We start from the raw sequence: 57,671 nt of genomic DNA on the forward strand, positions 1-57,671 counted from the left end.
CGAGGCGGCCAGGGCGGCCGGGTCACCCCCGCCGCGGGCGTGCACCGCCGTCCACGGTCCGGGCCCGAGCGCCTGCGCGGGGGTGGCGCCGAGCAGCAGCCGGGTGAGGGTGGCCGCCTCGCCCGACCCGCCGGGCCGGTCGGCGGTGAGGAGGGTCAGCAGGACGGCGGCGATCGAGGCGATCGTCTGGTCGCCCGGGGCGCGCAGCGGGGTGGCCACGGCGAGCACCGGCCAGGGGAGCGCCGGGGGAGCCGCGGGGGCGGGGGCGGGGGTCTGCGCGGGGGAGCCGGGTTCCGCGGGCGAGGGCGGAGCGCCGGTCCCGAGGCCCGTCCCGGCGCCCGTTCCGAGGCCCGTCCCGGCGCCCGTTCCGACGCCCGTTCCGGCGCCGGTGCCCGTCGGGTCGGTGGGGGCGCGGGCCGGGCGGCGTCCCAGGGCGTACGCGGACAGGTGCCAGCCCGCCGCCCGGTCGGTGGCGGTGGTCGGGCCGGGCGCGCCCACGTGGCGGGCCAGGGCCGCCAGCGCCTCCCGGGCCCGCTCGGGGACCGGCCGGCCCGCGGCGCGGTCCGGCCCGCCCGGGATGAGCAGGGCCGCGTGCCCGGACAGGGAGGTGGCCAGCCTGGCCAGTACCGACGGGACCGGGTCAGGGCGCGCAGCCGCGGCCGCCAGCGACTGCTGGGCGTCGGCGACCCGGCGCAGCTCGGCCGTACGGGCCTGCGCCATCAGCCGCCACACGGTACGGGCCACCGCCGTGAAGGGGGTGCCCGGCGGGACCTCCACGAGCGGCAGCCCGAGCGCGGCGCAGGCGTCGGTCAGCTCGCGCGGCACGGTCCCGTGCACCGGGGTGACGCCGAAGCCGAGCGCGGCCACCCCGGCGCGCACGAGCCGCTCGACGTACCGCAGCGCGCTCGCGCCCTGATCCGCCGCCGCGCCCGGAGCGGCCCCCGCGCCGTGATCCGCCCCCGCCCCCGGTCCGTCGTCCCGGCCCAGCCAGGCGCCCGCCGTCAGGAGCAGTTCCCCGCCGAGCAGGTACGGGGACGGATCCGGCATCTCCGAGGCGTGCACGGCGTGGACGGCGTGCGCTCCGGGCGGGGCGGGCAGGGCGTGCGCTCCGGGCGGGGCGGACGCGGAGGCGACGGAGGCCGCGGAGGAAGTCCCCGCGCCGCCCGGCGCGAGCGCGCGCAGCCCCAGCTCCCGGTCCGCGAGCAGGGTCCCCAGCTCCACGCCGGGGGTGGGCGGCTGCTGCTCCTGCACCGGACGTGGCATGGATACTCCGTACACATCGGGGGGCCTCGATGGATGAAACGTACACTGCGTGCCTCCGGGATGTCCGTTTACGCTCGAAGGACCGCACACCCCCTCCGGAAGGCACCCCCTGATGAGCACGCAGCCGCGCGGACCCGTCGACTCCTCCCGCATCCCGCGCTACGCGGGCCCCGCGACCTTCGCCCGGCTGCCCCGCCTCGACGAGGTCGGCTCGGCCGACGTGGCCGTCGTCGGCGTGCCCTTCGACTCCGGCGTCTCCTACCGGCCCGGCGCCCGCTTCGGCGGCAACGCCATCCGCGAGGCCTCGCGCCTGCTGCGCCCGTACAACCCGGCGCAGGACGCCTCCCCGTTCGCGCTCGCCCAGGTCGCCGACGCCGGCGACATCGCCGTGAACCCCTTCAACATCAACGAGGCCGTCGACCAGGTCGAGGCAGCCGCCGACGAGCTGCTCGGCGCCGGCTCCCGCCTGATGACCCTCGGCGGCGACCACACCATCGCTCTCCCGCTGCTCCGCTCGGTCGCCAAGAAGCACGGCCCGGTCGCGCTGCTCCACTTCGACGCGCACCTGGACACCTGGGACACCTACTTCGGTGCCGAGTACACGCACGGCACCCCGTTCCGCCGGGCCGTCGAGGAGGGCATCCTCGACACCGAGGCGCTCTCGCACGTCGGCACCCGCGGCCCGCTGTACGGCAAGCAGGACCTCACCGACGACGCCAAGATGGGCTTCGGCATCGTGACCTCCGCCGACGTCTACCGACGCGGCGCCGACGAGGTCGCCGACCAGCTCCGCCAGCGCATCGGCGACCGCCCGCTGTACATCTCCATCGACATCGACGTGCTGGACCCCGCGCACGCCCCCGGCACCGGCACCCCGGAGGCGGGCGGCATGACCTCCCGCGAGCTGCTGGAGATCATCCGCGGACTGTCCTCCTGCAACCTCGTTTCCGCCGACGTGGTCGAGGTCGCCCCGGCGTACGATCACGCCGAGATCACCTCGGTCGCGGCCTCGCACACCGCGTACGAGCTGACCACGATCATGTCGCGACAGATCGCGCAGGCGAAGGGCAAGTAAGCGAAGTGACGCACGACCACGACCTGGTACTCCGTCCCACCGAAGCCCAGAAGGCGGCGGCCCTCGCGCCGCCCCCGGGGCGGACGGGCGGGGACCTGGTCGTGGAGACGCTGCGTTCGCTCGGCGCCACCACCGTGTTCGGCCTGCCCGGGCAGCACGCCCTGGCCATGTTCGACGCGGTGGGGCGGTCCGACCTGCGGCTGGTCGGGCTGCGGGTCGAGAACAACGCGGCCTTCGCCGCCGACGCGTACGGCCGGCTCACCGGCGAGGCCGTCCCGCTGCTGCTGTCCACCGGCCCGGGCGCACTGACCGCCCTGCCCGCCCTCGCGGAGGCCGCCGCCGCCTCCGCGCCCGTACTGGCCATCTCCTCCCAGGTCCCGACCGCGGGCCTCGGCGGGGGCCGGCGCGGGCACCTGCACGAACTACGGGACCAGGCCGCGTCGTTCCGCGAGGTCGTGAAGTCCGTCCACATCGCCCGCACCCCCTCCCAGATCCCCTCGGTGGTAGCCGAGGCCTGGGAGTCGGCGCTGACCGCCCCGCACGGGCCCGTCTGGGTGGAGATCCCTGAGGACGTACTGCGCGCCGAGACCCTGATCCCGCAGGTCACGGGCGTGGACGCGACCCCGCACGAGCTCGCCCCGCGACCGGAGCTGACCGCCGTGGCCGCGCACTGGCTGGAGAACGCCGAACGCCCGGTGATCATCGCGGGCGGCGGGGTCGTCCGCTCCGACGCGGCCGGCAAGCTCAGGCAGCTCGCGGAACGCCTGAACGCCCCGGTGGTCACCACCTTCGGAGGCAAGGGCGCCTTCCCGTGGACGCACCCGCTGTCCCTCCAGTCCTGGCTGGAGGACCGCCACATGACGGACTTCCTGGAGGACGCGGACGTCCTGCTCGTCGTGGGATCGGGGCTCGGCGAACTCTCCTCGAACTACCACACCTTCTTCCCCGAGGGACGGGTCGTCCAGATCGAGGCCGACCTCGGGAAGCTGGAGTCCAACCACGCGGGCCTCGGCATCCACGCCGATGCCCGGCTCGCCCTCCAGGCCCTCCTGGAGACGGTGTCCGAACGCCCGGACCCGACGGCGCCCGAGCGCGTGAGCCTGGTCCTGTCCGCGATCGCGGCCCGACTCGCCGAGCAGGACCTGGCCCTGGAGCAGCGGCTCCTGACCTCGATCCGCGCCGCCCTGCCCGCCCGTTCCCCGTCGTTCTGGGACATGACGATCCTGTCCTACTGGGCCTGGTCCGCCTTCGACGCCAAACACCCCAACACCATGCACTCGGCCCAGGGCGCGGGCGGCCTCGGCTACGCCTTCCCGGCGGCCCTCGGCGCCTGCGTCGCCGAACCGGGCACCCCCGTACTGGCCGTCTCCGGCGACGGCGGCGCGATGTACTCGCTCGCCGAGCTGGCCACCGCCCGGCAGCACGACCTCGACGTCACCTGGCTGATCGTGGACGACGGCGGCTACGGCATCCTGCGCGAGTACATGACCTCCGCCTTCGAGGGCCGCTCCACCGGCACCGAACTCACCCGCCCCGACTTCGTCGCCCTGGCCGCCTCCTTCGGCGTCCCGGCGGCCACCACCACCCCGGAGACCCTCCGCGAGGACCTCGCCACGTCCCTCGCCACCCCGGGCCCTTCGGTCCTGGTCCTCCCGACGGCCCTGCGGATGTTCGCCCCCACCCACCTGTAGGTTCTGTCGCGACCGCCCGGCACGAGGCGTACACGGTTCGCCCACGGTTCGTACACGGGTTCCCCGCGCTTCCACCGCTCTGTGGGCGACCCTCGGGGCGGCTCGGTAGGCTGCCCGTGATCCAACACGCAGGGGATCCCATCAGGGGATCCCACACGCAGGGGCCCGGGGGCCGGGTCGGAATTCGCGGGGGGAACAGTGTCGTTCGCGCAGGAGTGGAACGGTGACGGGCAGGGCGCGCCCGACGGGCCGTCACCGAGGATGCGGCTGAACCAACTCGCCGCCGATCCGGGCGGATCCACCACGCCGGGGATCCCCGGCACCCTCGCGACGGCCCCTCCCGCGAAGAAGAAGGCGGCCAACACCATCGAGAACGTCCTGCAGCCCGGTACGAAGAAGGCGGCGGACGCGGCCGACGAACCGACGAAGACCGCCGTGAAGGCCTTCACCGGCTGGGACACGGCAGCGGGCCTGACGAAGGCGCACACGCACTGGGACGACCAGGTGAAGCGCCTGATGGCCAGGCTGAACTCGGAGAAGACGGCGCTGCGCGGGGCCTCGAACCTGTTCACCGGCAACGACCAACTGACGGGCCGCAGCTTCCAGCCGGGGCAGTCCAAGGTCGCGGGACTGTAGGGGGAGACGGCATGCCGAGCTATTCCGAGATCGTACAGACGGACCTCTCCGCGCTGACCACGGCCGCCGACGGCTGGAAGGCCATGGCGACCCAGTTCAAGACCATGGAGGACGTCTACAAGGACGAGGTCCAGAGCGTCTCCGCCGGCAACGGCTGGATGGGCTCCAGCGCGCAGACCGCCGCGTCCAACTCGGGCATGACGCGCCACGAGTTCGCCTCCGCGCAGAAGGAGGCGTTGGCCATGGAGTCGCTGCTCCGTGACGCGCACACCCGGTTCACGGACCTCAAGGGCCGGGTGAAGTCCGCCGTGGCGGACGCCGAGGCCGCGGGCATGAAGGTCTCCGACCACGGCGTCGCGAGCTACGACTTCAGCAAGGTCGACGGCAACGCCGCGAAGGCGATCCGGCACGACCCGGACCTCCCCGAGGTCGAGCGGTCCTGGACGCGCCGGATCGGGGACGCGGTCAAGGCGGTCACCGAGTTCGACGCCGACGTCAAGACCGCACTGCTCAACGCGTCGGGTGCCGACGGGACCGCGATGTTCGGCTTCAACTCCAAGCCGGTCGGCGACGTCGAGGCCGTGGAGGCCCTCGCACTCACCTCGAAGGTCCGTGACGGCAAGGCCTCTCCCGAGGAACTGCGGCACTACAACGAGATCCTCAAGCAGAACGGCGACGACAAGCACTTCAGCGAGGCGTACCTGCACGCCCTCGGCGCGAAGGACACCCTGCACCTCGCCGACCAGATGAACCTGGCGGCCAACGACCGCGGGGCGTCCGCGTCCGACAAGAAGCTCTACGAGTCGATCAACACCGGCCTCGCCTCGACGGTCGCCTCCGGCACGAAGGACCCCGGGAGTTACGCCTACAAGCCGTTCGTCGACGGCCTCAAGGAGCAGGGCCCCGAACTGGTGGCCAAGGGCACGCGGCCGACGTACGGGTACCAGGCGCTGGTCACCCTCATGGCCAACGGCGACGGCTACGGCAAGCAGTTCCTCAACGACCTCGGCAACGGCATGATCGAGGCCGAGAAGTCGAAGCCGCACATGTACGACCACGCCTACGACGGCCAGCGCCCGAACCTGGTCTCCGACCCGCTGGACGGCCTGCTGGGCATCATGGCCAAGGACCCGGACTCGGCGACGTACTTCCTCGACCCCGACGCGGCCGGCAACAAGAACGAGCACCTGAAGTACCTGCTCAAAGACCGCGACATGCCCGACCCCTGGATCTCGACCGCCGTCGGCCCGCCGATCGAGATGCACGGCGACAAGACGGTGGGCCTGGGCGCTGCCATCCAGGCGGCGGCCACCGGCCACCCGGACGGCGAGAAGCTGGGCCCGCCCGGCCCCCACACCGAGGGCCAGGCGCGCGTCATGCACAACGCGATCCGCCTGCTCGACGACGAAATGGGCGGCGACGAGTTCCCGGAGGACCTGGAGGGCCTGCGCCAACCGATGGCGAAGGCGCTGGTCGACTACGTCGACGACACCCACGAGATCCTCGGTGGCCAGAACACGGACCTGGGCGGCGTGGCAGGCAAGGACTCCATCCACGGCTCGGGCGACAAGGCGCAGATCGCGGTCGGCCAGGGCAGCCTGATGCGCGTGATGCGCGGCATCGCGGACGACGGCCCTGCCTACGCCCTGATGGTCGAGGCGGAGCGGGCGTACTCGGCGGAACAGCTCGCCACGGCCGCGCCGAACAAGAGTGCGGACCACGGTGTGGACTGGGACAACCGCGCCCATGGTGTCGGCGTGGCGGCGGGCGCCCTCAACGGCATCGGGGCCGACGTCTACAAGGACAAGGAAGACGACAAGGTCGAGTGGGCGGAGGCCACGTCCACGTACTCGGCTGCCGGAGCGAACGGACTCATCGGCGAGATCCCGGTCGTGGGCACGGTCGGTGGCTCGCTGATCGACGTGGCCGCCTATGACTGGGTGGAGGGCGTCAAGGACGCGGCCGAGGAGCAGAGCAAGAAGGAATCCAGCGAGAACTACGCTGCGGGTGTGGACGGGACCAACGAGTTGTTCAGCACCTGGGGCAAGGATCGGGCGATCCAAGGGGACCCCGCCTTCGAGCACGCCCAGAACACGGCGAACGCCTCCTACTCGACCGGGCGGGAGGCGGCTCGTGCGCATCTGCGGCCCTGACGTACCGAGGATGTGCGCGCGGTCGACGGCCGCCGTGCTCGCCGTGCTGACACTGGCTTCGTGCACCTCGGGCCAGCCCGAGGCGAAGGTGGACCACTTGTGCGCCATCACCCCGGCGTCGGAAGAGGACAAACTTCTCCGGGGGATCATCCGCGCAGACAGCTTCGAGACCTCCATCCCCAACCGCACAGACCGTCTGGTGGAAACGCTGGAGCGCGCACTGGGGGAGATGGGGCCGACGAAGGAAACCTTCGCGTCCTCCACCTGTCGGTACAGTCCGCCCACTCGGACCGAGAGCGCGGCGTTCGACGTCGGGTGGGCGCCCCGCACGTCGAAGTTCGTCGAACCGTCACTGCCCGAGGCGGGCCGGTTCGACGTGAACGGTGCCTTCGGTGAGAGCAACTACCACTCCACGACGCTGTTCGTCCGGTGCGACATGCCCGGCGACCTGGCCGAGCCGTCGAAGTCGGCGTGGTTGTACGCGAAGGCCTCGTACACGGTGAACCTCGGGCGGACGGACATCGCCCCGGCGGACATCGACCAGCCGGCCAAGGACCGCCAGACCTCCCTCGCCTACCTGATGACCCGCCGCGTCACCGAGGCCCTCGGCTGCGAGAACGAGCCCCTCGCGAAGCCCCCGGTGGTGAAGCCGCTTCCTACGTCCTGACGGGGATCTCGGCCCACACGGCCTTGCCGATTCCGTGTGCCCGCGGGCACTGCCCCCACCGCACCGCCAGTGCCGCCACGATGGCGAGCCCCCGGCCGCGCTCGTCCGACTCGCCGGCGGCCCGGGGGACGAGGACGACCGCGGGGCCCGCGTCGGACACCTCCACCCGCACCACGTCGCCGTACCGTGCGAGCCGGACCCCGATGTCCCGGCCGTGCGGGGCCCGGGCGTCGCGTACGGCGTTGGTGACCAGCTCGGAGAGCAGCAGCTCGGCCGTTTCGGCCGAGTCCGCGCCGACCTGCCACTCCGCGAGTTGCACCCGTAGTCGCGCCCGAGCCCGGCCCGGGGCGCGGGGGCCGCGCGGCTCGATCCAGAAGACCTCAACGATGGACAGCGCAATCACCGCAACACCTCTCTAGAGATACGTCCGGCCAGTGAAGCGCCCGCAGCGGGTGCGCGTCAATGGGTCTCTAGAGATGTTCGATTCCATCGGCCGGGTGAGTGTGCCGCCGCCTCCGATCGGCGGGGTGCCTAGGATGACCGGAGAAGATCAGGGAGGACCGCATGCCGAGTGATGGCCCCGCACGACAGCCCAAGTACCAGCGCATCGCCGCCGCCCTGAAGGACGCCATCGCCTCGGGCGAATACGGGCCGGGAGCCCGTCTCCCCGGCGAGAACGACCTCATGGCCACTCATGGGGTGGCCCGGATGACCGCCCGGCAGGCGCTCGGGGTGCTCCAGGCGGAGGGGTTGACCGAAGCCCGCAAGGGCGCCGGTGTGTTCGTGCGGGAGTTCAGGCCCATCCGGCGCCGCAGCATTTCTCGGCTGGCAGCCGACGTGTGGACCGAGGGGCGTTCGATTTGGGCGGCCGACACGGATGGCCGCGAACGCGTGGTCGAGTTCCTCGGCGTCGCACAAGAGGCGTCACCGGAGCCCGTTGCCTCGGTGCTCGGACTCGACGACGGCGCGCCGGCCGTCGTCCGCCGCCGCAGGTTCCTGCTCGACGGGAAGCCCGTGATGCTCGCGACCTCCTACCTCGACGCGGCTCTCGTGGCCGGCACTTCCATCGTCGAACCCGACACGGGCCCCGGCGGCATCTACGCCCGCCTCGCCGACCTCGGCCACGCGCCGGCCCGGTTCCGCGAGGAGATCCGGTCGCGGATGCCCAGCCCCGAGGAGGCCGCCGCGCTGCGGCTCGGGACGGGCACTCCCGTCGTCCTGGTCGTCCGTACCGCCTTCGCCGCCGACGGTCGGGTCGTGGAGGTCAACGAGATGGTCCTCGACTCCTCCGCGTACGTGTTGGAGTACGCGTTCGACGCCTAGGCCCCCCACCCGCCCCCCTCGCGACACCATCGGGTGAGGCTCGCGTGCCGTCCCCGTACGGCAGTGCGATTGTTGCGGCGGGATGAAATCCGCCGGTCGGCGCGTTGGGTGAGGCGGCGGGAACGAACCAACGGGGAGGCATCACGTGGCGGCGGCGCAGACGGCGGCAGGGGAGAAACAGGGCTGGGGCAGGAGGCTGGCCGCCTACACCTGGCGGTACAAGCTGAACGTGCTGCTCGCGCTCGGGTCCTCGCTGGGCGGGATGGCCGTCATGGCGCTCGTGCCACTGGTGACCAAGATCATCCTCGATGACGTCATAGGCGACAAGAGCCGGCCCATGGGCCCGTGGGCGGGGATGCTCATAGGCGCGGCCGCGCTCGTGTACGTGATGACGCACATCCGCAGGTACTACGGCGGTCGGCTCGCGCTCGACGTGCAGCACGACCTGCGCACCGACATGTACGACGCCATCGCCCGCCTCGACGGCCGCCGTCAGGACGAGCTGTCGACCGGCCAGGTCATCGGTCGGGCGACCAGCGACCTCCAGCTCATCCAGGGCCTGCTGTTCATGCTGCCCATGACCATCGGGAACTTCCTGCTTTTCGGGATATCCCTGGGGATCATGCTGTGGCTGTCGCCGCTGCTGACCCTGGTCGCCCTGCTCATGGCCCCCGTGCTGTGGTTCATCGCCAAGCGCAGCCGCAAGAAGCTCTTCCCCGCCACCTGGTACGCGCAGGCCCAGGCCGCCGCGGTCGCCGGTGTCGTCGACGGGGCCGTGACCGGCGTCCGCGTCGTCAAGGGCTTCGGGCAGGAGGAGCAGGAGACCGGCAAGCTCCGCGAAGCCGGCCGCAGGCTGTTCGGCGGACGGATGCGGGCCATCCGGCTCAACTCGCGCTACACCCCGGCCCTCCAGGCCGTGCCCGCCCTCGGGCAGGTCGCCATCCTGGCGCTCGGCGGCTGGATGGCCACCAGGGGGCAGGTCACCCTCGGTACCTTCGTCGCCTTCTCCACCTACCTCGCGCAGCTCGTCGGCCCCGTCCGCATGCTCGCCATGGTCCTCACCGTCGGCCAGCAGGCCCGCGCCGGCGCCGAACGCGTCTTCGAGCTCATCGACACCGAGCCCGTGATCCGCGAGGGGGAGCGGGAGCTGCCCGCCGACGCGGCCGCCACCGTGGAGTTCGAGGACGTCGCCTTCGGCTACGACCAGGCGCGCCCCGTGCTCGACGGGTTCTCGCTCACCATCCGGGAGGGCGAGACCGTCGCCCTCGTCGGCGCCTCCGGAAGCGGCAAGTCCACCGTCTCGCTGCTGCTGCCGCGCTTCTACGACGCCGACCGCGGCGCCATCCGCGTCGGCGGGCACGACGTCCGCGACCTGACGTACGACTCGCTGCGCGGCGCCATCGGCCTGGTGCCCGAGGACTCGTTCCTCTTCTCGGACACCATCCGCGCCAACATCTCCTACGGGCGCCCCGACGCCACCGACGAGCAGGTCCGGGCCGCCGCCCTCGCCGCGCAGGCCGACGGGTTCATCCGCGCCCTGCCCGCCGGGTACGACACCACGGTCGGCGAACAGGGCCTGACCCTCTCCGGCGGGCAGCGCCAGCGCGTCGCGCTGGCCCGCGCCATCCTCACCGACCCCCGGCTCCTGCTCCTCGACGACGCGACGTCCGCCGTCGACGCGCGCGTCGAGCACGAGATCCACGAGGCGCTGCGGGCCGTGATGGCCGGCCGTACGACCCTGCTCATCGCGCACCGCCGCTCCACGCTCGCGCTGGCCGACCGGATCGCCGTACTGGATCGGGGCCGGCTCTCCGACATCGGCACGCACGAGGAGCTGGAGCGCCGCTCGCCCCTCTACCGCAGGCTGCTGACCGATCCCGAGGCCCTCGGCGGCGGTTCCCCGCGCATCCGCGAGACACCGGCCATGACCGAGTTCGAACGCGAGATCGAGTGCGAGATCGAACGGGACGTCGAGCGGGACATCGAGCGCGACATCGACCGGGACATCGAGATCGAGGCGGAGATCGACTCCGAGCCCGTCAACGCCAAGCGCCGGGTCGCCGGCGGGATCACCCCCGAACTCTGGCAGCGCCAGGACGACGCCAAGGCGGCCGGACCCGCCGCGGGCACGGGCCTGCGGGCCCCCGGAGCCGGGCATTCCATGGCCGGGGCCGTCGCCGGGATGCCGGCGACCCCCGAGCTGCTCGCGCAGGTGGCCGCGCTGCCGCCGGCCGACGACCTGCCCGCCGTGGACGAGAGCCGGGCCGCGTCCGCCGAGGTGAGCTACGGTCTGCGCCGGCTGCTCGGCGGCTTCTGGGCGCCGCTCGCCATCAGCCTCGGCCTGGTCGCGCTCGACGCGGGCGCCGGCCTGCTGCTGCCGATCCTGATCCGGCACGGCATCGACCAGGGCGTCGAGCAGGCCGCCCTGGGCGCGGTGTGGGTGGCCTCCGGGCTGGCCCTCCTCGTGGTCATCGGGCAGTGGGCCGCGCAGTTCGCCGAGACCCGGATGACGGGGCGCACCGGCGAGCGCGTGCTGTACGCCCTGCGCGTCAAGATCTTCGCCCAGCTCCAGCGCCTCGGCCTCGACTACTACGAGCGCGAGCTGACCGGCAAGATCATGACCCGGATGACCACCGACGTCGACGCCCTCTCCACCTTCCTGCAGACCGGGCTCGTCACCGCCGTCGTGTCCGTCTTCACCTTCCTCGGCATCCTGGTCGCCCTGCTCGTCCTCGACGTCGAGCTCGCCCTGATCGTCTTCGCCACCCTGCCCGTGCTGGTCGTCGGCACGATCGTGTTCCGCCGCAAGTCGGTCGCGGCGTACGAGCTGGCCCGCGACCGGGTCAGCAGCGTCAACGCCGACCTCCAGGAGTCCGTGGCGGGGCTGCGCATCGTCCAGGCGTTCCGGCGCGAGCACGACGGCGCGGCCCGGTTCGCCGAGCGCAGTGACGCGTACCGCCAGGCCCGGGTGCGCGGCCAGTGGCTGATATCGGTCTACTTCCCGTTCGTGCAGCTGCTGTCCTCGGGCGCCGCCGCGGCCGTGTTGATCGCCGGCGCCGGCCGGGTGGAGGCGGCCACGCTCACCACCGGCGCGCTGGTGGCGTACCTGCTGTACATCGACCTGTTCTTCGCCCCCGTCCAGCAGCTCTCCCAGGTGTTCGACGGGTACCAGCAGGCCACCGTCTCCCTGGGCCGGATCCAGGACCTGCTGCGCGAGCCCACCACCACCCCGCGCCCGGCCCATCCGCGCGAGCTGCCCGGGCTGCGCGGCGAGGTCGCCTTCGAGGACGTCCACTTCGCCTACGGCACCGCCGAGGAGCGGGGCGCGAAGGGCGACGCGCTGGCCGGGATCAGCCTGCGGATACCGGCCGGGCAGACCGTCGCCTTCGTCGGCGAGACCGGGGCGGGCAAGTCCACGCTGGTCAAGCTCGTGGCCCGGTTCTACGATCCGACCGGCGGCCGGGTCACCGCCGACGGCGTGGACCTGCGGGAACTCGACCTGACGGAGTACCGCCACCGGCTCGGGGTCGTCCCCCAGGAGTCGTACCTCTTCCCGGGGACCGTCCGCGACGCCATCGCCTACGGGCGGCCCGGGTCGAGCGACGCCGACGTGGAGGCGGCGGCCCGCGCGGTCGGCGCGCACGACATGATCGCCACCCTCGACGGCGGCTACCTGCACACCGTCGCGGAACGGGGCCGCAATCTGTCGGCCGGTCAGCGCCAGCTCATCGCGCTGGCCCGCGCCGAACTCGTCGACCCGGACGTGCTGCTGCTCGACGAGGCCACCGCCGCTCTCGACCTCGCCACCGAGGCACAGGTCAACCTGGCGACGGAACGGCTCGCCGGCAAGCGCACCACGCTCGTCGTGGCGCACCGGTTGACGACGGCGGCCCGCGCCGACCGGGTCGTGGTCATGGACCGGGGTCGCGTCGTGGAGGACGGCACGCACGGTGAACTCCTCGCGCGGGGCGGTCGGTACGCCGAACTCTGGCGGACCTTCGCCGGGGAGGACGAGCGGGCGGCGGCCTGACCCCCCGCCGGCCCCGTCCCGCCACCCGCCGCGACCGCACCGGCCGCGGCCCCTACAGCCGCCCCCGCGCGCCCTGTTCGGGCACGAACCTGCCCCCCGGGGTGCCCTTGCCGTGTGCAACCATCCGGGGGGTCCGCGCGTCGTACGTACGTGCGTGCGCACGACGTGCGCCGGATCGGGGGACCACGTGATGCAGAGGCGAAGCAGGCGCGGCCGGACACGGACCGTGACGTTCGGGGTGTTCGGGGCGGCGCTGTGGCTGGGTGTCACGGCGATCGTCGCGGCGCCCCCGGCGCAGGCGGCGACCACCGGGTGCGGGGGACGGCTGGTCAAGACCCTGCCCTTCTCGACGGGCGAGGTGCGGGTCTACAAGAGCCGTACCCAGGCCTGCGCGATCACGGTCGCCTCGCGGCCGGGCGAACGCCGGGAGATGACGGTGAGCATCCAGCCGCGCGGCGGGGTGCCGGTGCGCGACGCGGGCCGGTACACCCGCTACGCGGGCCCCGTCACCGTCGGCGCGATCAACCGCTGCGTGTTCGTCAAGGGGAGCGTGGCCGCCGGATCGATCTCTTCCGGCTGGATCCTGTGCTGACGGTGGCTTGATCACGACATTGCGGCCGATCGATCCAACCGGGTCTGTTCAGCGGCGTGTTGACCCCGCTAGGTTCACGGCGACCGAAGTGAACTCAAGGGGAGGGTGAATGCGCAAGACGCTCGGATGGCTGCTGTCGCTCGTGGTGCTCATCGGCACCATGGGCGCGGCCGGTGTCACGGCTCAGGCGGCCACCGCCGCGGGGCCGACCGCCGCCACGGACATCAAGGACCGGATCCTCGGGATCCCGGGGATGAGTCTGATCGAGGAGAAGCCGTACCCCGGGTACCGCTTCTTCGTACTCAACTACGAGCAGCCGGTCGACCACCGGAACCCGTCGAAGGGCACCTTCAAGCAGCGCCTCACCCTGCTGCACAAGGACACGTCCCGGCCCACGGTCTTCTTCACCTCCGGCTACAACGTCAACACCAACCCGCGCCGGAGCGAGCCGACGACCATCGTCGACGGCAACCAGGTCTCCCTGGAGTATCGATTCTTCACGCCCTCCCGGCCCGAGCCGGCCAACTGGGGCAACCTGGACATCTGGCAGGCCGCCAGTGACCAGCACCGCATCTTCACCGCCTTCAAGAAGATCTACGGCAAGAACTGGATCGCCACGGGCGGCAGCAAGGGCGGTATGACGGCGACGTACTACGAGCGCTTCTACCCGCGTGACATGGACGGGGTCGTCGCCTACGTCGCGCCGAACGACGTCAACAACAAGGAGGACTCGGCCTACGACCGGTTCTTCAACAAGGTCGGCACCAAGGAGTGCCGCGACAAGCTGAACAACGTGCAGCGCGAGGCGCTGATCCGCCGCGTTCCGCTGGAGGCCAAGTACGCTGCCGCCGCCACCGAGAACGGCTGGACCTTCACCACCGTCGGGAACCTCGACAAGGCCTACGAGGCCGTCGTGCTCGATTACACCTGGGCGTTCTGGCAGTACAGCCTGCTGGCCGACTGTGCCGCGATCCCGACCGCCGCGACTGCCTCCGACCAGGAGATCTGGGACACGATCGACGCGATCTCGGGCTTCTCGGCCTACGCCGACCAGGGACTTGAGACGTACACGCCGTACTACTACCAGGCGGGTACCCAGCTCGGTTCGCCCGACATCAAGCAGCCCCACCTCAAGGGCCTGAGCCGCTACGGCTACCAGCCGCCGCGCAACTTCGTGCCCCGCGACATCCCGATGACCTTCCAGCCGGGGGCCATGACGGACGTGGACCGCTGGGTGCGCGACAACGCGAACCAGATGCTGTTCGTGTACGGGCAGAACGACCCGTGGGGCGCCGAGCCCTTCCACCTCGGGTACAAGGTCAAGGACAGCCACGTGATGATCGCACCGGGCGCCAATCACGGGGCCAACGTCGCCCAGCTCCAGGAGGGCGAGAAGGCCCTCGCGACCGCGCGGATCCTGAAGTGGGCCGGGGTGGCCCCGGCCGCCGCGCTCACCGACTCGGCGAAGGCGAAGCCGCTGGCCTCGCCGGACGCGCGGCTCGACCAGCGGGACCTGGAGCGCGAGCCGCAGCTGCGGCCGTAACCCTCCCGCAGGGGTTCGGGGCCGCGGGCCGGCGCATCGGGGTCACCCGTACGTCAGCCCGTGGCCCAGCGGGTAGCGGCCCGGCACCGGGACCGGGAGGCGGCCTTCGGGCCGCTGCCGGCCGGTGATCACCCGGGCCGCCGCCCGCATCTCCACGTCCGTCCAGCAGTACGTCGCCACCTCCGCCGCGCAGGTCGGCAGCCGGGCCGGGTCGTACGGATTGCGGATCGCCACCACGACCACGGGGACGCCGGTGGCGAGCAGTTCCGTCACCAGGGCGCGTTGCGGACTCTCGCCCTCCGGGACGTTGTACGTGCACACGAGCACCGCCGCGCTCCCCGGGGCCGCCGCGACCGCGCGGCCGGGGGGAACCGCCGACGCCCGGCAGCCCAGGGCGGCCAGCTCCCGCGCCAATACCTCCGTGGGAGGTCCGGTGGTACCCGAGGGGGACACCGGGTCCGCCCCCGTCACCAGCAGCCGCGGCGCGAGCGCCGGGTCCAGGGGCAGCAGCCGCACCGGATTGGCCAGCAGGGTCGTCGTACCGGCCGCGATCTCGTCGGCGGCGGCCAGGTGCGCGGGCGTGCCGACGGCGGCGTCCACCGCGGCGGTTGAGGTGTACGGGTCCTCGAACAACCCCCGTCGCGCCTTCAGCTCCAGGATCCGCAGCACCGACTCCTCGATCCGGGCCTCCGTCAACTCGCCCGACTCGACGGCCGCGAGCACGCTGCGGTACGCGAGAGGGAGGTCCGGCGGGTTCAGCAGCTGGTCGCAGCCCGCCTTGAGGGCCAGTACCGGAACCCGGTCGTCCCCGTACTTCTGACGGACCCCGGCCATGTCGAGGGCGTCGGTGACCACCACCCCCCGAAAGCCGAGGCGTTCACGCAGGATGCCGGTCACGATCGGCCGGGAGAGCGTCGCCGGGTCCCCCGACGGGTCGAGCGCGGGGAAGACGATGTGCGCCGTCATGACGACGTCCACCCCCGAGTCGACGGCCGCGCGGAACGGGGGTTCGTCCAGCTCCTCCCAGACGGCGCGGGTGTGCCGCATCACCGGGAGCCCGACATGACTGTCCGTCTCGGTGTCGCCGTGGCCGGGGAAGTGCTTCGCGGTGGCGGCCACCCCCGCCCCCTGGTACCCGCGCACCTGGGCGGCGACCAGGGCCGCCACCGCGCGCGGGTCGGAGCCGAAGGACCGTACGCCGATCACCGGGTTGGCCGGGTTGACGTTCACGTCGGCCACCGGCGCGTAGTCCTGCCGGACGCCCATCGCGGCCAGTTCGACGCCCGCGATCCGCGCGGCCCGGCGGGCCCGCGCGACCGAACCCCCTGCCCCCGCCGCCCCCGCCCCCAGCGCCATCGCCCCCGGCAGCAGGGTCGCGGGCTTGCCGATCCGGGTGACGGCGCCGTGCTCCTGGTCGATGGAGAGCAGCAACGGGACGCCCGTCGCGGTGCCCGCCGCCGCCCGCTGGAGGCCGTTGGACAGGTCGGCGATCTGGTGCGGGGTACGGGTGTTGTGGGCCCAGGAGAAGTAGACGATCCCGCCGAGGTGGTGGCGGGAGACCAGTTCGGCGGCGGTGCGCACCCCGAAGAGCGTCAGGTTCCGCTCGGCGTCCGCCGGGTCCGGGTCGGTCGCCGAATGCCCGTACACCCGGGACACGAAGAGCTGGCCGACCTTCTCCGCCAGGCTCATCCCGGCCGTCAACCGGCGCAGGCGGGCCGGGTCGGGCCGGCGCCCCGTGGGCCCGCCCGGCGCGTCCCCGGGGGCGCGCGGGTCGTCCGGGGCGGGGCGGGCCCCCGAGGCCGCGGAGGCGGCCCCGGCGGCCGTGACGGCGGCCAGGGCGGCCGCGGCGAGCAGGGACCGGCGGGAGGCGTGGTACGACACCCGCCGGAGGCTACTGCCGGGGCACGCCGGGGGAGTCCCGGACACTCGCGGAGTCCCCCGGACGGGGTGCGGCGGGGGCGCCCGCGCCGCCTCGCGCGTCAGCCCCGGACCCGGGGACCGCCGCCGCCCAGTGTGCGCGGAGCACGCGCACCGTCTCGGTGATGGCGGGGCGCCGGGCCGCCCCGGTCCGCCACAGGGCGTACAGCCTGCGTACCGGACCCGGTTCGAGCCGGACGGCCACCGCACCGGGCGGCAGCGCGCCGGTGCCCAGACGCGGTACGACGGCCACCCCGAGCCCCGCGGCGACCAGCGCCACGATGGTGTGGTTCTCCTCGGCGACGTGCGCGATGTCCGGCTCGAACCCGGCGGTGCGCAGCGTCCGGGTCAACCAGTCGTGACAGACCCGCCCCGGCGGCTGGCACACCCACCGCTGTCCGCCCAGGTCCGCCCGTCGGATCACGGTCCGCGCGGTGAACGGGTGCCCGGCCGGCACCACCAGCTCGCAGGGGTCGTCCCCGATGACGGCCTGCTCGACGCCCTCGGGGGCCGGCAGCGGGGCGATGTCCCAGTCGTGCGCCACCGCCAGGTCGGTGACCCCGCGGGCCACCAGGTCCACCGAGAGGTGGGGGTCCACCTCCGTGAGGCGTACGTCCAGGGCCGGATGCCGGGCGGCCAGGTCGGCCAGCACCGCCGGCAGCAGACCGCGCGCCGCCGAGGCGAAGGCGGCCACCGTCAGCAGCCCGCTCGGCTGCCCGCGCCGCTCCTCCAGCGTGGTCTCGGCGCGTTCCACGATCGCCAGCAACTCCCGCGCGGTGTCCGCGAGGTGCCGGGCCTCCTCGGTGAGGGCGACCCCGCGGCCACGCCGTTCCAGCAGCGTGGTGCGGGTCTCGCGTTCCAGCTTGGCGATCTGCTGGGAGACGGCCGAGGGGGTGTAGCCGAGTGCGGCCGCCGCGCCCGCGACCGAACCGTGGACGGAGACGGCGTGCAGGGCGCGCAGCCGGGCCAGATCGAGCATGGGCCCAGGGTAGCCCCGCCTCCTTGGCCACCCGTAAGCAATGCTTCATCCATCCCGGAAGAGATCGGCACTGGTGCTACATGGTTCGGGGGTCGATGCTCGGATCATGCGTCCCGTACACACCGCACTCGCCGTTCTCGTCGCCGCCGTCTGGGGCTTCAACTTCGTCGTCATCGAGATCGGGCTCGGCCACTTCCCGCCGCTGCTGCTCTCCGCCCTGCGCTTCCTCGTCGCCGCGCTGCCCGCCGTGTTCCTCGTCGGCCGCCCCAAGGTCGCCTGGAAGTGGGTCATCGGCGTCGGAGTGGCCCTCGGAATCGCCAAGTTCGGCCTCCTGTTCACCGGCATGGCCGCCGGGATGCCGGCCGGCCTCTCCTCCCTGGTCCTCCAGGTCCAGGCCGTCTTCACCGCCGTCCTCGCCACCGTCGTGCTGCGCGAGCGGCCCGGCCGGGTGCGTCTGATCGGCATGGTCGTCGCCCTCGCCGGGATCGGGGTCGCCGCCGCGGACGGGGGCGCCTCCGGGTCCGTGCTCGGCTTCGTCCTGGTCGTGGCGGCCGCCGCCTGCTGGGGCGTGTCCAACGTGCTGACCCGCAAGGCCGCCCCGCCCGATGCGCTGAACTTCATGGTCTGGGTGTGCGTCGTCCCGGTACTGCCGCTGCTCGGGCTCTCGCTGCTGCTGGAGGGACCCGAGCGGGACCTGGCCGCGCTGCGGGCCCTGGACTGGTCCGGGGTGGCCGTCATCGGTTACGTCGCCTGGGTCTCGACGGTGTTCGGCTTCGGCGCCTGGGGCCACCTGCTGCGCCGCTACCCGGCCTCCTCGGTGGCGCCGTTCTCGCTGCTGGTGCCGGTGTTCGGGATGTCCTCGGCAGCGCTGGTCCTCGGGGAGTCCGTCTCCGGCACGCGCTGGTTGGCGGCCGTGCTCCTCGTCGGCGGGGTGGGCCTGACCTCCCTGGCCCCCGCGCGGGCGAAGCCCCGTACGGCCGCCGCCGGGCCGCTCAGCGCGGTGGGTCCTCCTGGAGCGGCAGCCGCCAGTCCTGCCCCGTGAGCGCGACCCCGTACGAGCGGTGCGGCCGTTCGGCGACCAGGGTGAAGCCGGCGCGCCGGTAGAGGGAACGGGCCGACTCCAGGACGTCGTTCGTCCACAGCACCAACTCGCGGTAGCCGACAGAGCGGGCGAAGGAGACGACGGTGTCGACGAGGAGGGCGCCCACGCCGTGACCGCGCGCCTTCGGCTCGACCAGCAGCAGCCGCAGGCGTGCGGCGCCGGCCTGCGCGTCTTCGCGCACGCACATCACCGAGCCGACCGGCTCGCCGTCGAGTTCGGCGATCCAGACGCGCTCCAGGTAGGGGTCGTGGTCCTCGGCGAAGCGCGCGACGACCCCGGCCACCAGGCCCTCGAACTCCTGGTTCCAGCCGTACTCGGCGGCGTACAGGGCGCCGTGCCGCGACACGATCCACCCCAACTCGCCGGGGACCGGGTCCCGTAGCCGTACCCGCGCGCAAGAGTGGTCAGCAGGGGGCTCCATGGCGCCCGAGGATAGCGCGCGGGGCGGGCCGGGGGCACGGGCCCGCCCCCGCGAGGACGGCCCGCCACCCCGGCCGCGCACTGCCGCGCCCGGGCGGCCCCCCGGGCCTACTTCTTGCCGCCGCCCAGGATCTGACCCAGTACGTCGCCGAGGCCGCCACCCGGCGCCGGCCCGGATCCCGGCGCCGCGCCGGGGGCCGGGGCGCCGGCCGCTCCCGCGCCCTTGTCGGCCGCGCGCTTGGCGAAGACCGCCAACACCACCGGGATCAGCAGTTCGATGACCCGGGCGACGGTGGCCGCGGGGATGCCGGTCTTCTTCGAGACCGCGTTGGCCACCGGCTTGCTCACCTTGGCGAGGACGCCGGCCATCAACCCGCCGCCGAGCAGCCCGCCGCCGAGCGTGGCCACGCCCTGGAGCGGCGGTTCGGCCACCTCCGCGACGGCCTGGCGGACCTCGTCGCCGTCGTGGTCGTCGGCGTCGACCTTCTGTTGGAGGTCGCCGGTCATCGCGCCGACCGTGGTCGCGATCGTGTCGCGCGCGCCGGCGGAGTCCGTGCCGAGGAGCCCGGCGATCTCGGTGAGCCTGTCGTCGTCGAGCTCTTTGAGCACGTCGTCCTGGAAAGAGGGTTCGCTCATGCCTGAAACGCTACGTCTGAGGTGATTGGGCGGCATCTCGGATCGCACTCCCGTACGGCCTCGGTAATGGGGAGGTAAAGACGTGGATCGGTGTGCAACCCCCGACCCCCGTGGCGGGTCGTATGGTGCGTCGGGACTTTCGGGAGGGGATCCGGGGGGATCGGGAAGTCCGACGAGGGAGGGGTAACCGTGAGGGGGTCCGGCCGGAAGGCCGGACCCCCTTCTGGTCGCCCGGCACCCGCCCGGCACCCGGTTGTCCACAGGCCCGCCGCGCCGTCGGTGGCGCCCGGTAGCTTCAGGGCATGACTACCACCAGTGGAGCGGTGCAACCGGCCGTGGTCGAGGGGGTGCTGGAGCGCATCACCTACGCCAACGAGGAGAGCGGCTACACCATCGCCCGCGTCGACACCGGACGCGGCTCCGGCGACCTGCTCACCGTCGTCGGATCGCTCCTCGGGGCGCAGCCCGGCGAATCCCTGCGCATGGAGGGCCGCTGGGGCTCCCACCCCCAGTACGGCAGACAGTTCAGCGTCGAGAACTACTCCACGATCCTTCCCGCGACCATCCAGGGCATCCGGCGCTACCTCGGCTCCGGCCTCATCAAGGGCATCGGGCCGAAGATCGCCGACCGGATCGTGGAGCACTTCGGGCTCGACACCCTGGACGTCATCGAGGAAGCGCCCGAACGGCTGATCGAGGTGCCGGGGCTCGGACCCAAGCGGACGAAGCTGATCGGCGCCGCCTGGGAGGAACAGAAGGCCATCAAGGAGGTCATGGTCTTCCTCCAGGGAGTCGGTGTCTCCACCTCCATCGCGGTGCGCATCTACAAGAAGTACGGCGACGCCTCCATCTCGGTGGTGCGCAACCAGCCCTACCGGCTCGCCGCCGACGTCTGGGGCATCGGCTTCCTGACCGCCGACCGCATCGCCCAGGCCGTCGGGATCCCGCACGACAGCCCCGAGCGGGTCAAGGCCGGGCTCCAGTACGCCCTGTCCCAGTCCACCGACCAGGGCCACTGCTTCCTCCCCGAGGAACGGCTGATCGCCGACGGGGTCAAGCTCCTCCAGGTGGACACCGGGCTGGTCATCGACTGCCTCGCCGAACTGGCCGCCGACCCCGAAGGGGTGGTCCGGGAGCCCGTGTCCGACCCCCAGGGCGGCCCGCCCCTCACCGCGGTCTACCTGGTGCCCTTCCACCGGGCCGAACTGTCGCTGGTCGGACAGGTCCGCCGGCTGCTGCACGCCGAGGAGGACCGGATGCCGGGCTTCCGGGACGTGGACTGGGAGAAGGCCCTGGACTGGCTGGCGGGCCGCACCGGGGCCAAGCTCGCCCCCGAACAGCGCGAGGCGGTCCAACTCGCCCTCACCCGCCGCGTCGCCGTCCTCACCGGCGGCCCCGGCTGCGGCAAGTCCTTCACCGTCCGCTCGATCGTGGAACTGGCCCGGGCCAAGAAGGCCAAGGTGCTGCTGGCCGCGCCCACCGGTCGCGCCGCCAAACGCCTCTCGGAACTCACCGGGGCCGAGGCCTCCACCGTGCACCGGCTGCTGGAGCTGAAACCCGGCGGGGACGCGGCGTACGACCGCGAGCGCCCGCTGGACGCCGATCTCGTCGTGGTGGACGAGGCCTCGATGCTGGACCTGCTGCTGGCCAACAAACTGGTCAAGGCCGTGGCCCCGGGCGCGCACCTGCTGCTCGTCGGAGACGTGGACCAGCTCCCCTCGGTCGGCGCCGGAGAGGTGCTGCGGGACCTGCTCGCCGAGGGCGGGCCGGTGCCCGCCGTCCGGCTGACCCGCATCTTCCGCCAGGCGCAGCAGTCCGGCGTCGTCACCAACGCGCACCGCATCAACACGGGCGTGCCGCCGCTGACCGACGGCCTGCCCGACTTCTTCCTCTTCCCCGAGGAGGACACCGAGGAGGCGGGCCGGCTCACCGTGGACGTCGCCGCCCGTCGAATTCCGGCCAGATTCGGCCTCGACCCGCGCCGGGACATCCAGGTGCTCGCGCCCATGCACCGGGGCCCCGCCGGCGCCGGAAACCTCAACGCCCTGCTGCAACAGGCCATCACGCCGGCCCGCCCCGACCTGCCCGAGAAGAGGTTCGGCGGCCGGGTCTTCCGGGTGGGTGACAAGGTCACCCAGATCCGGAACAACTACGAGAAGGGCGCCAACGGTGTCTTCAACGGCACGGTCGGCGTGGTCACCGCGCTTGACCTGGACGAACAGAAACTGACGGTGCGCACGGAGGAGGACGAGGAGGTCGGCTACGAGTTCTCCGAACTGGACGAGCTGGCCCACGCGTACGCCGTCACCATCCACCGTTCCCAGGGGAGTGAATATCCGGCCGTCGTGATCCCCGTCACCACCGGGGCTTGGATGATGCTCCAGCGCAATCTGCTCTACACGGCGGTGACCAGGGCGAAGAAACTGGTCGTCCTGGTCGGGTCACGCAAGGCCCTCGGCCAGGCGGTGCGTACGGTTTCCGCAGGCAGGAGGTACACGGCGGTGGCACCCAGACTGTCCGGCCGGATACCGGTGGGAAACATCACCTAAATGATCGATCATTTGGGGTTCCCGCCGCAGTCCGGAGGGGGCAGGATGAGCAGGTTGCCGGCACTCAGTGCCGTCAAAAACACCAAAGGCCGACCCCGAGTGCACTCTCCTGCGCCAAATGGGGGAAGGTAGAGGCAGTCAGGGCACCTCGAAGAAGAGGCACTACGTCGGTGAGGGATGACGTGAGCGACAACTCTGTAGTACTCCGGTACGCGGACGGTGAATACACCTACCCGGTGGTCGAGAGCACCGTCGGTGACCAGGGCTTCGACATCTCGAAGCTGCGGGCCCAGACCGGGCTCGTCACCTTGGACAGCGGCTACGGCAACACCGCCGCCTACAAGTCCGCGATTACCTACCTCGACGGCGAGCAGGGAATCCTGCGTTATCGCGGCTACCCGATCGAGCAGCTGGCCGAGCGTTCGACCTTCATCGAGGTCGCGTACCTGCTGATCAACGGGGAGCTGCCGACCGTCGACCAGCTCGCGTCGTTCCGCAACGAGATCACCCAGCACACGCTGCTGCACGAGGACGTCAAGCGGTTCTACGACGGCTTCCCGCGTGACGCGCACCCGATGGCGATGCTGTCCTCCGTGGTCAGCGCGCTGTCGACGTTCTACCAGGACAGCCACAACCCGTTCGACGAGAAGCAGCGCCACCTCTCGACGATCCGGCTGCTGGCCAAGCTCCCGACGATCGCCGCGTACGCGTACAAGAAGTCGGTCGGCCACCCCGTGGTCTACCCGCGCAACGACCTCGGCTACGTCGAGAACTTCCTGCGCATGACCTTCTCCGTGCCGGCCCAGGAGTACGACCTGGACCCGGTCGTGGTGTCGGCGCTCGACAAGCTGCTGATCCTGCACGCGGACCACGAGCAGAACTGTTCGACCTCCACCGTGCGTCTGGTCGGCTCCTCGCAGGCGAACATGTTCGCCTCGATCTCCGCCGGCATCTCGGCCCTGTGGGGTCCGCTGCACGGTGGCGCCAACCAGTCCGTTCTGGAGATGCTGGAAGGCATCAAGAACGACGGCGGCGACGTCGACGCCTTCATCCGCAAGGTGAAGAACAAGGAAGACGGCGTCCGCCTCATGGGCTTCGGGCACCGCGTCTACAAGAGCTTCGACCCCCGGGCGAAGATCATCAAGGCGGCGGCCCACGATGTCCTCTCGGCGCTCGGCAAGAGCGACGAGCTGCTCGACATCGCGCTCAAGCTGGAAGAGCACGCGCTGGCCGACGAGTACTTCGTCGAGCGCAACCTCTACCCCAACGTGGACTTCTACACCGGTCTGATCTACCGGGCCATGGGCTTCCCGACCGAGATGTTCACCGTGCTCTTCGCGATCGGTCGCCTTCCCGGCTGGATCGCCCAGTGGCACGAGATGATCAAGGAGCCCGGCTCCCGCATCGGCCGTCCGCGCCAGATCTACACCGGCGAGGTCCTGCGCGACTTCGTTCCGGTAGAGGCCCGCTGACCCGAGGTCAAGAGCCGCGCGAACGCGTACGAAAAGCGCCCCGCCGTCGATCCCCCCACGGGTCGACGGTCGGGGCGCTTTCCTTTCCCCGGAACGGATTCCCCCCACGGGACCCGAGCCGAGGTGTCGGCGAGGAGTGCCGCTTCGGGGCACTCCAGTGGGACTTTTGCCGGGACCCGTACGGGTCGGGAGGGCCGCTCAAAGCTCCCCTTTGAGCACGCGTCCCGGCCGGCTGATGCCTCGGGACGTCCCCCAAGACCCCCCGCGAACGTCCCCCAAGACGTTCCTGGCATCGCCCCATTAGACCCGTGCAACCGCCCGATGGTTACGTTCGAATCACTGTGATCTGCGTCTCCCGTGAAGGAGATGTGCGCACGGTGCGAAGGAGATCCCCTACCGGAACGACCGCAACCGGAGGCTGTTGGTCACCACGAACACCGAAGAGAAGGCCATCGCCGCTCCGGCGATCATGGGGTTGAGCAGGCCGGCGGCCGCCAGCGGCAGCGCCGCGACGTTGTATCCGAAGGCCCAGAACAGGTTGCCCTTGATGGTGGCCAGGGTCCTGCGGGACAGTCGGATCGCGTCCGCCGCCACCCGCAGGTCGCCCCGCACGAGCGTCAGGTCGCTCGCCTCGATGGCCGCGTCGGTGCCGGTGCCCATCGCCAGGCCCAGGTCGGCCCGGGCGAGGGCGGCCGCGTCGTTGACGCCGTCGCCCACCATCGCGACCGTACGGCCCTGCTCCTGTAGGCGCCGGACCACGTCCACCTTGTCCTGCGGGAGCACCTCGGCGATCACCTCGTCGATGCCCACCTCGGCGGCCACGGCCTCGGCCACGGCCTTGTTGTCGCCGGTCAGCAGGATCGGCGTGAGACCGAGCGCGCGCAGCCGCGCCACCGCCTCGGCGCTGGTGTCCTTCACGGCGTCGGCCACGGTCAGCACCCCGCGCGCCGCCCCGTCCCAGGCGACCAGCACCGCCGTGCCGCCCGCCGCCTCGGCCGCGGCCCTGGCCTCGGCCAGCGGCGCCGGCAGGGTGATCCCCCGGTCGGTCAGCAGCCGCTCCCGGCCCACCAGTACGGTGTGGCCGTCCACCACGCCCCGTACGCCGAGGCCCGCCAGGTTCTCGAACCCCTCCGGAACCGGCAGGGCGCCGACCCGTTCCGCCGCGCCGTCGGCCAGGGCGCGGGCGATCGGGTGCTCGGAGGCGTGCTCCAGCGAACCCGCCAGGCGCAGCAGTTCCTCCTCGTCGGTGCCCTCGCCGGCGTGCACGCCGGACAGGGTCATCCGGCCGGTGGTGACCGTTCCGGTCTTGTCGAGCACGACGGTGTCCACCCGGCGGGTGGATTCCAGCACCTCGGGTCCCTTGATCAGGATGCCGAGCTGGGCGCCCCGTCCGGTGCCGACCATCAGGGCGGTCGGGGTGGCCAGGCCGAGCGCGCACGGACAGGCGATGATCAGTACGGCCACGGCGGCGCCGAAGGCGGCCGTCGGGTCGTCGGTGACGAGCAGCCAGGTCACCCAGGTGCCGAGGGCGAGCAGCAGGACGATCGGCACGAAGATCCCGGAGACCCGGTCGGCCAGTCGCTGCACCTCGGCCTTGCCGTTCTGCGCGTCCTCGACCAGCCTCGCCATCCGGGCGAGCTGGGTGTCCGCGCCGATCCGGCCCGCCTCGACGACCAGGCGTCCGGAGGTGTTGACGGTGGCGCCGGTGACGGCGTCGCCGACGCCGACGTCCACGGGCACCGACTCGCCGGTCAGCATCGACGCGTCCACGGCGGATTCGCCCTCGACGACGGTGCCGTCCGTGGCGATCTTCTCGCCGGGCCGGACGACGAACCGGTCGCCCACCGCGAGCGCGCCCACCGGGACGCGGACCTCGGCGCCCCCGCGCAGTACGGCCACGTCCTTGGCGCCGAGTTCGAGCAGGGCCCGCAGGGCCGCGCCCGCCTTCCGCTTCGAGCGGGCCTCCAGGTAGCGGCCGAGCAGGATGAAGGAGACGACCCCGGCGGCGACCTCCAGGTAGATCGCGGAGGAGCCGTCCGTGCGCGAGATGGTGACGTCGAAGCCGTGGCGCATCCCCGGCATGCCCGCGTGACCGAAGAAGAGGGCCCACAGCGACCAGGCGAAGGCGGCCAGGGTGCCGACCGAGACCAGGGTGTCCATGGTGGCCGCGCCGTGCCGGGCGTTGGTCCAGGCGGCCTTGTGGAAGGGGAAGGCGCCCCACACGACCACGGGGGCGGCCAGGGTGAGCGAGAGCCACTGCCAGTTGTCGAACTGGAGGGCGGGGATCATGGCGAGCAGGACGACGGGCAACGCGAGGGCGGAGGAGACCAGAAGCCGTTGACGCAGGGCCGACAACTCGGGGTCGATCGCGGTCGGCGCGGAGGATCCCGCAGCCGTCGTCGGGGCGGGCGTCGGGGCCGGCTCCGGTGGCGGGGGCTCCTCGGCGGTGTATCCGGTCCTGACCACCGTCGCGATCAGGTCGGCCACCCGCACGTCACCCGCGTACGAGACCTTCGCCTTCTCGGTGGCGTAGTTCACCGTGGCGGTGACCCCGTCCATCCGGTTCAGCTTCTTCTCGACGCGGGCCGCGCAGGAGGCGCAGGTCATGCCGCCGATGGCCAGTTCGATCTCGGTGGTGTCGGCCACTGTCGTGGGTCCGTCGTGCACTGTGCTGCCGCTCATGTCCGGCTCCGGGGGGAGGGCCGGGTCGTACGGGTCCGGTATGAGCCGGCCGGTACGACCCGGCGGGTGCTGCCGAGGGGGTGTGGGGCTCAGGCCTGGCCGGCGAGCTCGTAGCCGGCCTCGTCCACGGCCGCGCGCACGGCGTCCTCGTCGAGGGGGGCGGTCGAGATCACCGTGACCTCGCCGGTCGCGGCGACGGCCTTGACCGAGGCCACGCCCGGCAGGGCGGTGAGCTCGCCGGTCACCGCGCCCTCGCAGTGCCCGCAGGTCATGCCGGTCACCCGGTAGACGGTGGTGGTCTGGGTGTCCGTCTCGGCGCTCATGTCGTTCTCCTCTTCGGGGGCGTGTGCGGTCGCCGGAAGCGACGTGTGTGACTCCACCGTGCTCCCGTCACTTCGAGACTATACCCCTAGGGGGTATTGACGCGAGTGTTCTCGGCCCTCCTTCGAGCGTTTCGGTGTCAGTCCTCGCGCCGCCCCCGGTTGCCGGGGCGGCGGCTCACCCAGGTGCGGATGGTGTCGGCGTACCAGTAGGGCTTGCCGCCCTCCACGTGGTCGGGGGCCGGGAGCAGGCCGTGCTTGCGGTAGGAGCGCACGGTGTCCGGCTGGACCCGGATGTGCGCGGCGATCTCCTTGTACGACCACAGCTGTCGGTCGCTCATCGACGACACCTCCTTGTCCACGCCGCGGGGCCGGCCGGGAGGCCGTCGGGGGAGCCGGCGCGTGGACAGTGACGATCACTCGGGTTGTGCCCGGAGAACGACGCTGGGTGAGTGCGGGGGAGGGTCTGTCGCGCCCCTGTGACGGAAAACCCGCGTCATGCGGACATGCGTGACACAAGAGCGACCCCTGTGACAGACGCGGCACAGGGGTCGAGTGGGATGAAATGACCGGCCGGTGGTCCGGCGGCCGGCCGTACGGCGGGTCAGCGGTACAGCGGGGGCCGCTCCACCAGTTCCACCGGCGTCCGCACCCCGCCGCGCGCCGCGGCGAGCCCCGCCTCGGACACCGCGGCGGCCGCGTAGCCGTCCCACGCGTCGGGCCCGGCCACCCCGCCCCGCGCGGCCGCCGCCACCCACCGCCGCAGCTGCCGGTCGTACGCGTCGGCGAACCGGGTGGTGAAGTCCTGGGTGATCTCGCCACCCCACCGGCCGGCCGACTCGACGACCATCGCGTGGCCGTCCCCGATCCGGGCGCTGCCGGACTCGCCGACCGCCTCGCACCGGACCTGGTAGCCGAAACCGCAGTTGACGAAGATCTCCACGTCCACGATCGCGCCGCCGGAGGTTTCCAACAGCACGAATCGCGGGTCTCCCAGCCCGGGCGGGGCGGCGGCCGAAGGGGTGGGGGACAGCACGGTCACCGCCGTGACCTCCTGGCCCAGCAGCCAGCGGGCCGCGTCCACCTCGTGCACCACGGAATCGCTGATCAGCATCTCGCTGGTGAAGAAGGCCGGCGAGGCGGCGTTGCGGTGCCGGCAGTGCAGGAACAACGGCCGCCCGATGCCGCCCGCGTCCAGCAGCTCCTTGAGCCGCTCGTACTCGGCGTCGTGCCGCCGCATGAAGCCGACCTGGACCAGCCTGCGACCCGACCTCTGCTCCGCCTCCATGATCCGCAGCGCGCCCGCCGGATCGGGGGTCAGCGGCTTCTCGCAGAGCACCGGCAGCCCCCGCCGCAGGGCGTGCAGGACCGCTTCCTCGTGCGCCGGCCCGGGGGAGGCGATCAGCACGGCCTCCACACCGGGCGCGGCGATCGCGGCCGCCGGGTCGGTGTGCGCGCTCGCGCCGACCAGGCCGCCCGCGATCTCCTTGACCCGATCGCCGTCCGGGTCCGCCACCGCCACCACACGGGCCCCACCGACCGTCCGGCCGATGCGCCGGACGTGGTCGGCGCCCATCCTCCCGGTGCCGATCACGGCGATGCCGAGCGTGTCGGTCATGTCATTCGTCCTCTCGAAGTGTCAGCGCGCGCCACAGGAGCGCAGGTGGGAACGGGTCCGGCGGGCGATCGGCAGCGGCCGGTCCGGCGAACACGGGTACATGTCCTGCTCGACGATCGCGAACAGGTCCACGCCGAGCGCCTGCGCGGCCGCCAGCACCGGCTCCAGCGCGGGCACCCCCGACGGCGGCTCGCACATCACCCCGCGGGCGACGGCCGGCCCGAAGGGCAGCCCCTGCGCCACGACCTCGGCGAGGACCGCCGGGTCCACCTGCTTCAGGTGCAGGTAGCCGATCCGCTCCCCGAAGGTCTCCACGGCCCGGAGGCTGTCCCCGCCGCAGTACGCGTAGTGCCCCGTGTCCAGGCAGAGGGAGACCAGCGCGGGGTCCGTCGCGTCGAGGAACCGGGCGACGTTATCCGGGGTGTCGATGTGGGTGTCGGCGTGCGGGTGGACGACGATCCGCAAGCCGTACCGGTCCTGGACCTCACGCCCCAGCCGCTCGGTCTGGGCGGCCAGATCACGCCATTGACCGGGCGTCAGCGTGCGGTCCTCCAGCACCTCGCCGGTCTTGTCGTCGCGCCAGAACGAGGGGATGACGACGAGGTGGGCCGCGCCCATGTCCCGGGTGAGCGCCGCGATCCGCGACACGTGCTCCCAGGTCTGCTCCCAGACGGCGGGGCCGTGATGGAGTCCGGTGAAGACGGTGCCCGCGGACACCCGCAGGCCGCGCTCGGCCGTCTCGTCGGCGAGGCGGACGGGATCGGTGGGCAGGTAGCCGTACGGGCCGAGCTCGATCCACTCGTACCCGGCGTCCGCGACCTCGTCGAGGAAGCGGTCCCAGGGAGTCTGCCGGGGATCCTCGGGGAACCAGACACCCCAGGAGTCCGGAGCCGAACCGACACGGATACGGGTCAACGTGGGCGGGGAGGACGTCATGGCGGCCACCTTAGGGTGCGAGGCTCGACGGGACGGGAAAGAAGAGGTCCGGGGGAAAGAGGAGACGTGACGGACGTACCGGTGAACGCCGCGGAGGGGTCCGCGTTCGACCTGATCACGATGGGCCGGATCGGGGTGGATCTCTACCCGCTGAGAACGGGCGTACCGCTCGCCGAGGTCGACGCCTTCGGCAAGTTCCTCGGCGGCTCCCCGACCAACGTCGCCGTGGCGGCGGCCCGCTTGGGGCGCCGGGTGGCGGTGATCACCCGCACCGGCGCGGACCCCTTCGGGGCGTACCTGCGGGCCGAGCTGCGGGGGTTCGGCGTCGACGACCGCTGGGTGAGCGAGGTGGCCGCGTACCCGACGCCCGTCACCTTCTGCGAGATCTTCCCGCCCGACCACTTCCCGCTGTACTTCTACCGGCTCCCCAAGGCCCCCGACCTGGAGGTCGCCCCCGACGAGGTGGACCTGGCGGCCGTGCGCGCGGCCCGGGTGTTCTGGATGACGGGGACGGGCCTGAGCGCGCAGCCGAGCCGGAGCGCGACCCTCGCCGCGCTGGAGGCCCGGTCGAAGTCCGGGATCACCGTCTTCGACCTGGACTGGCGGCCGATGCTGTGGGAGGGGGAACCGGGGCCCTGGTACGAACGCGCCCTGGCGCTCGCGACGGTGGCCGTCGGGAACACCGCGGAGTGCGAGATCGCCACCGGCGAGAGCGAGCCGTACGCGGCCGCCCGGGCGCTGCTGGCGGCCGGCGTGGAACTCGCCGTCGTCAAACGCGGGCCCGCCGGCGTCCTGGCCGTCCACCGGGACGGCACCGCCGTCGAACTGCCGCCGGTGGAGGTGGAGGTGGTGAACGGCCTCGGCGCCGGCGACGCGTTCGGCGGCGCGCTGTGCCACGGGCTGCTCGCCGGGTGGAAGCTGGAGAGGACGCTGCGGTACGCGAACGCGGCCGGGGCGATCGTGGCCTCGCGGCTGGCCTGCTCCACCGCGATGCCGTACGCCGAAGAGGTCGAGGAGGTGCTGGGGTCGTGACGGTGACCGTGTCGCGGGACATGACGCTGACCGCGCTGCGCGTGGTGGAACTCGCGCCGGGCGAGACGCACGCGCACGCGTGCGGGGACCACGAGTGGATCGTCCTCCCGCTGGCGGGCGGGTGCGTCGTGCGGTGCGCCGAGCCCGCGAGCGCCGGCCACGCGACGGAACGGGCCCCTGAACGGGTCTTCGAACTGCGCGGCCGTGCGAGCGTGTTCCGCGCGGTCACCGACTTCGCGTACCTGCCCCGGGGCGCCGACGCCGCCATCGCATCCGCCGACGGGGGCCGCTTCGCCCTCGTCGGGGCGCGCTGCGAGGAGACGCTGCCCGCCCGGTACGGGCCCGCCCGCGAGGTCCCGGTGGAACTCCGGGGCGCCGGCGCCTGCTCCCGCCAGGTCAACAACTTCGCCGCCGCCGACGTCTTCGACTGTGACCGGCTCATCGCCGTCGAGGTCCTCACGCCCGGCGGGAACTGGTCCTCCTACCCGCCGCACAAGCACGACGAGCACCGCCCCGGCGAGGAGTCCCGGCTGGAGGAGATCTACTACTTCGAGATCGCCCCGCACGACGGCGTCCCCGGCCTCGGCTACCAGCGTGTCTCCCCCTCGCCGGCCGGGAAGACCGACATCCTCACCGAGGTGAGGACCGGGGACGCCGTGCTCATCCCCGACGGCTGGCACGGGCCGTCCATCGCGGCGCCCGGGCACGACATGTACTACCTGAACGTGATGGCCGGGCCGGACCGGACACGGGAGTGGCTGATCAGCGACCATCCCGACCACGGCTGGATCCGGGGCACCTGGGCGGGCCAGGACATCGACCCCCGACTGCCGTTCCACCGAGCGGAGGACGCCGAATGACCAGGCCGACCGTCCACCGGCCGGAGGTGGCCGCATGACCACCAGGCTGACCGTCGCCCAGGCCCTGCTGCGGTTCCTGTCCGCCCAGTACACCGAGCGGGACGGCCGCCGGCAGCGGCTGATCGCCGCGACCTGGGGGATCTTCGGGCACGGGAACGTCGCCGGCATCGGGCAGGCCCTGTTGGAGAGCGGCCCGGAGCGGATGCCGTTCCTCCAGGGCCGCAACGAGCAGGCCATGGTGCACGCCGCCGTCGGGTACGCCCGCCAGAGCGGCCGACTGTCCACCCACGCCGTGACCACCTCCATCGGGCCCGGCGCCACCAACCTCGTCACCGGGGCGGCCCTGGCCACCGTCAACCGGCTCCCGGTGCTCCTCCTGCCCGGCGACACCTTCGCCACCCGGCCCGCCGACCCCGTGCTCCAGCAGCTGGAGGTGCCCTGGGCCGGGGACGTCTCCGTCAACGACACCCTGCGGCCCGTCTCCCGGTACTTCGACCGGATCGGCCGCCCGGAGGCCCTGATCCCCGCCGCCCTCCAGGCCGTACGGGTGCTCACCGACCCCGTGCAGAGCGGCGCCGTGACCCTCGCGCTGCCACAGGACGTGCAGGCCGAGGCGTACGACTGGCCCGAGGAGTTCTTCGCCGAACGGGTGTGGCGGGTGCGCCGGCCCCGGCCCGACCGGGACGAACTCGCCGAGGCCGCCGAGGCCGTACGCGCCTGCGCCCGCCCCCTGCTCGTGGCCGGCGGCGGGATCCGGCACAGCGCCGCCGGGACGGCCCTCGCCGCGTTCGCCGACGCCACCGGCATCCCCGTCGCCGTCACCCAGGCCGGCAAGGGCTCCCTCGCGCACGACCACCCCGCCGGGGTGGGCGCCATCGGGCACACCGGGACGGCCACCGCCGACGCCCTGGCCCGGGAAGCCGACCTGGTGATCGCCGCGGGAACCCGGCTGACCGACTTCACCACCGCCTCCGCGACCCTGTTCCAACACCCCGGCGTCCGCTTCCTCGGGCTGAACCTCGACCCGTACGACGCCCACAAACTCGCCGCGCGGACGATGGTCTGCGACGCGCGCGCCGGCCTGGACGAACTCCGGGACGCCGTCGCCGGGTACCGCGTGGACCCCGCGTACGAGGCCGCGTACCAGGACGGCAACCGGCGGTGGGAGAGCCTCGTCGACCGGGCGTGGGAGACCCCCGACGAGGACGCCGTCCCGACCCAGGTCCAGGCGCTCGGCCTGCTCGACTCCCTCGTCGACGCCTCCGACATCCTGATCAACGCCGCCGGCTCGCTCCCCGGCGACCTGCACCGACTGTGGCGGCCCCGGTCCCGCGACCAGTACCACGTCGAGTACGGCTACTCCTGCATGGGCTACGAGATCCCGGCCGCGATCGGCGTGGCGCTCGCGGCGCCCGGCCGGCCGGTGTGGGCGCTGGTCGGCGACGGCACGTACCTGATGAACCCGACCGAACTCGTCACGGCGGTGCAGGAGGGAATCCCGATCAAGGTGGTGATCCTCGACAACCACGGCTACGCGTCGATCGGCGGACTGTCGCGGGCGGTGGGCGGGGAGGGCTTCGGGACCGCGTACCGCTTCCGGGGGCGGGACGGCGCGTACGACGGGGAGCCCCTCCCGGTGGACCTCGCGCTGAACGCGGCCTCCCTCGGGATGGTGGCGATCTCCGCCCGCACCATCGGTGACCTGCGGAAAGCTCTCGCGGAGGCACGGGCGACCGACCGGCCCACATGTGTCTACGCGCAGACCCGAACACCCGACACTGTGTCGGGCCCACCCCCGGCACAGGCGTGGTGGGATGTTCCCGTGGCCGAGACCGCGACCCGTTCGTCGGCGGCCCTGGCCCGTGAAGAGTACGACCGGCAAGCCGCGCAGCGACGTCGCCATCTGTGAAGGAGCAAGGCATGAAGACCGTCAACCACTGGATCGGTGGCAAGACCGTCGAGGGCGCGTCGGGCAACTACGGCCCGGTCACCGACCCGGCCACCGGCGAGGTCACCACCCAGGTCGCGCTCGCGTCGAGCGCCGAGGTCGACGCGGCGGTGGCCGTCGCGAAGGAGGCCTTCCTGTCCTGGGGCCAGTCCTCGCTGGCCGCCCGGACCAAGGTGCTGTTCGCCTACCGCGCCCTCCTGGACGCCAACCGCGACGCCATCGCCGAACTGATCACCGCCGAGCACGGCAAGGTGCACTCGGACGCGCTGGGCGAGGTGGCCCGCGGCCTGGAGATCGTCGAACTGGCCTGCGGGATCACCACCCAGCTCAAGGGCGAGCTGTCCACGTCGGTGTCCAACCGGGTGGACGTCTCCTCGATCCGCCAGCCGATCGGCGTGGTCGCCGGCATCACCCCGTTCAACTTCCCGGCGATGGTGCCGATGTGGATGTTCCCGCTGGCCGTGGCCTGCGGCAACACCTTCATCCTCAAGCCCAGCGAGAAGGACCCGTCGGCCTCCAACAAGCTGGCCGAGCTGGCGACCGAGGCCGGCCTGCCGGCGGGCGTGCTGAACGTGCTCCACGGCGACAAGGTCGCCGTCGACGCGCTGCTCGCCCACCCCGACATCGCGGCCGTGTCCTTCGTCGGCTCCACGCCGATCGCCCGGCACATCCACACCACCGCCTCCGCCAACGGCAAGCGGGTCCAGGCCCTCGGCGGCGCCAAGAACCACATGCTGGTCCTCCCCGACGCCGACCTGGACGCGGCCGCCGACGCGGCCGTCTCCGCCGCCTACGGCTCCGCCGGCGAGCGCTGCATGGCGATCTCCGCGGTCGTCGCCGTCGGCGCGATCGCCGACACGCTGGTGGACAAGATCCGCGAACGCGCCGAGAAGATCAAGATCGGCCCCGGCAACGACCCCACCTCCGAGATGGGCCCGCTGATCACCGCCGCCCACCGCGACAAGGTCGCCTCGTACGTCGAGGGCGCGGCCGCGCAGGGCGCCGACGTGGTCCTGGACGGCACCGGCTACACCGTCGAGGGCAACGAGAACGGCCACTGGATCGGCCTGTCGCTGCTCGACAACGTCAAGACCGACTCCGACGCCTACCGCGACGAGATCTTCGGCCCGGTGCTGTGCGTGCTGCGCACCGAGACCTACGAGGAGGGCGTCGCCCTCATCAACGCCTCGCCGTTCGGCAACGGCACCGCGATCTTCACCCGCGACGGCGGCGCGGCCCGCCGCTTCCAGCTGGAGATCCAGGCGGGCATGGTCGGCGTGAACGTCCCGATCCCGGTGCCGGTGGGCTACCACTCCTTCGGCGGCTGGAAGGACTCCCTCTTCGGGGACCACCACATCTACGGCAACGACGGCATCCACTTCTACACCCGCGGCAAGGTCGTCACCACCCGCTGGCCGGACCCGTCCGACGCCCCGGCGGGCGTCGACCTGGGGTTCCCCCGCAACCACTGACCCCACCAGCCCAGAACCCCCGGCCAACCCTCACCGGCCGGGGGTTTCTGCTGTTCCGGGCCATCCGGGACCTGGCTTTATGCGACTACACGAATATGGGTGAGACCGCATGGACGGCGGGCCGCACTCCCTCGTAACGTCATGGTCACCAGCCCAACCGGGCTGCCCGACGAGGGGGTTTCACCATGGCTCGTGAGGAACTGACCCGACTCACCGGCAACGGGAACGGCACCTGCGGTAAGGACGACTGCCCCAACGTGTACGTCTCCCCGAGCGGCTCGATCATCGTCCAAGGGGGCGTGTCAAGTGGTGCTCATGCATTACGAGTCGGATGGTCGACAGAGCAGCCGAGAAGTTTACGCAGGAGATCCGGCTCAGTTCGTTGAATATCAGCGCATCGCTATCGCCGAGTCGGTGCCATTTGAGGAATACGTGAGGGGCATTGTCGTTTGACCCTCAGCAGCTAGGAGAGTCAAGGGCCGACCTAGCGCAAACACTAAAGACGCTAAGGAAGCGGGCCGGGTGGACTCAGGCCCGGCTCGCTCAGCGCTGCAACATGTCCCAGACGAAAGTCGGCAACATCGAGAGCGGGAAGCTGACCCCTGCTCTTGTGGACGTTGAACTAATCCTCCGGGCGCTCGATGCGCCCACCTCCTTGGTGACTGAGGTGATGGCGCTCGCGCGGATGGCGAACACCGAATGGAAGGACGCGTGGTCTTCCCGTCGTAGGGGCTTGGATAAGCGACAGAATGAGCTGGCCGGCTTCGAAAAGTCGTCCACAGAGTTCCGCTACTTCCTACCGACGATGATCACAGGACTCCTGGCCACACCGGAGTATGTGCGGGCCGGCATTGCCGACGTGCCTGGCGATCAGAGCAAGACCGTAGCGAAGAAGCTTGAGCGTCAGGCCGTTCTCTACGACAGGTCCAAGCAGTTCACGTTCATCCTCACGGAGCAGGCCGTCAGATGGCCGCTCATTCCTCCTCATGCCTTGGTCATGCAGATGGACAGGCTGGCGTCGTTGACGCGCCTATCCAACGTGCGCATCGGAGTGATCCCTATGGTGTCCTCGGTGATGCCGGGCCCGCTTAACGTCTTCACCGTCTATGACGACCGACTCACAACGGTCGAAACATCCACTGGTGTGATGGTCTTTCGAGATCACCGGGACGTATCTTCCTATCTCGATGAATTCGCGACCTTCGAGCGACACGCTCTGTTTGGCGAGAAAGCCCGCGAACGCCTGAACGAGTGGTCTGTTGTCTTTACCCGACAACGCGAATAAACCTTCAGCGCCGCCCTGCCTCGGGTCGAAGATTGTTGCGTACCGAACGGCAATCGGAAGGGGCACGGCATGGCGAGGGCGAAAAAGAAGAGATTCCGGAATTCGACCGGGACGTTTGGGAGTACCTGACCTATGCCCCGGGCCGGACGTGCTCCGCGTGCTCCCGCAAGGTCAAGCCTCTGGAACCCGTACGCCGGCACGTCGAGGACCGCACGTCCGGCGCCCCCGTCACCGTCTACCGGCACAACAAGTGCCCCAGCCCCCAGGGTGGGGCCACTTGATGGAGAGGCAGACGCAGCGGCCTGGCCCCTATGACCTCGGGCCGTGACACCTGGACCCGACCCGGCAGACACCGGCACTCGCCTGATCCCGGGGGTGACCCATTGCGGTACCTGCACGGGGCGTCGAACGGTCTGGTGTGACTACTGCTGCGGGTTTGACTTCGAGCAGTGCCGCATGTGCGCCCTCGGCCGCCGCAAGTGCCCTGATTGCGCCGGAGGGAACGCCCACCGGATTTGCTGGTGATGCCTGACCGCATATCGAAAGGAGGTGCAACCATGACCGATCCCGGAGACGAGGAGAAGTTCCCGCCTGCACCCGCCGCGTGATGCCCAGATCCCGTAGGAGGTACGCATGACGACCGTGCTGGAAACTCCCGTCGCCTTACGGCACGGGCGGGACCTCGTCAGTCCCGAGTTGTTCGAGAAGGTCTCCGAGTTCTGCGCGCAGGAGTATGGACACGAGCTGTCCAGCGCCCTGCGGATCGTGGACCAGGCCCTTGCCTTCCTCAAGGTCATGGGTGACACCCGCGCCTTCGACATGACGCCGTCGGACGCCGTGGACCCCGGGTGGCACTCGTTCGTCCTCCACACGCAGGCGTACGCCGCGTGATGCGAGGAGCAGTTCGGGTTCTTCCTCGGACACGAGCCCAAGGCCACCGTCCGTACCCGTCCGCTCATCGGCTCCGTGGTGGATCGGGTCCGGGCCGCCGGGTTCCACGTCGATGACCGGCTGTGGGGCGCCGCGAAGGACTGCACCCCCCCGGCCTGCTGTGGTGACGGCGACGGCTGCTGATCCACCCGGGAGATGAGCCCCGGGTGCGGCCAATGCGCCCGGGGCTCACGCATGAACAGAGGTTGGTCGCACGGCAGTTGTTGAGCCCTTGGCAGGGCAGAGCCGCGTCACCGTGTTCCGGATCTTCGGCACGGTATACGGCTACGCCACTCACTCACTGGACAGCCGGAACATCGGAGAGGTGGCGATCGTCGGGCCACTGACTCCTGGCGTCGAGTGGGGGCGGCTGTGGGACACGGCCCGCAAGATGTGCCGGGAGACGGAAGGGCCCGCCGATCACGCGCGCTGGATCATGGCTCAGGCGAGCCGGTCGTTCGCATGCGGCAGTGATGTGGTCGTGAAACTGCCCACCGGTACGTGGAAGGTCACCCCAGGGCGACGGGCTGAGCTTCACGGGTACTGCTACCGCGACCACCTGTGGACAGGGAACCTCACGGTCGAGGAGGTCACCCCGGAACAGGTGGCGGCGTACGAGCCGATCTTCCGGGCGTAGCCGGCCGGAGTTGAGAACGGCTCTCTCGGAACGCCGCAGACGAACACGGATCGAGGGGAGGTGCAGCGCCTCCTCAGCGGAGCAGGGGCCAGATCTCCGTGGGGGCCGCGGGGCTCCAGACCACGTCGCCGTGGCCGTATCCCGGGACGGCGGTGAAGGTGACCCGGGCGTTGCCGCACGCGCGGATCAGGTCGGCGCCGCGGGGTTCGTCACCGCGCCCCGAGCCCGCGTTGACCCACACCACCTCGGCCCGGATGCGGTCCCAGGCGATCCGGTACGTCTCCTCGTCGCCCGCCCAGATCGCGGCGAGGTCCCGCATCAGGGCCGTGGGGATCAGCCCGCTGCCCAGGGCGGCCGTGGCCGCGTGCCAGGTGGCGAGCGGGGTGTGGGTGAGGTCGAAGCGGTCCTCGGCGGGGGTCGCGCCGAAGACGTACTCGCCGGCGGCGTGGCCCTGCCGGTGGATCCAGTTCGCCTCGCCGGGCAGGTCGGCGGTGCGGATCAGCGCGAAGTGGGCCAACCCGGCGTTGGTGAAGCGCAGGTTCGGATCCGGCGGCCAGGGGACGGGGGAGGGGGAGTCCGGGTCGGTGACCGCCCGTGCGACGAGGGCGGCCAGGCCGGGATCGGTCGCGTACGTGCCGCGGGCGAGCAGGTCCGTGTACACGTCCCGCGCCTTCGCCGCCCGGGTCGCGCGGTCGCCGGTGTAGGGGCCGGTGGTGTCCAGGACGAGTACGCGGCGCAGCCGCGGCGACGGATCGTGCGAGGCGGCGTCGAGGGCCAGGGCGGCCCCGGCGGAGTGGCCCGCGTACTGGTAGGGCAGCCGCAGTACGGCGTCCAGCGCGGCGACGACGCCGGCGAGATCCCGGCGGTGCGCCGCGAGCCCCCGGTCGGCGGTGACGTCGGCCGCGTCGGTGGCGGCGTCCTCGCGCGGGGTGACGCCCACGACCAACAACCCCTGGCGGCGCAGGTGGTGGGCGAGGCCGCCGCCGTCGTGACCGTCGGGGGTGAAGTAGTCGGCGGCGAAGTTCAGGCCGCCGCCCGGCAGGAGGTACGCGATGCCGTGCGGCACCCGCGTGGTGTCCGCGAGCACCTCGACCGTGACCGGGGCCGGGTCGCCGTCGTGGAGCGGGAGGGTGAGCCGGATCCAACCGTCGCCGGGAAGGTAGGCGGCGGTGCCCGTGCCCAGGGCGCGTTCGACGCGGGTCAGCAGCCCGGCGCCCTTCACCGCCGCCCCTGCCTCGTGCGCCACGGCGGTGATGCGGGGGACGGGTCTCGCCCGCACCCGGTCGGCCTGCGCCGGGTCCGTCCGCACCCGGTCGACCCGTGCCCGGTCCGCGCGCGTCCCGTCGGCCCGCGCGTGGTCCGCGTACGGCCCGTCGGAGCGGAGCTCGCTGTGTTCTCGTCCCATCGAAACCACCTCCCCCTTGCCGGCGATGGCCGAATGCCTTCGACGTCAACTGGGGACACCCTCGCCGGTCAGGACGTCCGCGCCAAGTCCGGTGCGTGTGCGACTTGTCGCGGCCCGGCCTTCCTCCTGCGGCGCAGTACCGCGAAGGCGATGCCGGCGGCCGTCGACAGCAGCGCGATGCCCGCGGCGAGCCACGGTACGGCGAGGAAATCCGTCTCGACCTCCGACACCAGATCCGGGTGGGCGCTCGCCCCCGCCGTCACCTTGACGGTGACCCAGTCCAACTGCGGCGATTCGGGCCACGGTTCGCTCAGCTCGATCCGCTGCCCGGGCAGCAGCACGAGTCTCGGTGCGCGGACCGGTCGATCCAGCACGTTCCGCCCGAACAGTCCCTCGGCGGAGACCGTCACCCTCGGCTCCACGACCACGTTGCCCCGATTGACCAGCGCGTACGAGACGGTCGCACGGGCCTCCTTGAACCAGGGCAACAGCGGCGCGCCCCGGCCGACCCGCACGTCCTCCACGCTCAGGCCGGGCGTCAGCGGCCCCGGCACCCGGAAGTACAGGCGGGCGCCGACCGAGCGCTTCACCCCGACCTGCACCTTGCCGTCCGCCCGGACACCCTCCAGCGCCGTGTTCAGCGCGACGATCCCGCCGGTGTGATCGCCCGGTGTCGCGTCCTCGGGGACCTTGACGGTGAACGGGATGTCCTCGCGGCCCTTCGGCGGGACGGTGACGGTCCCCGACGCCCCGGCCGACAGCGCCGTCCAGGCACCCACGTCCTTCGGCTTCGACTCGACCGGCAACAGTGCGAACGCGCCGCCCGCCGGCGTGTTCACGGCGTCGGTCGCGAAGACCTGGAAGGTCAGTTCCCTGTCGGAGGAGTTCACGATCGTCACGCTGTCGGCGACGGTGCTCCCGGCCGCGCCCTGGTGGAAGAAGTACGCCCGGTCCGTCATCGCCGCACCGACCGGCGGCGTCGGGAACACCCCCCACGTGCCGTTGTCCGCGGCCGCGGCCGAGACGGCGGGAAGGAGGCCCGTGACCGGCAGGAACAGGCCGAGGAGCGGCCCGAGGAGCAGGCCGACCAGCAGCCCGCGGGGCGGGCCGTACGGGGAGGTGCGGGTGCGCATGGGCGGGTCTCCAGGCGGGACGATCGCGGTGGACGGCCGGGACGACCGGCGGGCGGGGAACCGGCGGGCCGAGCGCGACCGGGCGGCCGGGGGAAGCCGGCGGGCCCGGGACGACCGGCGACCGGGGAGCACAGCCGGCCGGGGGAAACCGGGAAGGTGGTGCGACGCCGGGGGCGCCGCACCACCCTGGGCCGGACCCGATCAGGAGATCGAGAAGGTGACGACCGACTGGTAGGTGTCGGCGAACATGAACGGCGGGAGCTGGATCATCCCGGCGCCACCGACGGCGAACTCACCACCGGTCAACTCGTCCCCGCCTGCGGCCTGGGAGGCCACCTGCATCGGGGTGTCCGTGATCGCACCGGGCGTACCCGCCGTGCACGTGCTCGGGCTGTCCGGGTTGGTGACGGTGCAGGACGGTTGGATGCCGATCTGCGCCTTCGGCATGGAGTGCCCGGTCGTGGCGTTCAGGAACGGCGTACGGGTCGCCGTGACGTCCCAGCCGAGCGAGCCGCCGCGGAAGTCCTGGACGGTCGCGGCGTTGAACACGCCGACCACCGACTGGGGCCTGCCGTTGATGGTGACCGAACCGAAGTCGACCGCCGGCTGACCGTCCTTCGGGCCGAGGGCCAGCGGGCCGGGCAGCACCTCGACGTCCACCGGGTTCTTCACGCCGGCCTGGTCCTCCAGGAACACGAAGGACTTGTACGGGGTGATCGCGCCGTCGATCCTGAGGGCGTCGGCCTTCTTGGTGACCGTGACCTCGCAGGTGGCGGCGCCTGACGCGGCCGCCGAACCCGTACCGGTGTCACCGGTCGCCGCGCCTGCCAGCAGGGCGGAGCAGGTGACCGCGCCGGCCGGGAAGTTGGCGCCCGTGACGACGACGGCGGTGCCCGCCTTGCCGCTGTTGGGCGTCACCTTGGTGGTGATCGGGTCCTTCGGGAGGGCCTCGACCGCGACCGAGCCCAGCGAGGCGCTCGGACGGGGCGCCGGGGTGCAGGTCGTGGTGAAGACCGACCCGCTGAGGTCGGCGTCGGTCACGGCCAGGTCGAGCTTGACGTCGACCGCGGTGCCCTCGGTGCCGTCCGGGATCTTGATGGTGCCCGAGAACGCCTTCGGGTCCAACGGCTGCCCGGCCACGACGCTGACGGTCTCCGGCGGGCTGGTGACCACCTGGGTGGTCGTGCCCACCTTGAGGGTGATCTTGGAGGTGTTCACCGTCGTGACGGAGAAGCCCGGGATCAGCGGGCTCGCGCCCGGGTCGATGGTGATCGGGACGACGTCGCCGGCCTTGGCGCCGTCCGGCAGGGTGACCGTGAAGTCCTGGTTGCCGGAACCGTCGGGCTGCGGCGCCGGAGCGTCACAGTTCTCGAACACCGCCGTGGTCTTGGTCGCGGCCTGCGCCGTCCCCGCCAGGCCCACGACGCCGCCCGTCAGGGCCAGGGACAGTGCGCCCGCCCCGGCCAGAACTCTTCGTCGGAACGTTGTACTCACTGGGTCGCGACTCCTTCGTCAGACGAACCCCTCCCCCCACCCGCTGTGTGGGGGAGGCCGAGCCGGTGCGGAGGCCGACATTGACGCGTCACGGTGATGAGAAGTCAATGACTTGCTTTCTCCCGAAGCACACACAAATTGATGTCCCATCAGAACGGGTCTGACGGGACATCGGGTACCGACGGTCGGTGGCGCGGACCGGTGGCGCGGACCGGTGGCGCGGACCGGTGATGCGGGGGGTGCGGGTGGGGTTGGACTCGGTCAGGCGTTCGACCGGCGTCCGACGTGTCAGACGACTGTCAAGGGCCGACCGGGGTGCGCAGCAGCAGGTTCGCGGTCCCCACCGGGAGGCCGGTGATCCGGTTCGTCCCGGCGTCCCGCAGCAGGGCGGAGGTGACCTGCGCGGGGGACGTGGCCGTGCCGCCGGCCAGGATCAACGCGGCGACCCCCGCCACGTGCGGGGCCGCCATGGAGGTGCCGGTGGCGCGGGCGAGGGCGGTCGTGGAGCCCTTCCACGCGGAGACGACGGACACGCCCGGCGCGAAGAGGTCGACGCAACGGCCGTGGCCGGAGAACGCGGCCCTGCGGTCACCGGAATCGGTCGCGCCCACCGTGATGGCCTGGGGGACCCGGGAAGGAGAACCGCCGCAGGCGTCCTGGGCGGAGTTCCCGGCGGCCACCGTGAAGGTGATCCCGGCGGCCACCGCTCGGGCGACCGCGGAGTCCAGGGCGTAACTGCGCGCGCCGCCCATGCTCATGTTGGCCACCGCGGGCACCCTGCGGCGCAGGGCGTCCCCCACCGTCCAGTCGAGGCCGCGCACCATCTCCGACAGACGGCCGTCGCCCCTGCAGTCGGCCACCTTCACGGCCACGAGGGACACCCCCTTGGCGACCCCGTACGTGGCCCCGCCGATGGTGCCCGCCACGTGCGTGCCGTGCCCGTTGCAGTCGGTCGCCGTCTGCGACCGCACCGCGTTGTAGCCGAAGCGGGCGCGGCCGCCGAACTCCTGGTGCGCGGTGTTGATCCCGGTGTCCAGGACGTACGCGGTGACGCCCGCCGCCTTCGTCGCGTACGTGTACGAGCCGTCGAGCGGGAGGTCGCGCTGGTCGATCCGGTCCAGGGTCCAGGGCGCCCGCGGCTGTGTGTCGTCGACGTGGAACAGGGCGTCCGGTTCGACCGAGGCCACCCGGGGGTCGGCCGCCAGGGCGGCGGCGCGGGAGGCGGTCGTACGCAGGGCGAACCCGTTCAGCACGGTGTCGTAGACGGCCCGCACCTCGTCACCGGCCTTGGCCGCCTCGGCGGCGAGGGCGCGGGCGGCGGCGGGGGCGCGCGTGCTGTCCTTGAGGACCACGACGTAGGGGGCGAGGGGGGCTTCGGTGGCGGCGGCTTCGCCGGCGGGCGCGGTCGACAGGGCGGCCGTCGCCAGCAGGGCGGCGGCCGGGAGCAGCGCGGTGAATGCGGTCATGCGGCCGATGCTCGGCGAGGCCTGGGGCGGGCGCGCGGAGGGTGCGCCGAGTGGGCGCACGACACGCCGCCGCAAGGACTACGCGAAGCCCCGGGCGGACCGGCCGCCGGACCGGCCGCCGGACCGGGCGCCGGAGCGGGCGTCGGGCCCGGGGCCCGGCCCGGTGTCGGTGTCCGAGTCGGGGTCGGCGGGGGCGGTGGCCGCGGCGGGGTCGGCGCCCGCGGCGGATTCCGGGGCGAGGGACCATCCGCGCATCGTGAACACGCCCTCGTCGTGGGCCCCGGCCGAGGCGTACGTGGCCAGCGCGGCCTCGTTGTCCGTGTCGACCCCCACCCACATGCCGTAACAGCCCCGGGCCCGGGCCTCGTCGGCCAGCGCCGACGTGAGGCCGCGGCCGATGCCGCGCCGCCGGTGGCCCTCGTCCACCGAGAGCTCGTACAGGCACATCTCGGTGCCCTTGTCGGGGTGGCTCATCTCCACGCCCGAGACCATGCCGACGGGCACCCCGTCCACGTACGCGATGAGCATCAGGTGCCCCGGCGCGGCCAGGAAACGGGCGGACCAGTCCTCGCGGGCCGGACCGTCGAAGAGCCTCTCGGCGGCCCGCAGTTCCGCGGTGGTCAGAGCGCGGCGAATGTCCATGCCGGCCACCCTACGGGGCGGTCGGGCGGTGGCGGCCGAGTGCGGCTCCCCTCACCGCCCGGCCAGGGCGAGCGCCGCCGCGTACCCGGCGGGGGCCGACAGGTCGCACAGGGTCCAGCCGGTGACCGGGGCCGGGGTGGGGCCCGAGCCGACGTACGGATCGGCCAGGCCGAGGGCCAGGCCGGTACCGGTGGCCTTGAGGTACGCCTCCTTGCGGGACCACAGCCGGGCCATCGGTACGCGTCGTTCCGCTTCCGGCAGCGCGAGGAGTTCCGCCGTCTCCGCCGGGTGCAGGGTCCCCAGGACGTCGGCCACCGCCTGCCCACTCGGTACGCCCTCCACGTCGACCCCCACCGGCGCCCCGGCGAAGGCCAGGTACGCCAGGTCCCCGCTGTGGGACAGCGAGAAGTGCACCGCGCCCCCCGCGACCGCGGGCCGGCCGTGCGGCCCGCCACAGCACGGGCAGTCCTCGCGGACCAGCGTGACCTTCTCCGGAGCCAGCCCCAGGTAGCCGCCGAGCAGCGCGCGCAACCCCAGGTGCGAGGCGACGTAACGGTGTCGGTCGCCGGGGCGCAGCAGCCGGTCCGCGCGATCCCGTTCGCCGGCGTCGAGCACCGCCGACGCCTCGGCGACCGGGTGGCCGCCGACCACGTCACGCGTGGTGTCCAGGGCCCACACGGCAACGGCCGCGCCCGCGGGGAGCGCGCCGAGTCGCGGCGCTTCACCGCCGAGTTGATTCACTTCCTCGCTCACCTGACCAGGGTAGACGAGGCACCCACCGCCCTGGATAACCTCGTCCTGGATTCGTCGTACCGCAGACCGGGGGAACACACCATGCTCAGTGCCGTCGTCACGCCGGAAGGCGACCGGATCCGTTGGGCCGAACTGCCCGGCGAGGAACCGGCTCGCGTGTACCTGCACGGGCTCGGCGCCACCTCGCCCGCGTACTTCGCGGCGAGCGCCGCGCACCCCCTGTTGGCCGGACGGCGCTCCCTGCTGGTCGATCTGCTCGGGCACGGGATCAGCGACCGGCCGCAGGAGTTCGACTACACGTTGGAGGCGCACGCCGACGCGCTGGCGGTGGCGTTGGGCGAGGCCGGTGTCGTCGGGGCCGAGGTGATCGCGCACAGCATGGGCGGGGCCGTGGCCATCGTGCTGGCCGCCCGCCACCCCGAGCTGGTCTCCCGCCTCGTGCTGGTGGACGCCAACCTGGATCCCGCGCCGCCCGGGGCCACGGCCGGCAGCAGCCGGATCGCCTCCTACACCGAGGAGGAGTTCCTGGCGGGCGGCTGGGCCGAGGTCCGCGACCGGGTCGGCCCGCACTGGTGGGCCACCATGCGGCTGGCCGGCCGGACCGGCCTGTACCGCACGGCCGTGCACCTCGCGGCCGGCACCACACCCACGATGCGCGAGCTGCTGCTGGAGCTGAAGGTGCCGCGCGGCTACCTGTTCCCGGCGGCGGACGGGCCACTGCCCGGCGCCGACGCGCTGGAGGCCGCGGGGGTGGTGGTCGTACCCGTACCCGACTGCGGGCACACCATCATGCTGGACAACCCGCAGGGCTTCGCCCGGGCCACCGCCGCGCTCCTCGACGACAAATCTCCCAACCTCTAGGAGTGCAGGCTGTCGACGGCTTCTTCGACGGTGGGCTGGAAGGTGAAGAGCTGATCGAGACCGACGATGCGGAAGACGTGCATCAGCTCGGCGTTCAGTCCGACGATGAGCAGGGGCGCGTCGACCTTGTGCGCACGGTGGTAGGCGCCGACGAGCACGGTGATGCCGGTGGAGTCGCAGTAGGTGAGCGCGGAGACGTCGATCAGCACGGGGACGTCCGGGCCGAAGGGCGTCTCCTGGATGACCCGGGTGAGCTCCGGCGCGGTGTGGTGGTCGAGTTCGCCCACCACCGCCAGCACGGTGGCACCGCGGGAGTGGGTGTGGCGGGTGGCGGTCAGAGTGTGGTCGGTCACCTGTGCTCCTGGGCGCGTGGCGGTGTGCGGCGGGGCGGGACGGACAGGGCGAGCAGCGCGGTGTCGTCGCTCACTCCGGTTCCCAGATCGGCGAAGAGGCTGTGCACCGTGGCCAACAGGCTGTCGGCTCCTCGCGTGGCGTGGGTGGACAGATGGCGGGCCAGCCCCTCCTCGCCGAGCATGCTGCCGTCCTCGGTGCGGGCTTCGATGAGCCCGTCGGTGTACAGCAGCAGCGCGTCACCGGGGGCGAGGCGGGTGGTGGCCTGCACGAAGTGCGGGTCGGGCAGCAGCCCGATCAGCTGGCCCCCGGTGGTGGACACCGGTTCGACGGTGCCGTCCGCCCGCACCGCCAGGGTCGGGGGGTGGCCGCCGCCGGCCAGCGTGACGGTGAACGACCCGTCGGCCGCGGCGTCGAGCACACCGAACACGGCGGTGCAGAAGCGGGGGTTGTCGCCCTGGTACTCGCCCTTGAGGACCGCGTCGAGGTTGGCCAGCGCGGTGCAGGGGTCGGGGTCGTAGATGGCGGCGGCGCGCAGGGTGTAGCGGGTCAGGGAGGTCAGCGCGGCGGCGTCGGCGCCCTTGCCGCACACGTCGCCGAGGAAGAACGCCCAGCGGCCGTCGTCCAGGGGGAACAGGTCGTAGAAGTCTCCGCCCACCTCGTCCACGGAAGCGGTGTGGTAGGCGGCGGCCGCGTGCAGTCCGGGCACCGTGGGAAGGGCCGGCGGCAGCAGGGTGCGCTGGAGGGTGCGGGCCAGGCGTTCGGCGTCCGCGCGCCGCGCGCGTTCGGCGGCGACCGTGTGCAGGGCCGACAGGCGCAGTTCGAGTTCGTCCATGACGAGCGCGGCCAGGTCCTGGAGGGTCGCGAGCTGAACCTCGCCGGGGTGGCGGGGGCGGGTGTCCAGGACGTTGACGCTGCCCAGGTGGTACCCGTCGGCCGTGGTGATCGCCGCCGAGGCGTGGAACCGTACGCCCGGCTCCCCGTGGACGAGGGGATCGGCGGCGGTGCGCGGGTCGGTGAGGGCGTCGGTGACGACGTACGGCTCGTCCCCCGGGACGGCGCGGGCGCTCGGGTCCACCTCGCGCGGGACCTCCCTGACGCCCTGTAGGCCGTGCGCGGCCTTGAACCACACCCGGTCGCTGTCCACGATCGCCACGGTGGCCATGGGGACGTCGAAGATGCGGGCCGCGAGGGCGGCGATCTTGTCGAAGGTCCCGTCGGACGGGGTGTCCAGGACCGCGTAACGGCGCACCGCGGCGATCCGCCGCCGCTCGTCCTGCACCGCATCCGCCACGTCCCGGTGGACGGCGTACTCGGTCCCCGTCATGTCGCCTCTCACACCGTCTCGTTGGCCGTGCCCCCTCGGCCGGGGCGCAGCTGTCCTATTCTACGGATCACGTCAACGAGCTCCTCCGGATCGCCCGACGGCCGGGTGGGTGGCTCAGGTCGTCACGGCCATGGCTCGGAGAAGGACAGCACCAACACCGCCGGCGGGCCCCGCTCGGGCATCGGCCGTCGTGAACGAAGGGGTGGACAGTGACGCGTTCCGAGGATCCCGGGCCGCGGGCATCGGCGGCGGCCGGAACCGATGTGTTCGCCGCCGACGAGATGGTCGGCCGGGACCTGGCCCTGGTGGACTGGGCGGCGACCACCCCGCTCGGGGATCCGCAGGGTTGGCCGCAGAGCCTCAAGACGACCGTCAGCATCCTGCTGTCGTCGAAGTTCTCGATGTGGATGGCCTGGGGACCGGAACTCACGTTCTTCTGCAACGCCGCCTACCGGCGCGACACCCTGGGCCGGAAGTACCCGTGGGCGCTGGGACGACCGGCGAGCGAGGTCTGGGCGGAGATCTGGGACGACATCGGCCCCCGCATCGACACCGTGCTCACCACCGGCGAAGCGACCTGGGACCAGGCGCTGCTGCTGTTCGTGGAGCGCTCCGGATACCCGGAGGAGAGCTACCACACCTTCTCCTACAGCCCGTTGCGCGACGACGCCGGGCAGGTGGTCGGCATGCTGTGCGTGGTCAGCGAGGAGACCGACCGCGTCATCGGCGAACGACGGATGGCCACGCTGCGCGACCTCGGCTCCGACCCCAGCGTGGTGCGCACCGAGCAGGAGATGCTCGACTTCGCCCGCCTGCAACTGAGTCGCAACCCGCACGACCTGCCGTTCACGCTGACGTACCTCTTCCACGAGGACGGCAGCGCCGCGCTGGCCGCGGCCACCGGAATCCGCGGTGACCACCCCGCCGCGGTGGAACTCCTCCCGCCGGACTCCGAGGCGGTGTGGCCGACGGCCGCCGCGGCCCGGGGCGAGTCCGCGCTCGTGCCGTTGGACGGCGCCGTGTTCGCGGACCTGCCGACGGGGGAGCGGACCGAAGCGCCCCTCCAGGCACTGGTGGTGCCGTTGCGGCAGCAGGGCGGCGACCCGTACGGATTCATGGTGGTCGGCCTGAACCGCTACCGGGACCTGGACGACGGGTACCGCGGCTTCGTGGAACTGGTCGCCGGGCACGTCGCCACCGGGGTCGCCAGCGCCCGCAGTTACCAGGCACAGCAGCGGCGCGCGGAGGAACTCGCCGAATTGGACCGGGCGAAGACGACGTTCTTCTCCAACATCAGCCACGAGTTCCGTACCCCCCTGACCCTGATCATGGGACCGGTGGAGGAGCTGCGCGGCCGCCTCGCCGGCGCGGACGCGGACGTGCGCGAGGAACTGGAGGTCGTCCACCGCAACGGGCTGCGGCTGGGCAAGCTGGTCAACACCCTGCTGGACTTCTCCCGCATCGAGGCGGGCCGGATGCAGGCCGGCTACGAGCCGGTCGACCTGGCCTCGGTCACCGGTGAACTCGCCAGCGTGTTCCGTTCCGCCGTCGACCGGGCCGGCCTGGACTTCCGGGTCGACTGCCCCCCGCTGCCCGAACCGGTCTTCATCGACCGGGGCATGTGGGAGAAGGTCGTCCTCAACCTCCTGAGCAACGCGCTGAAGTTCACCTTCGACGGCTCGATCCGCGTCGCCGTGCGCGCCGAGGGCGGTGCGGCGGTGGTGACCATCGACGACACCGGGATCGGTGTCGCGGCGCAGGAGATGCCCCGGCTGTTCGAACGGTTCCACCGCATCGAGAACGCCCGCTCCCGGTCCAACGAGGGCAGCGGTATCGGCCTGGCCCTGGTGAAGGAACTCGTCGGACTGCACGGCGGCGAGATCAGCGCCACCTCCACCGAGGGCGAGGGCACCCGGTTCACCATCCGGTTGCCCTTCGGCTCCGCGCACCTGCCCGCCGACGCCGTCCTCCCGGAGGCGGGCACCGAAGCGGCCCTCCTCGCGGCCGACCCCTTCGTACGGGAGGCCCTGCGCTGGCTGCCCGGCGGACAGAGCGCGCAGACGCCCGCCGCGGTCGAGGGCGTCGAGGAGAGCGTCGACGGACCGACCCGCGGCCCGGCGCTCCAGGTCCACGTACTGGTCGCCGACGACAACGCCGACATGCGCGAGTACCTCAGCCGCCTGTTGCTCGGCGCCGGTTACCGGGTCAGCACGGTCAACGACGGCCGGCAGGCGCTGGGGGCCGTACGCGCGAACGCCTTCGACCTGGTGGTCAGCGATGTCATGATGCCCCACCTGGACGGCCTCGCCCTGGTCGCGGCGCTGCGGGCCGACCCGCGCACCGCCTCGGTCCCCGTGCTGCTGTTGTCCGCCCGGGCCGGGCAGGAGGCGTCCATCGAGGGCCTGCAGGCCGGCGCCGACGACTACCTCGTCAAACCGTTCGCCGCCGCCGAACTCCTCGCCCGGGTCAGGGCGAACATCGAACTGGCGCGGCTGCGCAACCACCACTCCCGCTGGCGCACCGCGCTCGTGGACTCCCTGCAGGAGGCCTTCTTCGTCTGCGACGAGGACGGCGCCGTCATCGAGATCAACGCGGCCTTCACCGACATCCTCGGCTACGGCCCCGAAGGCCTGCCCTACCGGCCGATCCACCCCTGGTGGCCCGACGCGGCCACCGACGCCGAGGCGCACCGGCAGGTCGGCGACGCCTTCGCCCTGCTGATGGGCAGCACCAAGGGCTCGTACACCATTCCGATAACCCACCGCGACGGCCACCGGCTGTGGGCGACGGCCACCTTCAACGAGGTCGACGATCCCGACACCGGGCGCCGCGTGACCGTCGGGACCTTCCGCGACGTCACCGCCGAGCACTACGCCATCCAACGCGAGAGCGCCCTGGCAGCCCTGGCCACCCGCCTGTCCCGGGCCACCAGCCTGCCCGAGGCACTGGCCGGCGCGCTGGACGAACTGAGGAAGCTGTGGCGCGCCCGGTGGGTCCTCGCCGCGGTCTTCGACCGCGGCGACGAACCCGCACTGACCTCCACCGACGCCTCGCTCGCCTGGCCGGAGCTACCCGCCGGACGCCGCGAAATGCTCGAAGGGCTGCGCCAAGGGCCAATCCTGACCCCCGTCGCCGACCACACGGGCGCCGGCATCCTGCTGGAGTTCCCCGACGGTCCGCTCGTCCTGTGGATGGACCTGGGCGAGAACCGGCCCTTCACCGGCGAGGACCAGCTGCTGCTGTCCCTCCTGGCGGGACACCTCGCCCAGGGACTGAATCGCGCACACCAGTTCGACCAGCAGCGCGAGACCGCCATCGCCCTGCAACGCGCCATCCTGGGCCCCTCCCGACTGCCCGACGGCTTCGCCGTCCGATACGAACCCGCGACCCAGCCCCTGGAGGTCGGCGGCGACTGGTACGACACCGTCACCCTGCCCGACGGCCGCATCGGCATCGTCGTCGGCGACTGCGTCGGCCGGGGCCTCGAAGCCGCCAGCGTCATGGGCCAACTGCGCAGCGCCTGCCGCGCCCTGTTGCTCCAGGACGCCAGTCCCGCCCAGACGCTGATGGCCCTGGACCAGTTCGCCGCCGGTGTGCCGGGCGCGACCTGTACCACCGTCTTCTGCGGCGTCCTCAACGCCGACACCGGGCAGCTGACGTACTCCAGCGCCGGCCATCCGCCCGGCATCCTCGCCCACCCCGACGGCACCACCCGTCTCCTTGAGGACGGACGCTCCCTGCCGCTGGCCGTCCGGCCCGGCAACCAGCGCCCCGAGGCCTCCTGCACCATCCCGGCGCGGTCCACCCTGCTCCTGTACACCGACGGGCTCGTCGAACGCCGCCGCCGCCCGCTCAGCGCGGGCATCGACCAGGCCAGCGAAGCCCTCCAGGACGGCCGGGACACCGCGGTCGACGACCTCGCCACCCACGTCATGTCCCGGTTGGCCCCCGCGGACGGCTACGACGACGACGTCGCCCTGCTGCTCTACCGCCACCCGGCCCCGCTGGAGATGTCCTTCCCCGCCGAGTCGTCCCAGCTCGCCCCCGTCCGCAAGACGCTCCGCGGCTGGCTCGACCAGTGCGACCTGCCCCCCACCACGGTGCAGAACGTCCTGGTCGCCGCGGGCGAGGCGTGCGCCAACGCCATCGAGCACGGTCACCGCGACGCCCCGGGGGACACCATCTACTTCCGGGCCGAGGCCTATGTCGACAATCTGCACCTGACCATTGCCGACACCGGCCGCTGGAAAGCCCCCCAGCCGGAACTCAACACCCACCGCGGCCGCGGGATGGGCCTGATGCGCGCGCTGATGCAGCAGGTCACCATCACCCCCGGCCCGTCCGGGACCACTGTCGACATGCATACGAGGATCGCCTGATGACCACTCCCCTGACCCTCACCCCCGGACGGCGGCCCGACGGTACCGCGCTGCTGACCGCTGTCGGCGAGATCGACATGAGCAACACCGGGGAACTGGCCGCCGCCCTCGCGGGCACGGACGGCCCCCTGGTCCTCGACCTCAGCGGCGTCGAATACCTCGACAGCGCCGGTCTCAGCGTGCTCTTCCCGCACGCCGACCGCATCGAGCTCGTCGCCAACCCCCTCCTGGAACCCGTCCTGACGATCTCCGGCCTCACCGACCTCACCACCATCCACGGCGGCTGACGACGGGCGACGACGCTGTGGGCGGTGACGCCGGTGACGGCGGTGCGGGCGGCTGATGGCTGACGGTCCCCGGGCCGCCGTCAGCCGCTCGTCCGCACCGCCTGGACGGCCGCCGGGGCGCCGTCCCCCGACTCGACACCGGGGGACCGGGTCCCGTCGGTCCAGGCATAGACCTTCTTGCCGCGCACCGAGACCTGGTACTGGTGCGTGCCCCGGCACTCGGTGCGCTCGTCCTTGCGGGTGTCGCCCGGCCACCACCGGGCGCCCAGGTGGGGGCTGCGCACCGCCTTGGGGGCGCCGGTCGTGCACCGCGGGCCGTCCAGCGGGGTCTCGCCCAGCGTGAACCGGATCAGCCGGGCCTCGCCGGTGGTGCGCGCCTGTATGCGTATGTCGGTGGCGTCCTTCGGTATCCAACCGGGCAGGGCGAACGCCCGCCCGCCTCTCGTCGGCGCGTCCGCCGCGGTCGCGAAACGCTTGCTCCTCTCCTTGAACACACGGTCGTTGAGGGTTTCGGTGACCGGGTTGGGCGGGAGGTTCGGCAGCGCGAAGGCGGCGGTGGCGAGGGCTCCCACGGTGGCGGCGGCGATGACGAGAGGGCGGCGTTTCATGGTCACAAGTGTTCAGGCCCGGGGGCGCCACGCGCGTCCCTCCCCAGGACGAACCAGGAGTCTGCCGGAAGTCTGACACGGCCTCATACCTGAGAGCGGCTCACCCACGCCCACCAGGCGTCCCTCACCACGTACGACGCCCGTCCCTCACCACGTACGACGCTCGTCTGCGCACGCTCCGCGGGCGACGTCCTACGCTGGACGGTACGAGCAGTTCGTCGTACAGGGGCCTCCGCGAGGGGCGAGGGTCCTCATGTCCGAGGAGGAACCGTGACCGAGCGCAAGCCGACGGGCGTCAGCATCGAGTCCTGGGTGGACCGGCAGATCCGGGAGGCCGCCGACCGCGGCGAATTCGAGAACCTGCCGGGCTACGGCAAACCGCTGGCCTCGCTCGACGCCCCGTACGACGAACTCTGGTGGATCAAGGGCAAGCTGCACCGCGAGGGCTTCTCGCCGCTTCCCCCCTCGCTCGCGCTGCGCAAGGAGGCCGAGGACGCGGTGGAGGCGGTCCGGGCGGCCCGGTCCGAACGGCAGGTGCGGGACATCCTCACGGCGATCAACGAGAAGATCGGCAAGGCCCTGCGCATGCCCCCGCCCGGGCCACCCCTCAACCTGAACGCCTTCGACGTCGAGGCCGAGGTCGCGACGTGGCGCGCGGCCCGCGAGGCCGCCGCGACCGGCCGGAACCCCGAGCCCCCCGGGAGCCCGGACGCCTGACCCGCCCGCCCCGGCCCGCCCGCCCCGGCCCCCGAGCCCAGCCCCTGAGTTCCGACCCCCGCGCCTCACCCGCCCAACGCGGCACGCGCCTCGGACCGTACCTGCCGCACCAGGCGGCCCAGCTCCGGTTCCGACGCCGAGTCCAGGTCGACGAACGCCGTGAGCCTCAGCAACCGCGTCAGGCTCTCCCGGAGCACGGCACGAGAGGCCACGCCAGGAGAGGCCGCCGTACGAGAGGCCGCCGTACGAGAGGCGGCCGTACGAGAGGCGGCACCGCCGCCCCCCTCGTCGTCCCGATGGGCCCGGACGATGGCCCGCACCAGCGCGGGCGACCCGGCGAGTGCGGAGCGCCGCGCCATGACCTGGTCCAGATCGGCCTCGCCGAGCACGTCCAGCAGGTGGTACGGGTCGTCCGCCGTGTCGTCGCGGAGCACGTGCGCGCGGGTCCACAGACGGGCCAGGGCGTGCCGGGTCAGGTCGGTTCCCTTGAACCGATCGGCCACGTACCGGTTGCCCGCGTCGGCCGGCCACCGCCAGGCACAGACGTCCGGCAGGAGCACGAGCGCCAGGAACGCCCACACCTGCCGCTGCGCGGCCTCGCCGGGCACCATCCGGCACCCCTCCCGCAGCACCTGCGCCGTCCCGCGGTCGAAGGCGGTGCGTTGCGCAGCGGACGGGGAGGCCGGGAAACCCTGGTCGCGCGCCACGCGCAGGACCGAGCCGCGGAGTTGGTCGAGCTCGTCGCGGGTCACCCGCCGCCCGCCCGTGGCCGCGTACACGGCCCGCGAGGAGTGGTTGGCGGCCATGGACGCGTGTCCGCCCGCCGGCGCCTCGTGGAGCATGCGGAACCGCCGCTCCGTCTCCCCGGGCAGCAGACGCGGATAGAGGAGACTCATGACCCGGCTTTCGGCGTCCTCGCTCGCGCTGCGGCTCATGACGTGGCCTCCCTGTCCGTGAGGAACCGGACACCGGAGTGGACGTCGGCACGGAACCGCGAGGGGTCCCTGCGTCGATCGTCCCGGAGCCGTTTGATCGCCTGCTCGGCGGACTCGGTCGGCCGTGACAGGTACGTGCGCACCAGCGCGCGCACGAGCCCCGCCATCGTCAGGTCGCCGTCGGGGTCGTCGGACGGCGTCTCGTCGACGAACGCGTCGTCGTCCAGGGCCCGTCCGACCAGGTCCGTCACGATGTCGGCCTCCAACATGCTCCACAGCATCCCCGCGAGCTCGCTGCGCGAGGCCTCCATCGCCTGCTTGACCGCGGGATGGTCCTCGTTGAGGAGGACGAGCAGACTGCCCATCGCGGCCTGCTGCCAGTCCCCGCCGTCCATGCTCACGTACCAGGCCGAGCCGGCCGGGAGCCCGGCCTCCCCGAAGGACACCGGCGCGATCGGCAGCAGACCGGCGCCGCCCTCCAGGTGGACGCGTACCTGATCGCTCCACAGGATGGAGCCGCCGCGGGCCGCCACGAACGGCTCGGTGGTCGGCAGGTCGCCGGCGAGGACGACGAGGGTCTCCACGGTCAGGAAACCGCCCAACTCGCGGCTGTCGGCCGAGATCCGCACCTCGCAGGTCGTCCGGTCCTTGCGCGGGGGGAGGTCCTGCGCGAAGGCGGAGGTGCGCAGCAGCGACGTGGACGGCCAGTGGCGCACGCACAGGCGCAGCGGCGCGTCGGGTGGCAGCCCGCAGTCCGCGCGCAGCTCGGCGAGGTCGATCTCGACCAGCCGGGCGAGCGTGAGGTCCGCGGCGTAGTCCCAGGCGGGCAGCGCGGCGGGCACGGGGTCGCCGGCGGTGTCACCCCACCTCCACTGTCCGGCGCGGATCCGGTCGAGGGGTCTGCGGTAGGGCCAGACGCGCACGCTCATGCCCGCCCCACCACGTTGATGTCGACCAGTGCGTCGGCGACGGCGGTGACGATCAGGTCGACCTCCGTGGCGTCGCCGGCGTGGTAGAACACCTCGCCGGCCACGACGGAGCCGTCCGACGGCAGGCGCCAGCCGTGCACCTCGGGAGGCGTCACCCCGGTCGGAGACGTGCCCTCCGCGACCCCGTCACCGGTGAGGACGCGCACCGCGCCCTCCACCCGGTCGGGCCCGTGGATCCGTACCCGTTGCACCACGTACGGCCTTCCGTCGATCACCTCGAAGCGCGGTCCGGCGACCAGGCTCGGCCGCCGAACACCGGACCGCCCGCCGCCCGGACCCGTACCTCCGACCGGGGCCGCGCCGCCGGCGCCTCCGGCGGCGACGCCGGGGCCGGTCGCGCCCGCCGGTGGCCCGCCCGGGCCCGCCGTGTTCCCGCCGGTTCGCGCCGTGCCGGGATGCGCGCCGGACAGCAGCACCGCGGCGCCCGTTCCGCCCGGCCCCGCCAACAGGTGGCCCAGGCGCTGGGCCACGGAACCCAGCGCGTACGTGCCCACCTTGACGGCCCTGCGGGCCTGGGCGCCGCTCAGCCGGTCGCACTGTTCCTTCAGCCGCCGGCCCGCGGTCCGTACGAACGTCGCCTCGCGGCCCTGCAACTGCTGGTACTCCCACGCGTCGTGGGTCGGCGGCTCCGCCCGGGCGAACGTCTCGTCGAGGTCGCCCGACACCTTGAACACCGCCGCGTACCCGGCATCCGGATTCGACCGCTCGGGACCCGGGTGGTAGCGGACCACCAGCTCCGGTCCGCGCAGCAGACAGACGTGCCGGGGCGCGCCCTCGACACCCAGCTCACGCGCCGCCGGGGAGGTCACGAGGGCGCCGTAGGTGTAGGCGTGGGCGAAGTGACCCAGGTCCTTGTGCGGCCTGCCGCACGACAACACCTGACCCGTACCGCCCACGACCTCGCGGTACGCGCCCGCGAAGAAGGCCAGGGCCGCGTCGGAGCCCTCGTCGGGCACCGGGACGTCCGCGCCGTTCGCCGTGACCGTGACGCTCATGCGCCGGTCCCGGTCGGTGAGCGTGATGGGCCACAGGTTCCAGGCCGCGGCGTCGGCGAGGTAGCTGCCCGCCTCGGCCACGGACAGCTCGGGGGTGGTGTCCGAGTCCGGCAGCGTGGGGTCCGTGAGGTCGGGGTCGACCACCACGAGCGTCGTACCGGTCTCCTCGCCCGCGAACCCGGGTATCCCCAACTCGTGCGCGGCGGCGTCCGCGCGGGCGTCCAGCAGCGGTTCGCAGTGCTCCGACTCCGGCAGCCCCCACCAGTGCCGACCGGTGTACCGCGTCTCCCCGTCCCAGAACGACTCGCGGATCGCGACGCCGATGAAACGCGAACGCACCCGCCCGTCGTCGTCCCGGAACCGGGTGTGGGCCAGGACGCAACCGACCTTCGACATCCGGAACAGGGCGCTCTTGCCGTAACCGAACGTGCCTCCGCTGGACGAGCCCGTGCCCCCGTCCCGGTCACCGCTGTTCAGGACGAACCGCGCCCACTCCCGCCGGGCGGTCTTCCCGGCGTCGGAACGGGTCGGACCGGCGAGCCCCATCGTGCCCCGGTCGGATATCGCGAGGTAGCGCGGGGACTTCGCCAGGGAGAGCGGGCGGAACATCGCGCCGGGCCGGGCGTTGCCCGACGATCCGGTGGAGAACAGGCGGCGCCAGGCCGCGCCGTGGCCGGCGCCGACGGTAGCCAGGTCCAGCCTGAAGCGCACGACGGCCTGATCGGGCAGGCGGGCGTCCCAGGAGTTCTGGGCCGCTTCGCGCACGAGCAGCGTCAGCGGGGAGAGACCGGGGCTGCCCAGTTGGCTCAGCAGACCGCGCGCGGTGATGCCGCCGTCGGCCCGGAAGGGTTGTGCGTACCAGCCGGGCTCGGTCACAGGTCGGCCCCCAGCCGCTTCAGCACGCGCTCCGGCTCGGCGGTGTGCGCGACGGTGTTCAGGTCTATTCGATACTCCACGCCGCGGACCCCGGCGGGCGCGGCTCCGCCCACGAAGCTCCCGGGGACGACGCGGGGGAAGTCTCCCGACACGTCGTACCAGCGCTGTTCCGCGGTGAGGAACCGGACCCGGTCGATCGTGGACCCGTCGCCACCCGGCAGCCCGAGCGCCGTCAGCCGCGTCTCGAAGGCCCCGAGGTCGTCGATCCGCTCGCGGCACGCGGCGAGCAGGTCCGGTACGGAGCGCGCCCCGGGCGCCGTCGACTCGGTGACGCGCGACCACGCCAGCGTGAGCGTGCCCCCCGTCGGCGTCTCCAACTGGTCGACGCCGTGCACGTGGACGACGCGACCCTCGGCGGCGACGCCGGCCTTGACCTCGATGGCGTGGTGCGCGCCCCGGAAGTCCTGCGGACATCCGAGCGGGCCCAGCCAGGCCCGCACGGCCTGCGGGTTCACGTCCAGCAGGGCCTCCAGTACGCGGAGCTCGGCGAAGAGCCCGGCCAGTCGCGGCACGGTCCAACTCGTGGACGCCCCCGCCAGCAACAGCCTCCAGGCGTGCAGCGTACGGACGATGAGGGAGGGCGCCTGATCCGGTTCGGCGAGGATCAGCCCGGCCAGGTCCGCGA

General features: G+C 72.4%; 46 protein-coding genes and 1 pseudogene (2 of these 47 cut by a window edge). 23 read left to right on the top strand and 24 right to left on the bottom strand.

Features of this window, described 5'->3' with window-relative positions; translation table 11 throughout:
* Window positions 1-1,263, bottom strand: partial view of a PucR family transcriptional regulator gene (locus ACIRO3_RS09600; protein WP_404134364.1) — the 5' portion only. The gene continues 507 nt to the left of window position 1, outside the view; 1,263 of the gene's 1,770 nt are visible here — the first part of the coding sequence; the start codon lies at window positions 1,261-1,263; its stop codon lies off the left edge, out of view.
* Window positions 1,264-1,375: 112 nt separating this feature from the next.
* Between ACIRO3_RS09600 and speB the strand changes: the two genes are divergently transcribed.
* The 5 genes from speB (at window position 1,376) to ACIRO3_RS09625 (ending at window position 7,485) form a co-directional block, all read left to right on the top strand.
* Entirely contained in the window at window positions 1,376-2,338 is a 963-nt protein-coding gene (speB, locus tag ACIRO3_RS09605) for an agmatinase (RefSeq protein ID WP_053674744.1), read from the top strand.
* A 5-nt stretch (window positions 2,339-2,343) separates the two neighbouring features.
* Window positions 2,344-4,029, top strand: coding sequence for a thiamine pyrophosphate-binding protein (locus ACIRO3_RS09610; RefSeq protein WP_365997777.1), 1,686 nt, complete (start codon window positions 2,344-2,346; stop codon window positions 4,027-4,029).
* 198 nt (window positions 4,030-4,227) lie between these two features.
* Complete coding sequence (locus tag ACIRO3_RS09615; RefSeq protein WP_404134368.1) at window positions 4,228-4,665, top strand: hypothetical protein; 438 nt, start codon at window positions 4,228-4,230, stop codon at window positions 4,663-4,665.
* Between the two features lie 11 nt (window positions 4,666-4,676).
* Complete coding sequence (locus ACIRO3_RS09620; protein ID WP_404134371.1) at window positions 4,677-6,818, top strand: hypothetical protein; 2,142 nt, start codon at window positions 4,677-4,679, stop codon at window positions 6,816-6,818.
* Window positions 6,819-6,828: 10 nt separating this feature from the next.
* Entirely contained in the window at window positions 6,829-7,485 is a 657-nt protein-coding gene (locus ACIRO3_RS09625) for a hypothetical protein (protein WP_404134373.1), read from the top strand.
* Here ACIRO3_RS09625 and ACIRO3_RS09630 read toward each other — a convergent pair.
* Window positions 7,475-7,888 carry an ATP-binding protein gene (locus tag ACIRO3_RS09630; RefSeq protein WP_404134376.1) on the bottom strand — a complete coding sequence of 138 codons (414 nt, stop codon included), beginning with the start codon at window positions 7,886-7,888 and terminating at the stop codon, window positions 7,475-7,477. The genes ACIRO3_RS09625 and ACIRO3_RS09630 overlap by 11 nt on opposite strands.
* A 161-nt stretch (window positions 7,889-8,049) precedes the next feature.
* Here ACIRO3_RS09630 and ACIRO3_RS09635 point away from each other — a divergent pair, with 161 nt between their 5' ends.
* The 4 genes from ACIRO3_RS09635 (at window position 8,050) to ACIRO3_RS09650 (ending at window position 14,973) form a co-directional block, all read left to right on the top strand.
* The gene (locus ACIRO3_RS09635) at window positions 8,050-8,808 is read left to right on the top strand and encodes a GntR family transcriptional regulator (protein ID WP_404134378.1); all 759 of its coding nucleotides are present in this window, start codon (window positions 8,050-8,052) and stop codon (window positions 8,806-8,808) included.
* Between the two features lie 145 nt (window positions 8,809-8,953).
* Window positions 8,954-12,838 (top strand): ABC transporter ATP-binding protein, encoded by a 3,885-nt coding sequence (locus ACIRO3_RS09640; RefSeq protein WP_404134381.1) that lies wholly within the window; start codon window positions 8,954-8,956, stop codon window positions 12,836-12,838.
* Window positions 12,839-13,064: 226 nt separating this feature from the next.
* Window positions 13,065-13,430 (top strand): hypothetical protein, encoded by a 366-nt coding sequence (locus tag ACIRO3_RS09645; RefSeq protein WP_366149593.1) that lies wholly within the window; start codon window positions 13,065-13,067, stop codon window positions 13,428-13,430.
* A gap of 109 nt (window positions 13,431-13,539) precedes the next feature.
* Window positions 13,540-14,973, top strand: coding sequence for a S28 family serine protease (locus ACIRO3_RS09650; RefSeq protein WP_404134384.1), 1,434 nt, complete (start codon window positions 13,540-13,542; stop codon window positions 14,971-14,973).
* A 42-nt stretch (window positions 14,974-15,015) separates the two neighbouring features.
* Here ACIRO3_RS09650 and ACIRO3_RS09655 read toward each other — a convergent pair whose 3' ends face one another.
* Both ACIRO3_RS09655 and ACIRO3_RS09660 read right to left on the bottom strand, forming a co-directional pair.
* Window positions 15,016-16,854, bottom strand: coding sequence for a glycoside hydrolase family 3 protein (locus ACIRO3_RS09655; RefSeq protein WP_404134387.1), 1,839 nt, complete (start codon window positions 16,852-16,854; stop codon window positions 15,016-15,018).
* A 10-nt stretch (window positions 16,855-16,864) separates the two neighbouring features.
* On the bottom strand, window positions 16,865-17,869 hold the full coding sequence (locus ACIRO3_RS09660) for a LysR substrate-binding domain-containing protein (protein ID WP_404134390.1): 1,005 nt from the start codon (window positions 17,867-17,869) through the stop codon (window positions 16,865-16,867).
* A gap of 106 nt (window positions 17,870-17,975) precedes the next feature.
* Between ACIRO3_RS09660 and ACIRO3_RS09665 the strand changes: the two genes are divergently transcribed.
* Complete coding sequence (locus ACIRO3_RS09665; protein WP_404134393.1) at window positions 17,976-18,911, top strand: EamA family transporter; 936 nt, start codon at window positions 17,976-17,978, stop codon at window positions 18,909-18,911.
* Here the strand turns inward: ACIRO3_RS09665 and ACIRO3_RS09670 are convergent.
* Window positions 18,862-19,569 (bottom strand): GNAT family N-acetyltransferase, encoded by a 708-nt coding sequence (locus ACIRO3_RS09670; protein ID WP_404135288.1) that lies wholly within the window; start codon window positions 19,567-19,569, stop codon window positions 18,862-18,864. The two genes, ACIRO3_RS09665 and ACIRO3_RS09670, sit on opposite strands and share 50 nt — an antisense overlap.
* Window positions 19,500-20,027: a DUF937 domain-containing protein gene (locus ACIRO3_RS09675; protein WP_361771586.1), complete on the bottom strand. Its 528-nt coding sequence runs from the start codon at window positions 20,025-20,027 to the stop codon at window positions 19,500-19,502. Before ACIRO3_RS09675 ends, ACIRO3_RS09670 begins: the two co-directional genes overlap by 70 nt.
* A gap of 302 nt (window positions 20,028-20,329) precedes the next feature.
* Between ACIRO3_RS09675 and ACIRO3_RS09680 the strand changes: the two genes are divergently transcribed.
* Window positions 20,330-22,576 carry an ATP-dependent RecD-like DNA helicase gene (locus tag ACIRO3_RS09680; protein WP_404134396.1) on the top strand — a complete coding sequence of 749 codons (2,247 nt, stop codon included), beginning with the start codon at window positions 20,330-20,332 and terminating at the stop codon, window positions 22,574-22,576.
* 182 nt (window positions 22,577-22,758) lie between these two features.
* On the top strand, window positions 22,759-24,048 hold the full coding sequence (locus ACIRO3_RS09685; protein ID WP_031149943.1) for a citrate synthase: 1,290 nt from the start codon (window positions 22,759-22,761) through the stop codon (window positions 24,046-24,048).
* A 393-nt stretch (window positions 24,049-24,441) separates the two neighbouring features.
* Here ACIRO3_RS09685 and ACIRO3_RS09690 read toward each other — a convergent pair whose 3' ends face one another.
* The 5 genes from ACIRO3_RS09690 to ACIRO3_RS09710 form a co-directional block, all read right to left on the bottom strand.
* A complete protein-coding gene (locus ACIRO3_RS09690) occupies window positions 24,442-26,730 on the bottom strand; it encodes a heavy metal translocating P-type ATPase (RefSeq protein ID WP_404134400.1) in 2,289 nt (762 codons plus the stop codon).
* An 89-nt stretch (window positions 26,731-26,819) separates the two neighbouring features.
* A complete protein-coding gene (locus ACIRO3_RS09695) occupies window positions 26,820-27,053 on the bottom strand; it encodes a heavy-metal-associated domain-containing protein (RefSeq protein WP_404134403.1) in 234 nt (77 codons plus the stop codon).
* Window positions 27,054-27,190: 137 nt separating this feature from the next.
* Window positions 27,191-27,391 carry a MerR family transcriptional regulator gene (locus tag ACIRO3_RS09700; RefSeq protein WP_361771582.1) on the bottom strand — a complete coding sequence of 67 codons (201 nt, stop codon included), beginning with the start codon at window positions 27,389-27,391 and terminating at the stop codon, window positions 27,191-27,193.
* A gap of 263 nt (window positions 27,392-27,654) precedes the next feature.
* Window positions 27,655-28,668: a Gfo/Idh/MocA family oxidoreductase gene (locus ACIRO3_RS09705; RefSeq protein ID WP_361771581.1), complete on the bottom strand. Its 1,014-nt coding sequence runs from the start codon at window positions 28,666-28,668 to the stop codon at window positions 27,655-27,657.
* Window positions 28,669-28,689: 21 nt separating this feature from the next.
* The gene (locus ACIRO3_RS09710) at window positions 28,690-29,604 is read right to left on the bottom strand and encodes a sugar phosphate isomerase/epimerase family protein (RefSeq protein WP_404134407.1); all 915 of its coding nucleotides are present in this window, start codon (window positions 29,602-29,604) and stop codon (window positions 28,690-28,692) included.
* Window positions 29,605-29,724: 120 nt separating this feature from the next.
* Between ACIRO3_RS09710 and iolC the strand changes: the two genes are divergently transcribed.
* From iolC to ACIRO3_RS09745, 7 genes are all read left to right on the top strand, one after another.
* Complete coding sequence (gene iolC / locus ACIRO3_RS09715) at window positions 29,725-30,636, top strand: 5-dehydro-2-deoxygluconokinase (RefSeq protein ID WP_404135291.1); 912 nt, start codon at window positions 29,725-29,727, stop codon at window positions 30,634-30,636.
* Window positions 30,637-30,656: 20 nt separating this feature from the next.
* On the top strand, window positions 30,657-31,496 hold the full coding sequence (gene iolB / locus ACIRO3_RS09720) for a 5-deoxy-glucuronate isomerase (RefSeq protein ID WP_404135295.1): 840 nt from the start codon (window positions 30,657-30,659) through the stop codon (window positions 31,494-31,496).
* A 34-nt stretch (window positions 31,497-31,530) separates the two neighbouring features.
* Window positions 31,531-33,405 carry a 3D-(3,5/4)-trihydroxycyclohexane-1,2-dione acylhydrolase (decyclizing) gene (gene iolD, locus ACIRO3_RS09725; protein WP_404134410.1) on the top strand — a complete coding sequence of 625 codons (1,875 nt, stop codon included), beginning with the start codon at window positions 31,531-31,533 and terminating at the stop codon, window positions 33,403-33,405.
* 11 nt (window positions 33,406-33,416) lie between these two features.
* The gene (locus ACIRO3_RS09730) at window positions 33,417-34,916 is read left to right on the top strand and encodes a CoA-acylating methylmalonate-semialdehyde dehydrogenase (RefSeq protein ID WP_361771578.1); all 1,500 of its coding nucleotides are present in this window, start codon (window positions 33,417-33,419) and stop codon (window positions 34,914-34,916) included.
* A gap of 442 nt (window positions 34,917-35,358) precedes the next feature.
* Window positions 35,359-36,201 (top strand): Scr1 family TA system antitoxin-like transcriptional regulator, encoded by an 843-nt coding sequence (locus ACIRO3_RS09735; protein WP_404134414.1) that lies wholly within the window; start codon window positions 35,359-35,361, stop codon window positions 36,199-36,201.
* A 633-nt stretch (window positions 36,202-36,834) separates the two neighbouring features.
* Window positions 36,835-37,092: a hypothetical protein gene (locus ACIRO3_RS09740; protein ID WP_404134416.1), complete on the top strand. Its 258-nt coding sequence runs from the start codon at window positions 36,835-36,837 to the stop codon at window positions 37,090-37,092.
* 271 nt (window positions 37,093-37,363) lie between these two features.
* Window positions 37,364-37,768 carry a hypothetical protein gene (locus ACIRO3_RS09745; protein WP_404134419.1) on the top strand — a complete coding sequence of 135 codons (405 nt, stop codon included), beginning with the start codon at window positions 37,364-37,366 and terminating at the stop codon, window positions 37,766-37,768.
* 73 nt (window positions 37,769-37,841) lie between these two features.
* Here ACIRO3_RS09745 and ACIRO3_RS09750 read toward each other — a convergent pair whose 3' ends face one another.
* From ACIRO3_RS09750 to ACIRO3_RS09775, 6 genes and pseudogenes are all read right to left on the bottom strand, one after another.
* Complete coding sequence (locus ACIRO3_RS09750; protein ID WP_404134422.1) at window positions 37,842-39,173, bottom strand: hypothetical protein; 1,332 nt, start codon at window positions 39,171-39,173, stop codon at window positions 37,842-37,844.
* A gap of 68 nt (window positions 39,174-39,241) precedes the next feature.
* On the bottom strand, window positions 39,242-40,306 hold the full coding sequence (locus ACIRO3_RS09755; RefSeq protein WP_404134425.1) for a WxL protein peptidoglycan domain-containing protein: 1,065 nt from the start codon (window positions 40,304-40,306) through the stop codon (window positions 39,242-39,244).
* A gap of 201 nt (window positions 40,307-40,507) precedes the next feature.
* Window positions 40,508-41,800, bottom strand: a complete 1,293-nt coding sequence (locus ACIRO3_RS09760) for a hypothetical protein (protein WP_365997796.1) — start codon at window positions 41,798-41,800, stop codon at window positions 40,508-40,510.
* A gap of 299 nt (window positions 41,801-42,099) precedes the next feature.
* Window positions 42,100-43,266 (bottom strand): S8 family peptidase, encoded by a 1,167-nt coding sequence (locus ACIRO3_RS09765; protein ID WP_404134428.1) that lies wholly within the window; start codon window positions 43,264-43,266, stop codon window positions 42,100-42,102.
* A 237-nt stretch (window positions 43,267-43,503) separates the two neighbouring features.
* Window positions 43,504-43,908, bottom strand: a pseudogene (locus tag ACIRO3_RS09770) (GNAT family N-acetyltransferase); the annotation flags it as partial.
* 51 nt (window positions 43,909-43,959) lie between these two features.
* Window positions 43,960-44,661 (bottom strand): 4'-phosphopantetheinyl transferase family protein, encoded by a 702-nt coding sequence (locus tag ACIRO3_RS09775; protein WP_404134431.1) that lies wholly within the window; start codon window positions 44,659-44,661, stop codon window positions 43,960-43,962.
* A gap of 81 nt (window positions 44,662-44,742) precedes the next feature.
* On the opposite strand from ACIRO3_RS09775, the gene ACIRO3_RS09780 reads away from it, so the two are divergent.
* On the top strand, window positions 44,743-45,522 hold the full coding sequence (locus ACIRO3_RS09780; RefSeq protein ID WP_404134434.1) for an alpha/beta fold hydrolase: 780 nt from the start codon (window positions 44,743-44,745) through the stop codon (window positions 45,520-45,522).
* On the opposite strand, the gene ACIRO3_RS09785 is transcribed toward ACIRO3_RS09780, so the two are convergent.
* Together ACIRO3_RS09785 and ACIRO3_RS09790 are read right to left on the bottom strand one after the other, a co-directional pair.
* Window positions 45,519-45,875 carry an STAS domain-containing protein gene (locus ACIRO3_RS09785; protein WP_365997800.1) on the bottom strand — a complete coding sequence of 119 codons (357 nt, stop codon included), beginning with the start codon at window positions 45,873-45,875 and terminating at the stop codon, window positions 45,519-45,521. The genes ACIRO3_RS09780 and ACIRO3_RS09785 overlap by 4 nt on opposite strands.
* Window positions 45,872-47,200: a PP2C family protein-serine/threonine phosphatase gene (locus tag ACIRO3_RS09790; RefSeq protein WP_404134438.1), complete on the bottom strand. Its 1,329-nt coding sequence runs from the start codon at window positions 47,198-47,200 to the stop codon at window positions 45,872-45,874. The genes ACIRO3_RS09785 and ACIRO3_RS09790 overlap by 4 nt, the downstream gene beginning before the upstream one ends.
* A gap of 209 nt (window positions 47,201-47,409) precedes the next feature.
* On the opposite strand from ACIRO3_RS09790, the gene ACIRO3_RS09795 reads away from it, so the two are divergent.
* A complete protein-coding gene (locus ACIRO3_RS09795; protein WP_404134441.1) occupies window positions 47,410-51,579 on the top strand; it encodes a SpoIIE family protein phosphatase in 4,170 nt (1,389 codons plus the stop codon).
* Window positions 51,579-51,866 carry an STAS domain-containing protein gene (locus tag ACIRO3_RS09800; RefSeq protein WP_365997803.1) on the top strand — a complete coding sequence of 96 codons (288 nt, stop codon included), beginning with the start codon at window positions 51,579-51,581 and terminating at the stop codon, window positions 51,864-51,866. Before ACIRO3_RS09795 ends, ACIRO3_RS09800 begins: the two co-directional genes overlap by 1 nt.
* A gap of 80 nt (window positions 51,867-51,946) precedes the next feature.
* On the opposite strand, the gene ACIRO3_RS09805 is transcribed toward ACIRO3_RS09800, so the two are convergent.
* On the bottom strand, window positions 51,947-52,474 hold the full coding sequence (locus ACIRO3_RS09805) for a hypothetical protein (RefSeq protein WP_404134444.1): 528 nt from the start codon (window positions 52,472-52,474) through the stop codon (window positions 51,947-51,949).
* 270 nt (window positions 52,475-52,744) lie between these two features.
* Between ACIRO3_RS09805 and ACIRO3_RS09810 the strand changes: the two genes are divergently transcribed.
* On the top strand, window positions 52,745-53,191 hold the full coding sequence (locus tag ACIRO3_RS09810; RefSeq protein ID WP_404134447.1) for a DUF1992 domain-containing protein: 447 nt from the start codon (window positions 52,745-52,747) through the stop codon (window positions 53,189-53,191).
* 65 nt (window positions 53,192-53,256) lie between these two features.
* On the opposite strand, the gene ACIRO3_RS09815 is transcribed toward ACIRO3_RS09810, so the two are convergent.
* The 4 genes in view from ACIRO3_RS09815 to ACIRO3_RS09830 are tightly spaced (each overlapping or abutting the next) and all read right to left on the bottom strand, a layout consistent with a single transcriptional unit that may run on beyond the window.
* Complete coding sequence (locus ACIRO3_RS09815) at window positions 53,257-54,126, bottom strand: DUF6339 family protein (RefSeq protein ID WP_404134450.1); 870 nt, start codon at window positions 54,124-54,126, stop codon at window positions 53,257-53,259.
* Entirely contained in the window at window positions 54,123-55,055 is a 933-nt protein-coding gene (locus tag ACIRO3_RS09820) for a hypothetical protein (RefSeq protein ID WP_404134452.1), read from the bottom strand. Before ACIRO3_RS09820 ends, ACIRO3_RS09815 begins: the two co-directional genes overlap by 4 nt.
* A complete protein-coding gene (locus ACIRO3_RS09825; RefSeq protein ID WP_404134455.1) occupies window positions 55,052-56,986 on the bottom strand; it encodes a hypothetical protein in 1,935 nt (644 codons plus the stop codon). Before ACIRO3_RS09825 ends, ACIRO3_RS09820 begins: the two co-directional genes overlap by 4 nt.
* A protein-coding gene (locus tag ACIRO3_RS09830) for a PD-(D/E)XK motif protein (protein WP_404134458.1) crosses the window boundary here: on the bottom strand, window positions 56,983-57,671 show its 3' portion. 427 nt of this gene lie beyond the right edge of the window; only the last 689 of its 1,116 coding nucleotides appear in the window; its start codon lies off the right edge, out of view; its stop codon occupies window positions 56,983-56,985. Before ACIRO3_RS09830 ends, ACIRO3_RS09825 begins: the two co-directional genes overlap by 4 nt.

Origin of the sequence: Streptomyces sp. NPDC102278 (assembly GCF_044766345.1) — a bacterium.
GTDB lineage: Bacteria > Actinomycetota > Actinomycetes > Streptomycetales > Streptomycetaceae > Streptomyces.

Excerpts from the sequence above, each read along its gene's own strand:
- iolD (WP_404134410.1), top strand. The coding sequence starts at position 31,531 with ATGACCACCAGGCTGACCGTCGCCCAGGCCCTGCTGCGGTTCCTGTCC.
- iolC (WP_404135291.1), top strand. The coding sequence starts at position 29,725 with ATGGGCCGGATCGGGGTGGATCTCTACCCGCTGAGAACGGGCGTACCG.
- ACIRO3_RS09675 (WP_361771586.1), bottom strand. The coding sequence starts at position 20,027 with ATGAGCGAACCCTCTTTCCAGGACGACGTGCTCAAAGAGCTCGACGAC.
- speB (WP_053674744.1), top strand. The coding sequence starts at position 1,376 with ATGAGCACGCAGCCGCGCGGACCCGTCGACTCCTCCCGCATCCCGCGC.
- ACIRO3_RS09690 (WP_404134400.1), bottom strand. The coding sequence starts at position 26,730 with ATGAGCGGCAGCACAGTGCACGACGGACCCACGACAGTGGCCGACACC.
- ACIRO3_RS09710 (WP_404134407.1), bottom strand. The coding sequence starts at position 29,604 with ATGACGTCCTCCCCGCCCACGTTGACCCGTATCCGTGTCGGTTCGGCT.
- iolB (WP_404135295.1), top strand. The coding sequence starts at position 30,657 with ATGACGCTGACCGCGCTGCGCGTGGTGGAACTCGCGCCGGGCGAGACG.
- ACIRO3_RS09635 (WP_404134378.1), top strand. The coding sequence starts at position 8,050 with ATGCCGAGTGATGGCCCCGCACGACAGCCCAAGTACCAGCGCATCGCC.
- ACIRO3_RS09820 (WP_404134452.1), bottom strand. The coding sequence starts at position 55,055 with ATGAGCGTGCGCGTCTGGCCCTACCGCAGACCCCTCGACCGGATCCGC.
- ACIRO3_RS09625 (WP_404134373.1), top strand. The coding sequence starts at position 6,829 with ATGTGCGCGCGGTCGACGGCCGCCGTGCTCGCCGTGCTGACACTGGCT.
- ACIRO3_RS09650 (WP_404134384.1), top strand. The coding sequence starts at position 13,540 with ATGCGCAAGACGCTCGGATGGCTGCTGTCGCTCGTGGTGCTCATCGGC.
- ACIRO3_RS09730 (WP_361771578.1), top strand. The coding sequence starts at position 33,417 with ATGAAGACCGTCAACCACTGGATCGGTGGCAAGACCGTCGAGGGCGCG.
- ACIRO3_RS09790 (WP_404134438.1), bottom strand. The coding sequence starts at position 47,200 with ATGACGGGGACCGAGTACGCCGTCCACCGGGACGTGGCGGATGCGGTG.
- ACIRO3_RS09660 (WP_404134390.1), bottom strand. The coding sequence starts at position 17,869 with ATGCTCGATCTGGCCCGGCTGCGCGCCCTGCACGCCGTCTCCGTCCAC.
- ACIRO3_RS09740 (WP_404134416.1), top strand. The coding sequence starts at position 36,835 with ATGACGACCGTGCTGGAAACTCCCGTCGCCTTACGGCACGGGCGGGAC.
- ACIRO3_RS09620 (WP_404134371.1), top strand. The coding sequence starts at position 4,677 with ATGCCGAGCTATTCCGAGATCGTACAGACGGACCTCTCCGCGCTGACC.
- ACIRO3_RS09665 (WP_404134393.1), top strand. The coding sequence starts at position 17,976 with ATGCGTCCCGTACACACCGCACTCGCCGTTCTCGTCGCCGCCGTCTGG.
- ACIRO3_RS09750 (WP_404134422.1), bottom strand. The coding sequence starts at position 39,173 with ATGGGACGAGAACACAGCGAGCTCCGCTCCGACGGGCCGTACGCGGAC.
- ACIRO3_RS09695 (WP_404134403.1), bottom strand. The coding sequence starts at position 27,053 with ATGAGCGCCGAGACGGACACCCAGACCACCACCGTCTACCGGGTGACC.
- ACIRO3_RS09705 (WP_361771581.1), bottom strand. The coding sequence starts at position 28,668 with ATGACCGACACGCTCGGCATCGCCGTGATCGGCACCGGGAGGATGGGC.
- ACIRO3_RS09755 (WP_404134425.1), bottom strand. The coding sequence starts at position 40,306 with ATGCGCACCCGCACCTCCCCGTACGGCCCGCCCCGCGGGCTGCTGGTC.
- ACIRO3_RS09700 (WP_361771582.1), bottom strand. The coding sequence starts at position 27,391 with ATGAGCGACCGACAGCTGTGGTCGTACAAGGAGATCGCCGCGCACATC.
- ACIRO3_RS09805 (WP_404134444.1), bottom strand. The coding sequence starts at position 52,474 with ATGAAACGCCGCCCTCTCGTCATCGCCGCCGCCACCGTGGGAGCCCTC.
- ACIRO3_RS09780 (WP_404134434.1), top strand. The coding sequence starts at position 44,743 with ATGCTCAGTGCCGTCGTCACGCCGGAAGGCGACCGGATCCGTTGGGCC.
- ACIRO3_RS09680 (WP_404134396.1), top strand. The coding sequence starts at position 20,330 with ATGACTACCACCAGTGGAGCGGTGCAACCGGCCGTGGTCGAGGGGGTG.
- ACIRO3_RS09765 (WP_404134428.1), bottom strand. The coding sequence starts at position 43,266 with ATGACCGCATTCACCGCGCTGCTCCCGGCCGCCGCCCTGCTGGCGACG.
- ACIRO3_RS09800 (WP_365997803.1), top strand. The coding sequence starts at position 51,579 with ATGACCACTCCCCTGACCCTCACCCCCGGACGGCGGCCCGACGGTACC.
- ACIRO3_RS09815 (WP_404134450.1), bottom strand. The coding sequence starts at position 54,126 with ATGAGCCGCAGCGCGAGCGAGGACGCCGAAAGCCGGGTCATGAGTCTC.